40 protein-coding genes are annotated in these 40882 nt (G+C 50.5%); 38 read left to right on the top strand and 2 right to left on the bottom strand.

The genetic code is table 11. The features are described from left to right. From B4H10_RS03165 to B4H10_RS03130, 8 genes are all read left to right on the top strand, one after another. Positions 1 to 404 (top strand): RNA-guided endonuclease TnpB family protein (locus B4H10_RS03165; protein WP_292018156.1); only part of this gene is annotated, 404 nt, incomplete at its 5' end. Between the two features lie 246 nt (positions 405 to 650). Beyond that, positions 651 to 857 carry a hypothetical protein gene (locus tag B4H10_RS03160; protein ID WP_059077385.1) on the top strand — a complete coding sequence of 69 codons (207 nt, stop codon included), beginning with the start codon at positions 651 to 653 and terminating at the stop codon, positions 855 to 857. Further along, entirely contained in the window at positions 854 to 1273 is a 420-nt protein-coding gene (locus tag B4H10_RS03155) for a cupin domain-containing protein (protein WP_075582271.1), read from the top strand. The genes B4H10_RS03160 and B4H10_RS03155 overlap by 4 nt, the downstream gene beginning before the upstream one ends. Then, positions 1257 to 1700 carry a carboxymuconolactone decarboxylase family protein gene (locus B4H10_RS03150; protein ID WP_292017862.1) on the top strand — a complete coding sequence of 148 codons (444 nt, stop codon included), beginning with the start codon at positions 1257 to 1259 and terminating at the stop codon, positions 1698 to 1700. Before B4H10_RS03155 ends, B4H10_RS03150 begins: the two co-directional genes overlap by 17 nt. Positions 1701 to 1904: 204 nt before the next feature. Then, a complete protein-coding gene (locus B4H10_RS03145) occupies positions 1905 to 2981 on the top strand; it encodes an alpha/beta hydrolase (RefSeq protein WP_292018155.1) in 1077 nt (358 codons plus the stop codon). A gap of 231 nt (positions 2982 to 3212) precedes the next feature. Then, entirely contained in the window at positions 3213 to 3839 is a 627-nt protein-coding gene (locus B4H10_RS03140) for a flavodoxin (protein WP_292018154.1), read from the top strand. Between the two features lie 172 nt (positions 3840 to 4011). After that, positions 4012 to 5172 carry an alpha/beta hydrolase gene (locus B4H10_RS03135; RefSeq protein WP_292018153.1) on the top strand — a complete coding sequence of 387 codons (1161 nt, stop codon included), beginning with the start codon at positions 4012 to 4014 and terminating at the stop codon, positions 5170 to 5172. Between the two features lie 29 nt (positions 5173 to 5201). Next, positions 5202 to 5774, top strand: a complete 573-nt coding sequence (locus tag B4H10_RS03130; RefSeq protein WP_059077389.1) for a DapH/DapD/GlmU-related protein — start codon at positions 5202 to 5204, stop codon at positions 5772 to 5774. Between the two features lie 4 nt (positions 5775 to 5778). On the opposite strand, the gene B4H10_RS03125 is transcribed toward B4H10_RS03130, so the two are convergent. Further along, positions 5779 to 6693: a LysR family transcriptional regulator gene (locus B4H10_RS03125; RefSeq protein ID WP_240937120.1), complete on the bottom strand. Its 915-nt coding sequence runs from the start codon at positions 6691 to 6693 to the stop codon at positions 5779 to 5781. Between the two features lie 170 nt (positions 6694 to 6863). Here B4H10_RS03125 and B4H10_RS03120 point away from each other — a divergent pair, with 170 nt between their 5' ends. From B4H10_RS03120 to B4H10_RS03065, 12 genes are all read left to right on the top strand, one after another. Beyond that, the gene (locus B4H10_RS03120) at positions 6864 to 6998 is read left to right on the top strand and encodes a hypothetical protein (RefSeq protein ID WP_292018152.1); all 135 of its coding nucleotides are present in this window, start codon (positions 6864 to 6866) and stop codon (positions 6996 to 6998) included. Between the two features lie 158 nt (positions 6999 to 7156). Continuing rightward, on the top strand, positions 7157 to 8188 hold the full coding sequence (locus B4H10_RS03115) for a mechanosensitive ion channel family protein (protein WP_292018151.1): 1032 nt from the start codon (positions 7157 to 7159) through the stop codon (positions 8186 to 8188). 174 nt (positions 8189 to 8362) lie between these two features. Further along, positions 8363 to 10057, top strand: a complete 1695-nt coding sequence (locus B4H10_RS03110; protein WP_059077391.1) for a glutamine--tRNA ligase/YqeY domain fusion protein — start codon at positions 8363 to 8365, stop codon at positions 10055 to 10057. 156 nt (positions 10058 to 10213) lie between these two features. Continuing rightward, positions 10214 to 10483, top strand: coding sequence for a DUF4321 domain-containing protein (locus B4H10_RS03105; RefSeq protein WP_059077392.1), 270 nt, complete (start codon positions 10214 to 10216; stop codon positions 10481 to 10483). Positions 10484 to 10514: 31 nt separating this feature from the next. Further along, on the top strand, positions 10515 to 11075 hold the full coding sequence (locus B4H10_RS03100; RefSeq protein ID WP_292018150.1) for a Maf family protein: 561 nt from the start codon (positions 10515 to 10517) through the stop codon (positions 11073 to 11075). Further along, positions 11072 to 11758, top strand: coding sequence for a RadC family protein (radC, locus tag B4H10_RS03095; protein WP_292018149.1), 687 nt, complete (start codon positions 11072 to 11074; stop codon positions 11756 to 11758). Before B4H10_RS03100 ends, radC begins: the two co-directional genes overlap by 4 nt. A gap of 181 nt (positions 11759 to 11939) precedes the next feature. Further along, entirely contained in the window at positions 11940 to 12725 is a 786-nt protein-coding gene (locus B4H10_RS03090) for an electron transfer flavoprotein subunit beta/FixA family protein (RefSeq protein WP_292018148.1), read from the top strand. A 14-nt stretch (positions 12726 to 12739) separates the two neighbouring features. After that, positions 12740 to 13744 (top strand): electron transfer flavoprotein subunit alpha/FixB family protein, encoded by a 1005-nt coding sequence (locus B4H10_RS03085; RefSeq protein WP_075582278.1) that lies wholly within the window; start codon positions 12740 to 12742, stop codon positions 13742 to 13744. A gap of 165 nt (positions 13745 to 13909) precedes the next feature. Next, positions 13910 to 15133: a class I SAM-dependent rRNA methyltransferase gene (locus tag B4H10_RS03080; RefSeq protein WP_113856003.1), complete on the top strand. Its 1224-nt coding sequence runs from the start codon at positions 13910 to 13912 to the stop codon at positions 15131 to 15133. 97 nt (positions 15134 to 15230) lie between these two features. Further along, positions 15231 to 16733, top strand: a complete 1503-nt coding sequence (thrC, locus tag B4H10_RS03075; RefSeq protein WP_059077398.1) for a threonine synthase — start codon at positions 15231 to 15233, stop codon at positions 16731 to 16733. Positions 16734 to 16755: 22 nt separating this feature from the next. Then, the gene (locus B4H10_RS03070) at positions 16756 to 17655 is read left to right on the top strand and encodes a DMT family transporter (protein ID WP_059077399.1); all 900 of its coding nucleotides are present in this window, start codon (positions 16756 to 16758) and stop codon (positions 17653 to 17655) included. Between the two features lie 5 nt (positions 17656 to 17660). Beyond that, positions 17661 to 18395: a TVP38/TMEM64 family protein gene (locus B4H10_RS03065; protein ID WP_059077495.1), complete on the top strand. Its 735-nt coding sequence runs from the start codon at positions 17661 to 17663 to the stop codon at positions 18393 to 18395. Between the two features lie 115 nt (positions 18396 to 18510). Here B4H10_RS03065 and B4H10_RS03060 read toward each other — a convergent pair whose 3' ends face one another. Continuing rightward, entirely contained in the window at positions 18511 to 20124 is a 1614-nt protein-coding gene (locus tag B4H10_RS03060; RefSeq protein WP_059077400.1) for a peptide chain release factor 3, read from the bottom strand. Positions 20125 to 20364: 240 nt separating this feature from the next. On the opposite strand from B4H10_RS03060, the gene B4H10_RS03055 reads away from it, so the two are divergent. From B4H10_RS03055 to B4H10_RS02970, 18 genes are all read left to right on the top strand, one after another. Continuing rightward, positions 20365 to 22086, top strand: a complete 1722-nt coding sequence (locus B4H10_RS03055; protein ID WP_059077401.1) for a sigma-54 interaction domain-containing protein — start codon at positions 20365 to 20367, stop codon at positions 22084 to 22086. A gap of 313 nt (positions 22087 to 22399) precedes the next feature. Then, positions 22400 to 23704, top strand: coding sequence for an acetyl-CoA hydrolase/transferase family protein (locus B4H10_RS03050; protein ID WP_292018147.1), 1305 nt, complete (start codon positions 22400 to 22402; stop codon positions 23702 to 23704). 30 nt (positions 23705 to 23734) lie between these two features. Continuing rightward, positions 23735 to 25282 carry a 4-hydroxyphenylacetate 3-hydroxylase N-terminal domain-containing protein gene (locus B4H10_RS03045; protein WP_059077403.1) on the top strand — a complete coding sequence of 516 codons (1548 nt, stop codon included), beginning with the start codon at positions 23735 to 23737 and terminating at the stop codon, positions 25280 to 25282. A 288-nt stretch (positions 25283 to 25570) separates the two neighbouring features. Then, positions 25571 to 28858, top strand: a complete 3288-nt coding sequence (gene mfd / locus B4H10_RS03040; RefSeq protein ID WP_292018146.1) for a transcription-repair coupling factor — start codon at positions 25571 to 25573, stop codon at positions 28856 to 28858. A 22-nt stretch (positions 28859 to 28880) separates the two neighbouring features. After that, complete coding sequence (locus B4H10_RS03035; RefSeq protein WP_414673998.1) at positions 28881 to 30431, top strand: putative polysaccharide biosynthesis protein; 1551 nt, start codon at positions 28881 to 28883, stop codon at positions 30429 to 30431. 25 nt (positions 30432 to 30456) lie between these two features. Continuing rightward, positions 30457 to 31983 carry a nucleoside triphosphate pyrophosphohydrolase gene (mazG, locus tag B4H10_RS11545; protein WP_059077405.1) on the top strand — a complete coding sequence of 509 codons (1527 nt, stop codon included), beginning with the start codon at positions 30457 to 30459 and terminating at the stop codon, positions 31981 to 31983. 27 nt (positions 31984 to 32010) lie between these two features. After that, the gene (locus B4H10_RS03025) at positions 32011 to 32289 is read left to right on the top strand and encodes an HU family DNA-binding protein (protein WP_059077406.1); all 279 of its coding nucleotides are present in this window, start codon (positions 32011 to 32013) and stop codon (positions 32287 to 32289) included. Positions 32290 to 32400: 111 nt separating this feature from the next. Continuing rightward, on the top strand, positions 32401 to 33555 hold the full coding sequence (locus B4H10_RS03020; protein ID WP_170087423.1) for an MGDG synthase family glycosyltransferase: 1155 nt from the start codon (positions 32401 to 32403) through the stop codon (positions 33553 to 33555). An 88-nt stretch (positions 33556 to 33643) separates the two neighbouring features. Further along, the gene (locus B4H10_RS03015) at positions 33644 to 34957 is read left to right on the top strand and encodes a divergent polysaccharide deacetylase family protein (protein ID WP_150824725.1); all 1314 of its coding nucleotides are present in this window, start codon (positions 33644 to 33646) and stop codon (positions 34955 to 34957) included. A 13-nt stretch (positions 34958 to 34970) separates the two neighbouring features. Next, positions 34971 to 35747 (top strand): TSUP family transporter, encoded by a 777-nt coding sequence (locus B4H10_RS03010; protein ID WP_292018144.1) that lies wholly within the window; start codon positions 34971 to 34973, stop codon positions 35745 to 35747. Between the two features lie 11 nt (positions 35748 to 35758). Beyond that, positions 35759 to 36511: an SDR family NAD(P)-dependent oxidoreductase gene (locus B4H10_RS03005; protein ID WP_113855996.1), complete on the top strand. Its 753-nt coding sequence runs from the start codon at positions 35759 to 35761 to the stop codon at positions 36509 to 36511. A gap of 49 nt (positions 36512 to 36560) precedes the next feature. After that, a complete protein-coding gene (locus B4H10_RS03000) occupies positions 36561 to 37430 on the top strand; it encodes a hypothetical protein (RefSeq protein WP_113856553.1) in 870 nt (289 codons plus the stop codon). A 14-nt stretch (positions 37431 to 37444) separates the two neighbouring features. Then, the gene (locus B4H10_RS02995; RefSeq protein ID WP_075582286.1) at positions 37445 to 37789 is read left to right on the top strand and encodes a YkvA family protein; all 345 of its coding nucleotides are present in this window, start codon (positions 37445 to 37447) and stop codon (positions 37787 to 37789) included. Positions 37790 to 37974: 185 nt separating this feature from the next. Then, positions 37975 to 38397: an acyl-CoA thioesterase gene (locus B4H10_RS02990; protein WP_059077413.1), complete on the top strand. Its 423-nt coding sequence runs from the start codon at positions 37975 to 37977 to the stop codon at positions 38395 to 38397. Between the two features lie 61 nt (positions 38398 to 38458). Beyond that, the gene (locus tag B4H10_RS02985; RefSeq protein ID WP_059077414.1) at positions 38459 to 39001 is read left to right on the top strand and encodes a hypothetical protein; all 543 of its coding nucleotides are present in this window, start codon (positions 38459 to 38461) and stop codon (positions 38999 to 39001) included. A 13-nt stretch (positions 39002 to 39014) separates the two neighbouring features. Then, a complete protein-coding gene (locus B4H10_RS02980; protein WP_292018143.1) occupies positions 39015 to 39698 on the top strand; it encodes a coenzyme F420-0:L-glutamate ligase in 684 nt (227 codons plus the stop codon). Positions 39699 to 39718: 20 nt separating this feature from the next. Beyond that, entirely contained in the window at positions 39719 to 40309 is a 591-nt protein-coding gene (locus tag B4H10_RS02975; RefSeq protein ID WP_292018142.1) for an XTP/dITP diphosphatase, read from the top strand. Beyond that, positions 40306 to 40803 carry a metallophosphoesterase family protein gene (locus B4H10_RS02970; protein ID WP_059077417.1) on the top strand — a complete coding sequence of 166 codons (498 nt, stop codon included), beginning with the start codon at positions 40306 to 40308 and terminating at the stop codon, positions 40801 to 40803. The genes B4H10_RS02975 and B4H10_RS02970 overlap by 4 nt, the downstream gene beginning before the upstream one ends. The last annotated feature ends 79 nt before the right edge of the window (positions 40804 to 40882 follow it).

The raw sequence follows: 40882 nt of genomic DNA, 5'->3' as shown, positions 1-40882 counted from the left end.
TTCATGAGAAAATTGCCAATCAACGTCGCGACTTTCTACATAAGAAAGCTCGCAATCTGGCAGACAAATATGATGCTATTGGTATCGAGGATATCAGCGTCAAGGCGATGGCTAAACGCAAGAAAGGCGGTAAATTCAGTTTTGGTAAGTCCGTAGCCGACAATGGCTGGAATATGTTCACAAACATGTTGGAATATAAGCTGGCTTGGCAAGGCAAACAGCTTATCAAGATAGACAAATGTTATCCAAGCAGTCAGCTATGCCATGTTTGCGGTTACCAGAACAATGAAACGAAAGATTTGTCTATACGAGAATGGGATTGCCCGAAATGTGGCAGTCATCATGACAGAGATAAGAACGCTGCGATAAATATACGAGAAGAAGCTAGGCGAATATCTGCCTGACATAACGCATAAAGTACCGTGGGTCGCACGGGAATCTACGCCTGTGGAGAGAGTGTAAGCCTCAGCAGTTCCTCGGAGCTGTAGTGCTGTTCTCGTTGAAGCAGGAAGCCCCCGCCTCTATAGACGGGGGTACGTTCACTATTTGCCGTACGTATTCCTAAAACTAAATTATAGGCATTTCACATTTCACAGGAACCTTGGTAAGATAAGAGTGTAAAGAAAACAAGGTCTCAGGAGGTGGATGCCATGGATGAAAAAGTACGGCAGAACCTGGTCGATGCGGGCTGCTCGGAAGGCTTCATTGACGACTATGCAGCAGCGGGCAGTGGCAGTGATCAGCTTTGCCGCCTGCGGCAGCATCGGAAAGAACTGCTCCGCCGCATACATGACGGCCAGCGCCAGCTCGATTGTCTTGATTATTTAATTTATCAGGTGAAAAGAGGAAAATCATGAATTTAGAAGAAATCAAAAAGAACGGTCCCTTTGCCATCGGCGGGGAAAATGTTGATTATGCCCAGTATTTTGATGGTATCAGTTATTTGAACATGTTGTCACTGAAACAGGTCATTGTCGGCAATGTCACTTTTGAACCGGGCTGCCGCAATCACTGGCACATCCACCATGCCAGTCAAGGCGGCGGCCAGATGCTCTTGGTCACAGCCGGCCGCGGCTGGTATCAGGAATGGGGGAAACCGGCACAGGAACTCCATGCCGGCGACGTCGTCCACATCCCGGCCAATGTCAAGCATTGGCACGGTGCTGCCAAGGACAGTGCCTTCCAGCATCTGGCCATCGAAGTCGACGGGACCGATACGAGTACGGAATGGTGTGAAGCCGTAGCGGAGGCCGATTATGAAGCTCTTCCGTAAGCCGTTGTTAGCAGCCGGGCTCATCGCCCTGGCCGGGATAGGATTTTTGGGAACAGGAGATGCATTTGCCATGAATACAACTGATAATCAGCCGAAAAAAGCCGTTAAAATTGTCCAGACCGCAGGGCGGCAGCAGCTGGGGAACTTTGCCCCTGATTTTGCCCGTTATAACGATGATATCCTCTTTGGCGAAGTGTGGAGCAAGAACGATGTCCTTTCCCTGCACGACCGCAGCATCGTCACCGTTTCGGCCCTGATCGCTCAGGGGATTACGGACAGTTCTTTGAAGTATCATATCCAGACGGCCAAGAAGAACGGCGTCACGAAAGAAGAAATGGCTGAAATCATTACGCAGCTGGCTTTTTACAGCGGCTGGCCCAAAGCCTGGGCGGCCTTTGGCTATGCCAAGGACGTGTATGGAGAGTAGAAAAACATAGTCAAAAAGCATGGATACATTAAGACCATAGGCATTTGATATCGTTTGCTGCCTCGTCTATACTATATATAAACGAAAGCAAAGAAATTGAAACTTTTTTTATTGTATATAATGGAGGCTGCTATGAAATTAAAATCTAAATTCATGCTTACGTTAGCTTTGACAGGGTTGATGGCAGTAGGGGGTGTGACAGCGATGGCACAAGAAACAGCACAGACGACGTATAAGACCGTCAATGCACGGCACGAAGGACCGAATAAGATTGTCAAGGAAAACCTGAAATTGACTCAGGAATGGGACAAGACTTTCAAAAAGAGCGACAAAGTCGATCATCAGAAAGTGACCTTCGTCAACCGCTACGGCATTACCCTGGCGGCTGATATGTACACGCCGAAAGGCGTCAAAGGCAAGCTGCCGGCCCTGGCCGTATCCGGTCCTTTTGGCGGCGTCAAGGAACAGGCATCGGGCTTATATGCCCAGACCATGGCCGAAAAGGGCTTCGTGACCTTGGCCTTTGACCCGTCCTTTACCGGGGAAAGCGGTGGCACTCCTCGCTACGTGGCCTCGTCGGACATCAGCACGGAAGATTTCTCGGCGGCTGTTGACTTCCTTTCGACGCAGGACAATGTTGATCCCGACCGCGTCGGCCTTATCGGCATCTGCGGTTTCGGCGGCTTTGCCCTCAATGCGGCCGCTAACGATACGCGCATCAAAGCGACGGTCGCATCGACTATGTACGATATGAGCCGCGTTACGGCGAACGGCTACTTCGATTATGAAAAGGATGCCGATACGCTTCAGAAAGAACGGATGGCGACGCGCAAAGCTATCAGTGACCAGCGGACCATCGACTATAAGAATGGCTATTATAAACGGGCCGGCGGTGTGCCCGACAACCTTCCGGCTGATGCACCGTGGTTCGTCAAGGATTACTACAACTACTATAAGACGACGCGCGGCTACCATCCCCGTTCGCTCAACTCCAACGGCGGCTGGAACACCATCGGCTGTATGTCATTCATGAATCAGCCTATCAATACTTATTCAAACGAGATCAGAAGTGCGGTCCTCATTATCCAGTGCGAAAAGGCTCACTCATGCTATTTCTCAAAGGACGCTTATGCGGCTATGACGAAGGACAGCAAATACACGGACAACAAGGAGCTTATGATAATCCCCGGTCTTGTGCATACCGACCTCTATGACGGCGGCGGCAAGGACGCTATCCCCTTTGATAAGATAGAGTCCTTCTACACTCAGTACCTCAGATAATTCCCACCCCTAAAGGCTAAGGTCTCCGTACTGCCCTTTGCAGTGCGGAGACCTTTTATTNNCTACTTCAGTGAAGACGCCTTCAAACGCCTCAAAGGGGATAATAAGGAACTCCTCATCGTGCCCGGTGCGACCCACACGGACCTCTACGATCAGACCGATAAGATTCCCTTCGACAAGATGGCCGATTTCTTCCATACTTATTTGAAATAATCAGGGGGTAAACAGCTGATGATGAAGAAAATTTTAATATTCATCCTGAGCAGCCTCATGGTCCTGGGACTGGCTGCCTGTGGCAATACGAACGGCGCTGATGCCTCGTCCAGCGCCTCGAAAAAGACCGATACGGCGGCCCAGTCTCCGGCCAAGGGCAATGGTAAGACATTGGTCGTCTATTATTCGGCCGGCGGCCATACGAAGAACGTCGCCAATTATATCGCTAAAGCGACGAACGGCGATGTCCTGGAATTGAAACCGGCGAACGATTATACCGATGCCGACTTGGATTACAACAATAAAGACAGCCGCGTCTATCGCGAACACGATGATGCCAGCCTGCGCGACATTCCTCTGGTCAAGGATAAGGCCGACAACTGGGAAGGCTACGATACGGTCTTTATCGGGTATCCTATTTGGTGGGGCATCGCTGCTTGGCCGGTAGATACTTTTGTCAAGCACAATGACTTCAGTGGCAAGACGGTCATTCCCTTTGCCACGTCGGCCAGCTCGGGCCTCGGCGACAGCGGCAGACAGCTGCAGCAGATGGCCGGCACGGGCAGCTGGCTGGAAGGCAAACGTTTCCCCTCCAATGCATCGGAAAGCGACGTCCAGCAGTGGGTTCAGAGCCTGAATCGCTGATAGAAAAAGAAGGAGGTTGTCTGAATAAGGCAGCCTTCTTTTTATTTAAATAATCATAGCAAAAAAGCATTGATTAACAAAGTTCATAGGTATTTGTTATTCAATAGATAGCAAAGTATACTGTAATCAAGCAATAGAGAGTTTCAAAAGTGTTGAAAAAGGAGTATGTAACATGAAAAAACATCAGAAAGCCTTATTAATAGCGGCTGCTTTATGGGTGAGTACCTTTCCCTTTTCTGGATTCGGCACGGGTGCCGCATATGCGGCGACACCGGCAGCGGTTTTGCAGGCGAGATCGCAGATGAAACAGTCTTCCATCAGCGAATTAACGAATGATACACGGGTGTTCAAGGTTGACCCCAAGATTGAAACGAAGAATGTCCGCTTTCAGAACCGTTATGGTTTCGACATCGCTGGCCACCTTTATTTGCCGAAAAATTTCGATGCCCAGAAGCAATATAAGGCCGTCGTCGTTTCGGGGCCTTTCGGCGCTGTCAAAGAACAATCTTCCGGATTATATGCTCAGGAAATGGCAAAACACGGATATGTTGCTGTCGCCTTTGATCCGTCCATGACTGGAGAAAGCGGGGGCACGCGCCGTAATATGGCTTCGCCTGATATCTTTGTAGAAGATTATAGTGCTGCTGTCGATTTCATCAGTAATTTGAAATTCGTCAATCCCGATAAAGTAGGGGCTATTGGCATCTGTGGTCTGTCCGGTATGGCCCTGACGGCTGCTGCCAATGACACGCGCATCAAAGCCGTCGCAACTTCAGCGATGTATGATATGTCCGACAGTATCCGCAATCACTATCAAGGAGATTACTATACGCCGGAACAGCGGGAAAAAGTGAAGGAACATTTGGCTGTTATGCGGGACAAAGAAGCCAAAGAAGGGCAAGCTATCCCGGGCTCGCATGAACTGGCCGTCGATGCGCAGGGACATGTCATTTCTCATGATACGATGTTTCCAGACAAACTGCCAGCCGATGCAAATAGTGTAGTGAAAGGATTTTATGATTATTACGTAGGGCGGGCATATCATCCGCGGTCCATCAACTCCAATACACTGGCCTGGGATTCGACAACGCCGTATGGATTCTTCAACTTCTCTCTCATGGAACACATTGATGAAATCAGCCCGCGTCCGGTCCTGCTCATTACCGGTGAGAAAGCTCACTCGAAATACTTTGCCGATGCGGCGTATGCTAAATTGAAGGCTCCGAAACGGGAAATCGTTGTTCCCGGGGCTACGCATACCGATTTATATGATCAGATGGATAAGATTCCTTTTGCCGATTTGGTCCAATTTTTTGACGATGCTTTGAAATAAAAGTAAGAACCTTAGAAAGGATCCTTCATATGTTATCTTTATCGCAAGCCTTGAAACGATGGAGCCGGGAGCCGGTCATCGGTACGACAGCAGACGAAATTGAAACCATGCGCTTTTACAGCCGACAGGCGCAGAAGATTCTCATGGAAATCAATACACAGTACCATGAACCGGAAGTACTGCGCCAACTTTTTTCACGGCTCATCGGCCGTCCTGTCGATGATACATTTGCCTTCTTTCCACCGTTTTATACGGATTTTGGCAAGAATATCCATCTTGGCAAGAATGTCTTCTTCAATAGCGGCTGCAAGTTCCAGGACCAGGGAGGTATTTTCATCGGCGATAATGTCCTCATTGGACATAATGTTGTCCTAGCTACGCTCAATCATCATCCAGCCCCGGATAAACGGAGTGAGCTCATGCCGGGCCGGATCGTCCTGCATGAAGGCGTCTGGATTGGGGCTAATGCGACCATAACAGCTGGGGTCACTGTCGGCCGTTATGCCATCGTCGCAGCCGGTGCCGTCGTGAACCGGGACGTCCCACCGTATACTGTCGTCGGCGGCGTACCGGCTCACTTTATCAAAAACATTGAACAGTGAGGTTTTATAGCTGGCTTATTTTTTCTGCCTCTTCCTTCAAGAGATGGATGAATTGCTGGGTCCCTTTGGAGAATATTTGGAATCGTTTCCATACGATGAACAGGGTATCCTCCAACAACGGGTCCAAGAGGCGGAAGCAGAGCGCCGGGTCATAGGGTGGCACGTTGATGATTTTTTCCAACATGATGCAGGACCCCAGCCCTTCGCGGACCATGAGGGATGCATTATAGGCCAGATTGTAGGTTGCCTGGATGTTCAATTCGGCAAAGGGCTTTTTTATCCATGTCTGCAATTTATTGCCATGGCTGTTGGCTTGCAATACCTGCTGGGACAGGATGAGATTTTCCGACCATAAATCTTGTGGCCGGATTGCCTCCCTGGCTGCCAGCGGGTGGCTGCGCTGCAAAAGAAGGCCCCAGTGATCGGTGTATGGGCAGGGCAGGACCTCATATTTTTCCGTATCGACATGACCGTAGACGACGGCGACATCGATGAGTCCTTTGTCGAGGGCTTCCATGATGGCCTGTCCATCGCCACTGGTAACGTGAAAATGGAGGTTCTTGTAGTGGCTTTGCAGTTTATGGGCAGTCTGCATGATGAAGCGGACACTGTCGGATTCAGCCGAACCGATGCGGATGTTTCCGTTTAGTTCCGTATCGTCACTGCGCAGTTCCTGTTCCGTATGGCTGGCTAAAGACAGGATTTCTTCAGCCCGCTTTTTCAGAAATAGGCCTTCCTCGGTGAGCGTAATGCGACGGGGGCCGCGGATCATCAGTTCTTTTCCCAGCATCTCTTCCATGTCACGCAACTGCCGCGACAGTGTCGGCTGGGACAAGTGCAGGGCTTCGGCTGCGTGGGTAATGCTTTCTTCTCGGGCGACGGTGAGGAAATAATTGAGTACCCGTAAATCTAACATCATTATCAATCCTTTCCTGGTAGATGAATCTCTTCTTTCAGGCCTTTCAAAAAGGCTTCGCATGTCGGCGACAGGAGCTGGTATTTTTCCAGGCTGCGAGACATGAGACGGTGACGGCTGGCTCCAAGGGGATAAAGACTAAATCCGGTGTCTGGAGTTGGAAGAGCTCGTCGATGCCGAGGGCACTGGTAATGCCTGTCCGGATGAGCTGGGCTGCATTGGCTGCTCCGGTCATATTCTGTTCCCTGGCGACGGCCAGGGAAGTATTGCAGGGTCCGTATTTCCATGATGTCACTCCTATGGGCTGATTTTTCTTTAGTATACGCCTTTTGAAAGGGCCTTACAATAAAGGTGTCATATCATAAATGACATGGAACTGTAACCGTTCTTGAGTTGTTGTTCGTCCTTCTCCGGAGTATAATAAATCGTACTTTCTGATTTGTTTCTTCGGGGGAGGATTTTTTTTATGGATTACATTGTCAATACGTTTACCTTTGAGCTGGAACACGGCGGGCCGCACGTGCATTTCCTGGCCTTTATTTTATTTATCATCATCGGCATCGCCATCCTGCACGGCGTCTTCCGGGGCGTCATCGAGGTATTGAGCCGCGTGACGAAAGTCCCGCGGGACAGTTGGCGCAATGTCTTCCGCTTCATGCCGACCCTCCTCGGTATTCTCCTGGGCATCCGCCTGACCAAGGATATCCTGAATCTGCCTAACTTCGTCCAAAATATCTTGTCCTATCACTATCACAGTGTCGTCATCATTACGGTGACCTTCTTCTGTGCCCATACGATTTCGTCTTTCCTCAAGGATAAGCTCTCCAAGAGCGGCGACAAGCAGGCGACGACGTCCATCCTGACGACCGTCGTCGACCTCGGCGTCTACATTATGGGCATCCTCTTCATCCTCAGTTCCTACGGCATTTTCATTTCACCGCTCCTGACAGCCCTCGGCGCCGGCGGCCTGGCATCGGCCTTGGCCTTGCAGGATACCTTGTCCAACCTCTTTTCCGGCATTACGACGCTCGTGTCCAAACAGGTCCACATGGGCGATTATATCCGCCTGGCCAGCGGCGAAGCGGGGCGCGTCGTCGATATGAACTGGCGTAATACGACCATCCGCACGGCGACGGGGAATATGGTCATCGTCCCCAACAAGAGCATTGCCACTGCGACACTGACTAACTATGAACAGCCCTTGGCCGAATGTACCATTTCCATTCCCTTGACTATTACTTATGATAACGACCTGCAGCACGTCGAAGACGTCACCCTCGGCGTAGCCCGCCATATCCTCGACCACAGCGAGTACGGCGTCACCGGTTTCGAGCCCCTCGTACGCTATGACCAGATGGGGGAATACGGCATTTCTTTCAAAGTCGTTCTGCGTATCCGCAACATCGTCGACGAAGCCGTTCTCAAGCACCAGTTCATCAAAAGCATCTACAAGACCTACAAAAAAGAAGGCATCCATCTCCTCATCCGCCGCGACTGAACAGGGAGACTCTTGGCGGATGAGGATTATGTAGCGATGCAAAAACGCTCCTCTCATCTCCCAAAATTCCCACAACATCTTGACACTGTCAGATGTTGATATATGCTAGTGTTGAAGCGATATTTATGATACAATGTGAGAGTATTATATTGTAATAGCGAGGAGCGACACTATATGGGTACTGAAATCACTAAGAACTTTATTGAAAATTTCATCGATGAAGATAATGCGTCGAATAAATATGGGAAGCGCGTACACACCCGTTTCCCGCCTGAACCGAATGGGTATCTGCATATCGGTCATGCCAAGTCTATCTGCCTGAATTTTGGCATTGCCAAAAAATACGGCGGTCTGACGAATCTGCGCTTTGATGATACGAATCCGTCCAAAGAAAATACAGAATTTGTTGAATCCATCAAAAAGGATGTCAAATGGCTGGGATTTGACTGGGGAGACCGCTTGTATTATACCTCAGATTATTTTGATCAAATTTATGAATATGCGGTCAAACTGATCAAACTGGGCAAGGCCTATGTCGATGATCTGACAGGCGAACAGATTAAAGCATACCGTGGTACCTTCAATACGCCGGGAAAAGAAAGTCCGTACCGCAACCGCAGTGTCGAAGAAAACCTGCGCCTGTTTGAAGAAATGAAGGCCGGGAAATATGCCGACGGCGAAAAGGTCCTGCGTGCCAAAATTGATATGGCAAGCCCTAATATCAACATGCGTGACCCTGTCATCTACCGTATTCTTCATGCTACTCATCACCGTACGGGTGACAAATGGTGCATTTATCCTATGTATGATTTTGCTCATCCTGTTTCTGACGCTATTGAACGGATCACCCATTCTATCTGCACTCTCGAATTTGAAGACCATCGTCCTCTCTATGAATGGTGCATTCAGGACTGGGAAGATCCGGAAGGCCAGCTGCCCCGGCAGATTGAATTTGCCCGCCTCAATGTGACGAATCTGGTTATGAGTAAGCGCAAACTCCGCGTCCTCGTCGAAAAGGGCATTGTCAGCGGCTGGGACGATCCCCGTATGCCGACCATTGCTGGTATCCGCCGTCGCGGATTTACACCGGAATCCATCCGTGATTTCTGCGAACGCATCGGTGTGGCCAAAGCTGACAGCATGGTCGATATTTCCCTCCTTGAATACTGCATCCGCGAAGATCTGAAACTCAAGGCTCCGCGCATCATGACTGTCATTGACCCCATCAAAGTCGTCATTACGGATTACCCCGATGGCAAAACGGAAACCATTACGGCAGAAAATAATCAGGAAAATGAAGCCATGGGTACGCGTCAGATGACGTTCAGCAAGAATATTTATATCGATCGCAAAGATTTCATGGAAGAACCGGTAAAGAAATTCTTCCGCCTGGCTCCGGGCAAGGAAGTTCGCCTCAAATATGCATATATCATCAAATGTGAAGAAGTCATTAAAGATGAAAATGGCAATATCGTAGAAATTCACTGCAGTCATGATCCGGAAAGCATGAGCGGTACGGGCAAGAACGCCAACCGCAAAGTCAAAGGGACCCTCCACTGGGTCAATGCAGACGATGCCGTCGATGTTGAAACGAGAGTCTACGATTACCTGCTCAAGGACAGCGACAATGAAGACGAAGAAGAAACAAACAACAAGGATTTCCTCTCCCAAATCAACCCGCACAGCCTCGATGTCTATCACAGCAAAGCGGAAGCCTGCATTAAACAGTATAAAGCGGGCGACCACTTCCAGTTCCTGCGGGAAGGGTACTTTGTCATTGATCCCGATACGACAGAAGATCATATCGTCGTGAACCGTATCGTCGGCTTGCGCGATACCTGGGCTAAGATGCAGAAGAAAAATAAATAAGAAACAATAAGATTAAAATGAAATGAGAAAATAAGCCGCTTTTTTTCAGTATATTAAAATTAACTGAGAAAAGCGGCCTTTTTCTGTCTTATCGTTGCGCTGTACCGGTAATAACGGTATAATGAAGTTCGTAGTTATTGCAGAGGAGATGTGCGTATGAAAGTATTAGGTACACATAGTGTCCTGCTTTTTATTCTATTTATTGTCGTAGGCGGTATTCTGGGAGGAATCCTGGGAGAACTGCTGTCTCATGTTAGCTTTGGCAGTCTCATGCCGCTCTTGTCCCAGCATTATGAAATATTTGATATTCAGAACGTCCATCTGAATCTGTATGTCATGCAGATCCAGTTCGGCATTCATTTTGCCCCTAATCTGCTGAGTATTCTTGGCATTATACTGGCATTTCTTATTTTCCGCCGGTTATAATAGTATATAAGGATAAGGAGGTTTTTTTATTATGCTTATTCTGGCTTCCGCTTCACCGAGGCGCCGGGAATTGCTGTCTCAGATTGGGGTAGCCTATATGGTCAATCCCAGCACCTATGAAGAAGGTGCACCTAAAAAGAAAGATCCTGCTAAATTTGTCCTGGCCCAGGCACTGGGTAAAGCCAATGATGTAGCGGCCAAATATCCGGGTCAGTGGGTACTGGGTGCCGATACGGTCGTGGCACTCGACGGGGAAATCCTGGGTAAGCCGAAGCATGAAAAAGATGCCATGCGCATGCTTCAGGAATTATCGGGCCGTAAACATTCCGTGTTCACGGGCGTAGCACTGGTGCGCGGTAAAAAGACTTATACCAAAGTCGTGGAAACCAAAGTCTGGTTCCGGAAGTTGAAAGACAGTGAAATCAAGGACTATGTCCATTCTGGTGAACCCATGGATAAAGCCGGGGCTTATGGTATCCAGGGAAAGGCCGCTGTCTTCGTTGAAAAAATCAACGGTTCCTATACGAACGTAGTCGGCCTGCCGTTATCCCAGGTCTATACGCTGCTCCAGAAGGCAAAAATTATCGGATGACTTGTCTGAAAGAATTGTCATCGCGGGAAAAACCACGGGAAAAACTGATCCAGCATGGCGCCCGCCTGCTGACGGATCCAGAGCTTCTGGCCATTCTCCTGCGGACCGGTACCCGGGGCTGTTCAGTACTGGATATGGCCCGGAATTTGCTGGCGTCCCTGCCGGGAGGTAATCTGGGCTGTCTTGGCGAAATCACGCTGAGTGAATTATACCGGATCCGCGGCATCGGCCCGGACAAGGCTGTCACTCTTTGTGCAGCCGTGGAACTCGGCCGGCGCATCGTCCGCTGCCGGGTACGCCGGGATAATCCCGATTTCAGTTCACCTCAGGTCATTGCCGAATACGTCATGGAAGACATGCGCTTCCTACCGCAGGAACGGTTTGCCGCCGTGTACCTTTCGACGAAGAATCAGCTCCTGCGCGTCCAGACTCTGACCGTAGGGACTATTAATGCCAGCCTGGCCAAGGCAAGAGACGTGTTCCGCTACGCGCTGCAGTGTAATGCGGCCGCTGTCGTCCTGCTGCATAATCATCCCAGTGGCAATCCTGAGCCGAGTCAGGAAGATATCGATGTCACGCGCCGCCTCGTACAAGCCGGTGATGTCATGGAGATCCCAATCCTGGACCACATCATCATCGGTGACGGTGTGTTTGTCAGCCTGTGTGAGCGGGGCTACCTGTAAGATGACCAGACAATGTGTGCATATATAATATGAACCAGCATCCGTTTCCGGATGCTTTTCTTTTTACAAACTTTTTTATAAAATAATAAACATTATTTCTTGATAAATTTATGTGACCGTGAGATAATATATATAATATTAATACATAAATAATTCGGCTAGACTAAAGGAGGAGTGTTGTATGAATATCGTAGTACTGATTAAACAAGTACCAGCCGTTTCGGATATCCAGATTGACAATCAGAATCATAATCTGGTCCGTGTCGGGGCGCCGACGATGCTGAACCCCGTAGACAAGAATGCCATTGAGGCAGCCGTTGCCATTAAAGAAGCACAGGGAGGTACAGTGACTCTGGTTTCCATGGGGACGGCTATGGCCAGTGAAGCTCTGCGGGAAGGCGTGTCCATGGGGGCCGATGGCGGCGTCCTTCTGTCCGATGAACGCATGGCCGGGTCCGATACGCTGGCGACGGGGAAAATCCTTGCCCTGGCCATTAAAAAACTGGCGCCTGTCGATCTGGTCCTTACAGGAAAACAATCGGCTGACGGTGATACGGGACAGATTCCGCCAGCTATTGCCGAACACCTGGGATTCAGTCTCATAACGTATGCAGAAAGCCTCACGGCAGAAGATGGGGTGATCCGGGCATCGCGGAAGAATCACGGTGGAATGGAAACAGTAGAAACGAAGCTTCCGGCAGTCTGCTCAGTCATGGAAACGATGAACGTGCCCCGTTCACCCAGTATCCGTAACAAGATGAAAGCAAAAAAAGCCGTCTTTGATGTCTGGCGGCTGGAAGATATCGGACTCGATCCGTCTGAATCGGGCAGTGCCGGTTCGGCAACGGATGTTACCGAAGTGTTTGCGCCGGAAAAACATGCTGTCGGCATCATGATTGACGGCAATACGACAGAAGAAGCTGTCCAGAAACTGATGGCAGATATGGCAGCGAAAAAACTGATATAAGGAGGCGCATGGTTATGGAAAAGAAACACAATATCTGGGTGTACATAGAATTAGTGGATGGGAAACCGTCACAGCTGAGCCTTGAACTGCTGGGAAAAGGCCGGGAACTGGCCGATAGCAGAAATAAAGCCCTGATGGCTCTTCTCGTGGGCAAGGGAGCAGAAGAAGCGGCTTCTGATATTATAGGCTATGGCGCCGATGTGGCGGTCGTCGTTAACCGCGATGGGCTGGATACGTTTGATGCCTCGCAGTATACGGAAATCGTGCAGCAGATCCTGACAAAATATGAAGCCAGTGCTATGCTGATTGGCGCATCTCCTGACGGCCGTGACCTGGGTGGACGGCTCTCTGCCGCTATGAATCTGGGACTCGTTGCCGACTGCATCGATTGCCGGTACGAAGGAGACGATGACAGTCTTACCTGGATACGGCCGGCTTACACGGGAAAATTGTTCGTTAAGATTCTGACGACGACGCGTCCCCAGCTGGCTACGATTGGCGAACGGATTTTCCGGGGCAATACGTTTGACAGCAGCCGCAGTGGAGAAGTCATCAAAGAGGACGGTCTTTCCTGTACGCGTACCGTATCCCAGAAGGTGACCGGCTTTGAAAGCCTGCCGCCGCTCGATGAAACGCTGACTATCGAAACGGCTGATTTGGTTGTCGGAGCCGGCCGGGGGGTAGGAGACGAAGACGGCCTTAAAAAGGTAGCTGCCTTTGCCGAGTCCATTGGCGCGCCGCTGGGCGTTTCCAAACCGCTGGTCGATAACGGCTGGATGCCCCATGATGCACAGGTTGGCGTGACAGGCAAAAAAATAGCTCCGAAGATTTACATCGCTCTGGGAATTTCCGGTGCCATCCAGCATCAACTGGGCCTGAAAGAGGCAGAACTGATCATTGCCGTCAATACGGATCCGGACGCACCCATTTTCAAATTTGCCAATTATGGCATTGTAGGCGATTTGTTTGAAGTTATGCCTATCCTTCAGCGGGAAATCAAAAAATTGCAGGCTAAATAACGGAAACTGGATATATCAAGGCCGGGAAACGCTGTATTGCAGTGGTCCTGGCCTTATTTTCTGGTCTGGCTATTGCACTTCTCTACAATATTTGCCATAATTAAAGATAATCTTAAATTTGATTTATCTTTTGTTTACCATTTTTGTATAATATAAAGGAGTCATATGAGACCTTACGCTAAATTGTACCTGACCCGCAAAGGAGAACGGGCTGCCCGCAGCGGTCATCCCTGGGTCTATGGAGAAGAAGTGACCCATGTTGATGGGCAGTACAAGACAGGAGACTTGGTAGATGTCCTCAGTGAAAAAGGAAAATACTTGGGAACGGGATTTGCCAATGATATTTCTAAAATCCGGGTCCGCATCATATCACGCAATGCCAATGACCGCTTTGATGAAGCCTTCTGGCAGCGCCGTGTCCAGTATGCGTTGGCATACCGCCGGACCGTCATGGGAGAGAAAGATTTTTCCTGCTGCCGCCTTATTTTTGGTGATGCTGATGAAATGCCGGGTCTGACTGTTGACCGGTACAATGACCTGCTCGTAGCCCAAACACTTTGCTATGGCATGGATGTCGTAAAACCGGTCATCTTCAAGGCATTGACAGACCAGCTGCGCCATATGGGTGTCATCATCCGGGGAATTTACGAACGTAACGATGTCCGCGTCCGCGAACTGGACGGGATGGAACAGTACAAGGGCTGGTACGAGACGCCCTATCTGCCGGAACCGGGCAGCGCCCTTACGACGATTGATGAGAACGGCATCTTGTATGACGTAGATGTTGAGAACGGCCAGAAGACGGGTTTTTTCCTCGATCAGAAATATAACCGCCTGGCCGTAGCCAAAATTGCCGCAGGCCATCATGTACTGGACTGTTTTACCCACACGGGAGCCTTTGCCCTCAATGCAGCCAGAGGAGGAGCGGCCAGTGTTACCGCCGTCGATATATCGGACGAAGCCGTTTCCATGACGAGGGAAAATATCCGCCGCAACGGACTGGAAGACAAGGTTACGGCAATGCAGGCCAATGTCTTTGACCTTCTGACGGACCTGGCAGACCATAAAAACCATGACTATGATTTCATCATCCTCGATCCGCCAGCCTTCACCAAATCGGGCCATACGGTGCGCAATGCCATCCGTGGTTATAAGGAAATCAATCTGAAAGCCATGAAACTGCTGCCCCGGGGCGGGTACCTGGCTACCTGTTCGTGTTCCCATTTCATGCGCGATGATTTGTTCCGGTCCATGCTGGCCGATGCGGCTTCCGATGCCGGTGTCCACCTGCGCCAGATTGAAGGGCGCCAGCAGTCGCCGGATCATCCTATCCTCTGGAATGTGCCGGAAACAAATTATTTGAAATTCTACTTGTTCCAGGTCGTCTGACCGGCTTCAGACAAGGCTGACGCCATGGTTTAAGTATGATATAATAAAGCAGCAGATTGATTCTGCTATTACTTAATGAAATAAAGGAGAGGGTCCCATGAAGTTCAGAAGCACTCGTTCGCAAGAAACCGTTACTCCGTCTTATGCATTATTACATGGCCTGGCCCGCGATGGCGGACTATATGTCCCGGAAGAATTCCCGGAACAGGTATTATCGTATACAGATTTGAAAGAAAAGTCCTATCAGGAAATCGCTGATGCTGTTTTAGCGTACTTTTTTACGAATTTTACGCCTAAAGTGCGGCAGAAAATGATTGATGCTGCCTACAATGATCAGACGTTCCGTGATGACCGCATTGTACCGCTTCATTCAATCGATACGGATCTTTCTGTTGCCGAATTGTATCACGGCCGCACCCTGGCTTTCAAAGATTTGGCCTTATCCCTCTTTCCCTATCTGTTGACAGCTGCCAAGGTACAGGAAGAAGAAAAGCGCGATATCCTCATCCTCACGGCAACCAGCGGCGATACGGGCAAAGCAGCTCTTGAAGGGTTTAAAGACGTAAATGGCACGAACATCATGGTCTTTTATCCCAGCGATGGCGTCAGCCCCATGCAGAAGCAGCAGATGCAGAAACAGGAAGGGAAGAATGTCCGCGTCAGTGCTATACACGGAAATTTTGACGATGCCCAGAGCTTTTTGAAACGGGTCTTTACGAGTGAAGAAGTCAATACCTATGCCCATGACCATGGCGTGCTCTTTTCCAGTGCCAATTCCATTAATATCGGCCGGCTCTTTCCACAGATTGCCTACTATGTTTCGACCTGGGTACGCCTTGTAGACAACGGTGTCATCGCTCCCGATGAATCATTTGATGTCGTCGTGCCGACAGGGAATTTTGGCAATATCCTGGCAGGATGGTTTGCCAAAAAGATGGGGGCTCATATCGGCCGGCTCATCTGTGCATCGAACCGCAATAAGGTCCTCGCCGATTTCTTTGAAACCGGTGTCTATGACATGAACCGCGATTTCTATACGACGGACAGCCCGTCCATGGATATCCTTCTGTCCAGTAATTTTGAACGATTTCTGTTCTATGTTGCCAAAGGCGATTGCCAGCGCGTGGCCCAGTGGGAAAAAGACCTGCAGGAAACGGGAAAGATGGCGGTCAACGCAGACGAACTGGCCTGGCTGCAGGAGGAATTCTGTGGCGGCTGGATTGATGATGATGAAACAGAAGCTGTCATCAATCACGTCTATAACGACTTTGGCTATCTCCTGGATCCGCATACGGCTGTCGCCTATGGCGTGTACCTGAACCGTCACAAGCAGGGCATGGACCAGGGGCGTCATACGGTCATCATGTCTACGGCTCATCCATACAAATTTCCGCCAGTTATCTGCAAGGCCCTGGCATTGCCGTCCAGTGACGATCCGTTTGCCATGCTCCAGTCTATCAGCAGTCTGACCGGCATCGCCCTGCCGGAACCGCTGGCCGCGTTGCAGCAGAAGCCGGTCCGCTTTGCAGATAGTATTGAAAAAGAAGATATGAAGCAGGCTGTATTGTCCTTTATCGACGATATCAGCAAGAAGCAATAGAAAAGAGGCGCTCTGGTTTTATATGAACAAAGGCGTTGTATATGCCATTTTATCTGCTCTGGCGTTCAGTATTCAAAACGTCATTGTCAAAGAGCTATCGTATACCATGAGCACTGGGGAAATCGCGTTTTTCCGCGGTTTCCTCAGTGCTGTTCTTATCCTGGGACTGATGCGGGCCAATCATGTCCATTTGTCTCATGAAGACAGGCCGACGTTATGGCTACGCGGCATACTGGGTGGTACGGGTATGATATGCATTTTCTATGCCCTGCGTGGAATGCCCCTGGCAGACGTGTCCATCATTTCCCAGCTATCGGCATTTTTTGTCATGCTCTTTGCGGCAATCTTTCTCCAAGAGGTATTACCCAAAGGGGCTAAACTGCCTCTGGTTATCATTTTTGCCGGCGGTTGTCTTGTCGTCCGGCCATGGAATTTTGATTCATTCAATGTCTATTCCCTGTTTGCTCTGGCACAGGCCGTGTTTGCCGCCGGTGCTTATACGACAGTGAGTAAGCTGACTGATTCGGGAAAGCACCATCCCTATGAAATCGTTTTGTATTTCCTCGTCTGTGCGGCCCTGTCAGGAGCTGTACTCATGATATTAGGCGGCAGCTTCCTCGTCCCCAATCTGCAGGAATGGGGTTGGTATATCACACTGGGCGTGATTACGGTTATTGCCCAGATTTGGATGACCGATGCCTACGCCATGGCGAATCCGGTCGTCGTCAGTTTTGTATCCTATATCGGCGTTTTTTTCAATGCCCTCTGGGGTTTTGTCATATTCCAGGAAATGCTGACTCTGCTCACCGTAGCAGGCGGCGTTTTGATTATCGGTGGTTCTATGTACCTGACTAAGCTCAAGCACGATCGTATTGCTGAAATGGCTGAGATTAGGGAACGGAATGCAAAAGAAGAAGTATGAAGACCATGAAAGTAAACGAAACGCATATAAAAATCGCATTTTTTGGCATGCTCGTCGTGATGCTGGCCGGGATTCATCTGGCTATCCCGGATTTTTACCGCACCGTCTGGGACCTTTCGACGAGTGGCAATATGCAGGGGACCATAGCGTATCTCCGGTCTTTCGGAATCTGGGCTATGGCAGTCAGCATGATTATTGATATAGTCATCAACATCGTAGGCTTTTTGCCGTCAATTTTTATTTCGACGGCGAACGGCGTCGTGTTCGGCGTATTCCAGGGAACCATCGTTTCCTGGATTGCCGAAACAATCGGTGTCATCATCAGTTTCTTTTTCATGCGGACTCTCTTCCGGGGCAAAGCCAAAAAAGTCATAGAAAAAAGTAAAATGCTCAGTAAGCTGGACCATTACAGCACGTGGCAGGCTATGACCGTAGCACGGGCTGTACCGTATTCACCCAACGGACTGGTGACGGCCCTGGGCGCTCTGAGCCATATCAGTTACCGCGATTATATTCTGGGCTGTTTTATTGGCAAGCTTCCGTCGGTAGCCTGTGAAGTGTTCGTTGGACACGATGTGGTCATGTTCGAAGATCATACCCTGCGCCTTACCATACTGATTATTGCTATTACGGTGATTTATGGCGGACTCTGGTACTGGCATCGGCGCCAGCAGGCAAAGAAGGTATTGCGCAAGATTTCAGAAGATCTGGATAAGGAAAACATAGATAAAGAAAAATAACGAGGCTATCGCATTAGGTTAAAATTACATAATGCGATAGCCTCGTTTTTGAGTTTGAGATTAAAAATCTGACAGTTGACAGGGAATCTTAAGCGCGGGATGCGTGCCGGAATCGTTATTCTTCGTCTGGTTCGTCAATGGCCAGTTCATCTGGTGTCGTACAGAAAGTAAAGTCCGGATTCCGTTCGACAATCCAGTTGGTCTGCCATTCGTTGGCGATGAGCAGTACGACACGCTGCTTGTGGTCTTTGACAATCATGGCACTGTCGATATTTTTCAGTTCCTTGTAGTCATGGCCATTGGTCTGAATCCAGCGGGCTACCGTGTAAGGCAGAGTGTTCATTTCCAGATCGACGCCGTATTCATGCTTCAGCCGGTATTCCAGCACTTCGAATTGCAGCTGGCCGACGGCACCGACGATATAACTTTCCATGGAGCCGAGATTTTCGTAAATCTGGACGGCCCCTTCCTGGGCCAGCTGGGTCATGCCTTTCAGGAACTGCTTGCGCTTCATCGAATCTTTGGCACGGATGCGGGCGAATAATTCCGGCGGGAAAGTCGGGAAGTCTTTGAAGGTGACTTTCTTTTTGCCTGAGTACAGTGTATCGCCGACGCCCATGGTGCCATTATCAAATACGCCGATGATATCACCTGGATAGGCTTCTTCGACGATAGTCCGTTCTGTCGCCAGGAACTGCTGGGGCTGCATGAGACGCAGGGTCTTTCCCGACTGACGATGGGTAACGGTCATGCCCTTTTCAAACTGACCGGAGCAGATGCGCATGAATACGATGCGGTCGTGGTGCTGGGGATTCATGTTGGCCTGAATCTTGAATACGAACGACGTGAACTGATCAGACGTCGGTTCGACTACGCCTTCGGCACAGGGACGGGGCTGGGGCGGTGGAGCCAGGCGCAGAAATTCTTCCAGGAAGGGCTTGACACCGAAGTTGGTCATGGCTGAACCGAAGAACATCGGTGTCAGCTGGCCATTTTTTACTTTCTCCATATCGAATTCGTCACCGGCCATATCGAGGAGCTCGATGTCGTCGATGAGTCCCTGATGTACATCGTCATCGAGGAGTTCCTTGAAGACCGGGTCGTCGGCTGAACCTTTGGTCGATGCCAGCTTGCGCTGGCCGTGGGACGTGTCTTTTTCAAACAGTTCAATCGATGCTGTCGTCCGGTCATAGATACCCTGGTAATTGCCATTGAGACCGATGGGCCAGTTCATGGGATACGCGTGGATGCCCAGGATATTTTCGATTTCATCCATCAGGTCGAAAGGATTACGGCCGAAATGATCAATTTTATTGACAAAGGTAAAGATGGGGATACCCCGTTCTTTACAGACCCGGAACAGCTTCTTCGTCTGGGCTTCGACGCCTTTTGCGACGTCGATGAGCATGACGGCACTGTCTGCGGCCATGAGCGTACGGTACGTATCTTCACTGAAATCCTGATGGCCCGGCGTATCAAGGATATTGATATGATGGCCTTCATAATCGAACTGAAGGACCGAGCTGGTGACAGAAATACCACGCTGTTTTTCGATTTCCATCCAGTCAGATACGGCATGTTTGGCTGTCTTTCTCGCTTTGACAGAGCCAGCCAGATGTATGGCTCCTCCGTAGAGGAGCAGTTTTTCAGTCAATGTCGTCTTGCCAGCATCCGGGTGAGAGATGATGGCAAACGTACGGCGGTTATTTACTTCATCTACTAATGACATGTTCCACCTCATGAATTCGAATAATCAAAAAATACAGTACATACTATTATACTAAGAAAAGTGATGTTCGTAAACAGGGAAAGGAGGAGAAAAGCTGGGAAAAACTCGTTTCTTCTGCGTAACACAAAGTGATTCGCGTTGTGCAGGACAGGGGCGGGCTGTTTTTGGTATAATAAAAATATAGACTTGTTACCCCTGCGATACTGCACGTTTTCCTGCCACTGCCGGAGGTGTATGGCGATGAATACGAGACCGTTGGCATTAACCCGTGAAGATTTTATGGCGATTACCGATGCGGTGTATTGTATTCTCATACTGGTTAATGAAAAGGGGATTCCTGTATATTGGAACAGTGCGGCCTGTGATCTGGAACGGAGATTGCCCGGATCGTGCCGGGAAATCATCAAAAGACTGGGAGAAACGGTTGATGCCGTCCACTGTGAAGGCCGCTATGTGGTAACGGCTGCATCGCGTGATTTCATCTGTCATATCCGTCCATGGCAGACAGGAAAGCGACGTCGGGGAAGTATCTTCATTGTCCATGAATCGTGCGTGTCTTCCTGTGCCGTTCAGGAACTGAATGTCGTGCGCGATGTCGTAGAGGAAATCGATGCCGTGCTGGAAGCCGGTTCGACGGGACTTTTAGTGCTCGATTCCAGGGGTATGATCAAACGGGTCAACCGCCGGTTTGAAGCATTATACGGCCTGAAACGGAAAGCCATATTAGGCAAGTCTATCGAAACAATCAGGGAAGAAACGCAGATACCCCGGGAACTGCTGGATAAAGCGCTGCATAAACGGCAGCACGGCGTCTCCCTTGTCGAATATAAGGGGCGCAAGCTCGTCTATACGGCTACTCCCGGACTGGACCGCAATCATCAGATGCGCTGTATCGTCGTAGATATCCAGGATGTGTCATCATGGAAGATATTGTGGGAAAAATTCAAGGAACAGCGGCAGCATATGAATGAATTTATACGCAAAGTCGCCGTTCTGAGCAGTCATTCCCATGATATGGTCATCGGCCGCAGTCAGGCGATGCAGAAGGTCATGCATCTCATCGAGGTCGTTTCGGATGTCGATTCGACGGTGCTGATTACAGGGGAATCGGGGACGGGCAAAGAAGTCGTCGTCAATGAAATTTATCATCGTAGCCGGCGCCGGGATAAACCGTTCCTGAAAATTAATTGCGGTGCCATCCCCGATGAGCTTTTTGAATCGGAATTGTTCGGTTATGAAAGCGGTGCCTTTACCGGAGCCAGGCGGCAGGGTAAGGCCGGCTTTTTTGAACTGGCCGATCAGGGCGTACTCCTGCTCGATGAAATAGGGGAACTGAGTCTGGCAGCTCAGGCCAAATTGTTGCGGGTCATACAGAATCAGGAAGTACAGCGCATTGGTGCTACCCGGTCTATCCACGTTGATGTCCGTCTTATTGCCGCTACGAACCGGAATTTGTGGGACATGGTGCAGCAGGGAAGGTTCCGGAGTGATTTGTATTACCGGCTCCACGTCATCCATATCCACATTCCGCCGCTGCGGGAACGGCGGGAGGACGTCATACCGCTGGCAGCGCAGTTTCTCCATACGTTCAATACAAAATATGAGAAGCATAAAGTACTGACACCGGCACTCTGCCGTCTTCTCATGGTCCAGGACTGGCCCGGCAATATCAGGGAACTGGAAAATGCCATGGAGACACTGGTCGTGCTGACCGAAGGCGATGACCTGCGGCCGGAAGATTTTATCAGTCAGATTCAGATGGAAGAAAGCGAGGCCATCGTTACTATACGCCGTGTGGCCCCGTGGAACCAGACTATGGCCGAAGTGGAGCGGAAAGTGCTCCAGATGACGGCAGCCCAGTGCCGTTCGACACGGGCCATGGCAGATGTACTGCATATTGATCAGTCTACTATATCCCGGAAGATGCAGAAGTACGGTCTGTCCCTGGGAAAGAAAAAATAAATATATCCGGCTGTTGATGCAGGACTGCATATTTTCTGATGTAATCCTGCATCAGAAATCGGTCTTTTTATAGGGGATGATCTCACGGTTCAGCCGGCATTTCTGATATAGCGTTTTTTTGATGATGCAAAATGACATCACAAAGAAACGCTTCTTTTTTTTCGATGCCTGAATCATGGGCTCCGGCCCCATTCCGTTTGCTCACGAATAATTGGCGCGATTATTTCATATATACTTGTAGAGACGGGAGAAAAGGGGCAAGGAAAAAATATCCCATCTCAAATCATGTGAATGGAGGGAAAAGGAGGCGGACATGATGAATCAATGGCAGTGCATGTACGAAGAAAAGAAGATGACGGCTGAATCCCTGGCCAGGCAGTTCAAAAACGGGGATGTCTGTGTCAGCACAGGGCAGGTGGCGGAACCGACGGGAATTCTGCAGGTACTGGCCTCGTATGCTCCTGAGCTGGACCTGGAACATATCCGCCATTGTGTACTCCTTCCCCTCCGGCAGCAGGAGTACATGAAAGCCGGTATGGAGAAATATATTTATCACATTTCCCACTTTGTCAGTGCTTATGACAGGAACATGATATGGGAAGGCCGCGGCGATTATATGCCGGCCCATTACAGTCAGGTACCACAGGTGTGGACCAGTGTCCTGCCTGAGCCGGATGTGTTTTACGCTGCCGTATCCCCTATGGATGAGCACGGGTATTTTAGTTTCGGTACGGCGGCCGATTTGAGTGAAGTCCGTCATCATGCAGAAAAAATACTGGTAGAAGTAAATCCGACTATGCCCCGGTCGTTTGGTTCCTTTATCCATATTTCAGAAGTAGACGGTATATGGGAAAATGATGCCCCCATTACAGTAGTCGATCCGCCGCCGGTTACCAATACGGACCTTGCCATCGGGCAGATGATTGCTGACGAGATACCCAATGGAGCCACGCTGCAGCTGGGAATTGGCGGCATTCCCAATGCGGTGGCACAGAGCCTGCTCGATAAGCGGAATCTGGGTGTACATAGTGAAATGTTTTGTGACAGCATGGTTGATCTGACACTGGCCGGAGTCATTACTAACGGCTGCAAACGGATTCATCGCGGAACCTCTGTTGCGACCTTTACCTTTGCTTCCCGCCGGACCTATGATTTTATTGACAATAATCCCGGTGTCGCCTTCCTGCCCGTATCGTATGTCAATGATCCCCGCGTCATTGCTATGAATGATCAGGTCATTTCCATCAATTCGTGCATCGAAATCGACTTGTTCGGCCAGGTATGCTCGGAAACGATGGGAACAAAGAACTATAGCGGTGTAGGCGGGCAGATTGATTTCATCCGTGGGGCCGCTGCTTCCAAAGGAGGAAAATCGTTCCTCGCTTTTACGGCAACGGCAAAAAAAGGGAAAGTGTCCAAGATTAAACCGGTCCTCACAGAAGGAGCCTGTGTCAGTACGACGAGAAACGATGTCGATTATGTAGTTACTGAGTTCGGCATGGCACGGCTGAAAGGGCTGACCTGTTCCCAGCGTGCCAAAGCGCTGATTCGCATTGCAGCTCCTGCTTTCCGGGAAGAATTAACGGAGGCAGCCAGAAAGATGCATATTATTGTGTGATGCTGTGACTGTACGGGAGGAGGAATCACTATGTTGATGACAAAAGAGCAATTTCAAGCCAGTATCCGTGCCCGCAAACCGATGAATGTCTATTTTCTGGGCAAAAAAATCGAAGACTTGACGACGTTCCCGCCACTGGCGGCCAGCTTTAATGCCATTTCTACTATTTATGACCTGCAGAGCCGTCCGGAATGGAAAGACCTGATTACGGTGCCATCGCATCTCAGCGGACAACCGGTCAGTATTTACAATGCGCCCCTGCGTTCGGCAGAAGACGCAAACCGCAAGACCCGGGCTGCCCGTGCTCTTGCGGAAGTCGTCGGCTGTTGTACTCACCGCTGTACCGGTTCAGAAGCCTTTGCCGGTCTGGGTCCGGCCTGCTATGATATGGATCAGGATCTGGGAACTCATTACTTCGACCGGTTCATGAAATTCCTCGATTATGTGCAACGCAATGACCTGACCTGTACGGTAACAGTGACGGACGTCAAAGGCCTGCGCACGCTGGCCCCTCACGAACAGCCTGATCCAGATGCATACGTACACATTAATGAAGTACGCGATGACGGTATCGTCATCAGCGGCTATAAATGCAACCAGACAGGCATCTTGTTCGCTCACGAAATCGTCATCGTCCCGACGACTAATATGCGTCCTGAAGATAAAGATTTTGCTCTGGCCTGTGCCGTTCCGGCCGATACGCCGGGCCTGACCTTTGTATTGGGCCGCACGCCCCAGGATAAGCGTTTCTTTGAAGTCGGCGGTGATATCGAAGGAATTGATCTGGGCAAAAAATATGCCGACCATCAGGCTCTGGTATACTTTGACCATGTATTCGTGCCCAATGACCGGGTCTTCATGTGCGGCGAGACGAAATATGTCGGCCGCCTGTTGAGTTATTTCACTGCTGTCCATCGCCTGACTGCCGGTGGCTGCAAGGCCGGCGGCTGTTCGGCCCTGTGTGGTGCGGCCAGCCTCATTGCCGATATGATTGGTGTCCAGAAAGCCGGGCATATCCGCACAAAGCTGACCCAGATGGCCATGACGGCCGAAACGGTATACGGATTGTCCCTGGCATCGGGCGTCGAAGGATTCCAGCACCCCAGCGGATTCTGGATCCCCAATCCGCTTATGTCCCATACCTGTAAGTATACCTGTACCCAGATGCCTTTTGAAGCTGTGCGGCTGGCCCGGGATATTCTGGCGGGATTTGGAGAAACGGCGCCATCTGAACTGGATATGCGCAGTAAAGAAGTAGGAGAACTCTGTCAGAGAGCGTTTAATCCGGGCAATCCGGCCTATACGGCAATGGATCGTCTCCGGGCCGGCCGGTTTATTGAACATATGGCCCGCGGTTCCAACTGGACGGCCATGGCTCTCCACGGCGGAGGAAACCAGGAAGCGTCTACCGTCATGGCCCGGTCGTTTACGGATTGGGATTATCTGAAGAATCTCGTCCGGGCGGCAACGGGTATGGAAAAAGACCCGGCCAGGGTAGACGAAATTATCGCTGCTATCGGTAAAAGGCAGGGCCGCATCTGTACCAACCGCGATCTGCCACAGTCGGATAATAAGTAGTACCAGGATGACTATTCCTGACGCAGGAGGCAGTTGCTGACACCGCTCGTTGGAAAAACTGAGTAATTGATGCCAGCGGAAGCACAATCTGCAGTAAACGGGAAGAGGCTGAGCAAAATGTACGGCGTAAAAGCCCATTTTGTTGCAGCCTCTTTCTTTTGAATGGGCCAAGTGTGTCTTTAAAAAAAAATCGTTCTATGATATAATGAAACGTCACTTGAACATTGTTTACTAAAAGGGCTTTAGGGATTTTTTACTAAGGCCCCGTTTTCTATGAGGTCGTGTAATATGAATACTTTTTTTCAACGCATGAACGAGGATGCCAATATACATTCCTGTGCTGACTTGTTTATCCAGCCCGGGTGCCACAGCATATACGGTGTCGGAGGATCGGTCAAAACGTCGTTTGCCGCCCGGGCTGTCATGGCTGCGGGAAAACCGGCTCTGATCATTGTACCATCGAAAGAGCAGGAAACGGCCTGGCAGACGGATCTGCAGTTCTTTGCCGCGGATTTACCCGTCTATACATTTCCCTTAGGAGACCGGGCCGTATTTTCAACGACGGCAAAGAGCATGGAACGGACAGCCCGGCAGATGGAAGTATTGGCGGCACTCTGCAGTCATGCTTTTTGTGCCGTCGTCGCGACGATAGAAGAAGCGGCCCAGTTCATCGCGGCGCCGGAACATGTCAATGCAGCAGCGTTTAACGTATCTGCCGGTCAGGATTACGAACGGGAAACGCTGCTCCGGCGCCTGGCAGATGACGGATATGAACGGGTCGATATGGTCGAACGGCGGGGCCATTTTTCTGTGCGCGGTGATATTATCGATGTATTTGCCGTAAACTATGAACAGCCGCTCCGTCTGGAATTTTTCGGCGATACACTGGAAAGCCTGCGCTTTTTTGATGCGTCGAGCCAGAAATCCCTCGATAAGACCGATACGGTCCGTATCCTTCCTTTTGCTATAGATGGCGATAAAGACAAAGAACATACGATCCTCGATTATCTTGACGAAGGCGTTATTATCTGGGATGAACCCAACCGCTGCCGGGAAAATTTAAAGAAATTCCTGAAAGAAAGCGCCGATTACAAAGAATGGCTCTGTTCATGGCGATCTCTGTCCGGTGCAGGACGAAAGGGGACACGGATTGTCCTGTCTCTCATGGCCCAGTCCGTACCGGATATGATGATAGATTCGTCGGCAAGCTTTTCTGCCAAGGCCATGGCCAGTTTCCAGAAACAGTTTGACCTGCTTCACGATGAACTTTCGCATTGGCAGGAAAGCGGCGATGCGATTCTTTTTGTACTCGGCAGCCGCCAGCGGATTGCGACGCTGAAAAGCTGGTTTGCCCAGAACGGATTTTCCGTTTCTGCATACGAAGAGACGATACCCCTTGAGGCCAGCCAGATTTACCTGGCAGAAGGGGAAATACGAAATGGGTTCGAACTGCCTTATGCCAAGTTAGTCGTCATATCTGAACGGGATATTTACGGCATGCAGAAGCACCGCCTGCGCCATCACGTGCAGAAAGGGCAGGAAATCAACGTATTTACCGATCTCAAAGCCGGCGATTATGTCGTTCATGAAGTCCACGGCATCGGCCGCTACGCCGGCATCAAGACCATAGAAATCGACGGCGTCCATAAAGATTATCTGGAAATCCATTATGCCGGAAAAGATATCTTGTATGTCCCGACGGACCAGCTTAATCTGCTGCAGCGTTATATCGGTAATGAAGGTGATACGCCAAAACTGCACAAGATGGGTGGCAGTGACTGGCAGAAGACACGGGCAAAGGCGCAGAAATCGATTACGGACCTGGCGGAAAAACTGGTTGCAGTCTATGCCAAGCGTGAAATCGTCCCAGGATTTGCTTTCCCGCCGGATACGCCGTTCCAGAAAGAATTTGAAGATGCGTTCCCCTATGAAGAAACGGAAGATCAGCTGAAAGCCGTAGCAGAAATCAAAAAGAGCATGGAAAAACCATTCCCGATGGATTGTCTTGTCTGTGGCGATGTTGGTTTTGGCAAGACGGAAGTCGCCATGCGGGCCGTATTCAAAGCCGTCATGGGAAGCAAACAGGTTGCAGTCCTCGTCCCGACGACAGTTCTGGCCCAGCAGCATTTCCAGACTTTTACGGAACGGTTCCGTAATTTTGGTGTCAACTGTGATGTTCTCAACCGGTTCCGGTCACCAAAGGAAAAGAAGGACATCCTGCGCCGGACGCTGACCGGAGAAATCGATGTCCTTATCGGGACTCACAGTCTGCTCAATAAACGTGTGAAATTTAAAGATCTGGGGTTGCTTGTCGTCGATGAAGAACAGCGTTTTGGTGTGGCCCAGAAAGAAAAATGGAAAGCCTGGGCAGCCCATATCGATGTGCTGACTCTGAGCGCGACGCCGATACCACGTACGCTTCATATGTCCCTGGTCAATCTGCGCCAGATGTGTGTCATCGAAACGCCACCGACAGACCGTTTCCCCGTCCAGACCTATGTCACCGAATACGATGCCCGTATTGTCCGTGACGCGGTCATGCGGGAAAAGCACCGGGGCGGGCAGGTATTTTTTGTCTACAACATGGTAGATTCCATCGAAAAAATGAAAGACCAGCTTCAGGCATTACTGCCGGATTTATCTATCGGCATCGCCCACGGCCAGATGGCCGGGACACTGTTGGAACAAGTCATGTTCGACTTTTATGAAGGCCGCTATGATATTCTCCTGTGTTCCAGCCTCGTCGAAAACGGTCTGGATGTAGCCAATGCCAATACGATCATCATCTATGATGCGGACCATTTCGGCCTGTCCCAGCTGTATCAGATGCGGGGCCGTGTCGGCCGCAGTCATCGCATGGCCTATGCCTATTTCCTGTACCGCCGGGATAAAGTCCTGTCGGAAGTGGCAGAAAAACGTCTTCAGGCAATTAAGGAATTTACCGAACTGGGCTCAGGGTTTAAAATAGCCATGCGCGATTTGGAAATCCGCGGTGCCGGCAATCTCCTGGGACGGGAACAGCATGGCAATATTGCCAGTGTCGGGTTTGCCATGTACTGCAGCATGCTGGAAAAAGCCATCGCCAAAGCCCAGAAAGGACAGAGTGATGAACTGCCGCCACCGGAAACGGTCATGGAAACGCATATTGATGCCTTTATCGATGATGCCTACATCAGCAACGGCGGACAGAAGATAGAAATGTATCAGCGTCTGGCCACTATTACCGACGAAAAAGAATTGAATGATTTGGAAAAAGAACTACTGGACCGCTACGGTCGTCCTACCCGTCCCGTAGAGACGCTGCTCCACGCGACGCGGATCCGTCTTACGGGACGCAGCCTGGGCCTTACACTCATCGCCCAAAAACGGGACACGCTGGAATTGAAGTGGCGCAGCCTGCAGGATATGCCACCGCTGGCGGAGCTGACAGGGCCGCTGCGGCGCCGGTTCCGTACGGTACCGGGTATGCCCCTAATGCTGCGGATCAGTCTTGCCGGGGTAGAAGATATCCTGACCTTCTTAGATCAGATTTTTGCGTCTTTCAACACAGTGAGAAAGGGGAATTCCCTTGGCTAACGTTTCTTTCCTGCGGGGAGCTATGGTGCTCACCATTGCCGGGATTGTCGTAAAAATCCTGGGCGGCGTGAACCGCATTCTCCTGTCCCGCCTTCTGGGCGGTGAGGGAATCGGTCTCTATCAGATGGCCTATCCCATGTATATCCTGCTGCTCAGTATCGTTGGCGCCGGCATTCCTATTGCTGTCTCCATCATGGTGGCCGAGCAGGCGGCCCGGGGCAATTACAGCGGTACGCGGAGGATTTTTCACGTTACTCTGGCTTTCATGGCTGTCATTGCCGTTTTGTGCGGTCTGGGCATGGTGCTGGGAGCCCGCGCACTCATTGCTACGGGGCTTGTCAGTGATGAACGGGCCTACTGGCCTCTGGTCGTACTGGCTCCGGCTTTGTCTTTGTCTGTCCTGACCTGCTGCTTTCGCGGCTATTTCCAGGGCCTGCAGCTCATGACTCCGACAGCTTTGTCCCAGATGCTGGACCAGTTCGTCCGGGTGTGTGTCATGCTTACGCTGGCCTGGGCCCTTTTGCCATATGGATTGGTACCGGCTGCCTCCGGAGCTGCTTTTGGCGCTGTTCCCGGTGCAGCGGCTGGACTCTGTATCATCGCCGCATTGTACATCCGCCATGAAAAAAAAGAGCAGCTACCCGATACAGGAACATTTGCACCGTTACATGTCCTGACTGTCATCAGACGCCTGGTTGTCCTTGCCGTTCCGGTCGCGGCAGCTAATATGCTGCTGCCAGCCGTAGCCAGTATTGATTTGTTCATCGTGCCGCGCCGTCTCATTGCTGCCGGATACACGGCTCATGAAGCCACGGCCCTGTTCGGCTATCTTTCTGGCATGGCTAACGGGCTGGTGCAGCTGCCGGCTATCCTGACTATGGCTCTTGCTACCAGTCTCGTCCCGGCAGTCTCGGCAGCCCTTGCCAGTGGCAGAAGAGATCTGGTGCTGGCGCGGACCCATACGGCCATGCGCATTGCCTGCCTGATTACTATTCCCGCTTCCCTGGGACTGGCTGTACTGGCCGTGCCTATTTCACGGCTGCTCTATGCGACACCGGCTGCAGGGCCTTCCATCTGTGTCCTGGGACTGTCAGTGTTCCTCATCGGCCTGCAGCAGGTCACGGGTGGTCTCCTGCAGGGATTGGGCCGTACGGCAATTCCTCTGTATAATATGGCCGCCGCGGCCATTGTCAAAATCGCCCTGAGCTGGTATCTGACGGCCCTGCCCTGGCTGGCTGAAGTAGGGGCCGCCTGGGCGACCAATGCCGATCTGGCTATTGCTGCCGCACTCAATTTATATTTTGCCCGGCGCTACTGCCGCTATGCCGTACAATGGCTTTATATAGGAAAACTATTTCTGGCGGCAGCGGCCATGGCCGGGACAGCCTGGTTTGTCCACAAAGGTTTGTCGGCAGTAGCTCCTGACGCGCTGGCCACGGTTGCCGCTATGGGAATGGCAGCACTGATTTACCTTATTTGTCTGTTTGCCTTCCGGGCTATCGCCACTGAGGATGTTGCTAAAATCCCCGTATTGGGGCCCCGTATATATCGCTGGGTAAAAAAACTGGAATAATGACGTTATGGAAAAGAGGCTGATTATGGGAACGATACATATTGTCGGGCTGGGTCCGGGAGATGCCGGCCTGATTACACTTTCGGCTTTCCGGCTTATGCAGGAAGCGCGCTGCCTGCTGTTGCGGACGGCTGTGCATCCGTCTGTTTCTATGCTCGATGAAGCACATATTGCCTACGAGGCACTGGACCGTTTTTATGAACAGGGGACATCTTTTGACAGCGTCTATCAGGGCATTACTGATTATGTGCTGGACCGGGCATCGGAAGGAGATGTCGTCTATGCCGTGCCGGGTAGTCCCGTCGTAGCGGAACGGACGGTACTTATGCTGGAAAAAGAGGGAGCGGGACGTCATATCCCCGTCGTAGTCCATCCGGGGATGAGTTTCCTCGAAGTCATGTACACGCGGCTCCGTTTTGACCCGGTAAACGGCGTGACCATTATCGACAGTTCCGATGCCGGACAGGTTCCGCGTGATATCCGCACGCCCCTTATCGTGACCCAGGTATACGACCGCCACGTCGCATCGGATTTGAAACTGTCTTTGATGGATATTTACGGTGACGAATATGAAGCACAGCTGGTGTATCATGTCAGTCTTCCTGACGAATCGATACGGCCGATAAAGCTTTATGAACTGGATCGCTGTGACCAGATTGACCACCTGACCAGTCTCTTTCTTCCTGTTCCGCCGGTAGAAGGGGATGTGGTGTCAGAAGATGGAGAAACGCCGCAAGAGGGGATGCCTTTTGATCTCGATCCCCTGGTACAGGTCATGGCACGCCTGCGCGGCGAACGAGGTTGCCCCTGGGATAAACGGCAGACTCACAAGACCCTGCGACGGTTCCTCATCGAAGAAGTGTATGAAATGCTCGATGCCATAGATCAGAACGACATAGAAGGTATCCGGGAAGAATTGGGCGATATTCTGTATCAGGTCGTCATCCATGCCCGCATAGCTGAAGAAGAAGGCCTTTTTTCAGCACAGGATATTGTAAACGATGTAACAAAGAAGATGATTCGCCGCCATCCCCATGTTTTTACGGATAAACCCCTTGAAAACAGGCATATGAGTATGGTAAACTGGGATAGATTGAAACAGAGCGAACGACGCCAGCAGCACGACCATCTTCTCGATGGAGTCGTCAAAGGCCTTCCTTCACTCCTTGCCGCCTATAAACTTCAGGAAAAATCTGCAAAAAAAGGATTTGAGTGGGATACGGCTGAACAAGTGGTAGCCAAAGTCCACGAAGAATGGCAGGAATTCCTGGATGCCGTGGCTGAAGGTGACAGGGATCATATGGAGGAAGAAGCAGGCGATGTCCTGTTCGTTCTGGCCAATTTATGCCGGCGATATGACATAGAACCGGAGTGTGCGTTACATCGGGCTAACAACAAGTTCCGCAGCAGATTTTCCTATGTAGAGGATTGTGTCCGTGCTTCGGGCAGAGACTGGTCTGAATTTTCCCTGGATGAGCTGGATGGCTTCTGGCAAAAGGCGAAGCGGGAAGAACGAAAAGATGCGGGAACTCCTGTTAGACGGAAACGATAGATGTAACAAATCAAAGGAGGATTTACAATGAATAAAACCGAATTAGTAAACAGTGTAGCAGAAAAAGCTGATATCACGAAAAAAGATGCTGAAAAAGCTGTAAAAGCTGTATTTGAAGCTATCAGCGAAAGCCTTCAGAAGGATGACAAAGTTCAGATTATCGGCTTTGGTACCTTTGAAGTACGTCACCGCAAAGAACGGGAAGGCCGCAATCCGCAGACTAAAGAAACCATCAAGATTGCCGCTTCCAATACACCGGCATTCAAAGCGGGCAAACAGCTCAAAGATCTGGTTAACAATAAATAAGTCAATGAGAAAAAGAGCCGCAGTCAGAAACGGCTCTTTTCTTTTCTTGCATTTTGTCGTACCATGGATATATAATTTAGTAGGACTATCAGTCTGAAAGAGGGAATCAGGATGACGAAGAAAAAAGTGCTGATCATGTCAGCTTCTATTGGGAGCGGTCATACTCAGGCAGCACATGCTATAGAAGAATATCTGAAAACCCTGCCGGCAGAATGCGAAGTGGAACACTTTGATTTCATATCCAATGATGTGCTTTCTATCGACAACATTGTCAAGGAAACGTATTTGAAAATACTCGATGTATTTCCCATGCTTTATGATCTGATGTATTATTCCTCCCAGGGTTATAAAAAAGGCATGGTAGTGAAAACACTTTTTTCGTGGGGATTGAAACGCCGTATGTTGCGCGTGCTGGCGGACAAGAATCCCGACATTATCGTTTTTACTCATCCATTCCCGGCAGGGGCGGCAGTCTTATTGAAACGGCAGCACCGCCTGCAGATTCCCCTGGTTGGCGTCATTACGGACTTTACCATCCATCAGCTCTGGGTCTATCCGCAAATGGATCTGTACTGTGTAGCGACGTCCCAGTTGAAACAGCAGCTCATGGAGCAGCATGTGTCGGCTGAAAAAATCGTCGTTTCCGGTATTCCTGTACGCAATACCTTCCAGCAGCAGCGCTGGCATTGGGATGAAGACCACGAAAGACGGCGCAACGTCCTCATCATGGGCGGCGGCCTCGGCATGGGGTCGATTCGCCAGTCATTATCTGTTCTGGATAAGCTTCCTGATGTAGGTGATTTTACTGTCGTAACAGGATATAATGCTGATTTGTACGATGAACTCTGCCAGATGCGGCGGGAACTGCATCACCATGTGGAAATCCTGGGTTATACCAATCACATCCCGGAATTGATGGTACGGGCCTCCCTTCTGGTTACCAAACCAGGAGCCCTGACCTGCACGGAGGCGGCTACTGTTCAGGTGCCCATCGTGCTGTACAGTCCTATTCCCGGGCAGGAAGAAGCCAATGCCACCTATATGCAGAGCAAGGGCTGCGCCCGCTGGGTCAAAACGAAAGATGACCTGGCAGCGGTTGTTTCCGAGCTGCTCAGATCGCCGGAAACACTGCAGCAAATGTCCGCATCAAGCCTTGCCTGCCACCGCAACGGGGCACAGATCATAGGGCGGCGCGTTCTGGAGCTGCTTCATGGCAGTGCTGAGCCGGAACTGGATATAACGACAGAAGAATATTCAAAAGCCTGATTTGATTCAGAAATGAGAGAAACCGGAGTGGCTGTTCATAGATAGTTGCTATGAAAGCGGCTCCGCTTTTTACTATGGAGGAAGACATATGATAAAACGTAAACGGAGCCGGCGCTCTTCCGGAAGTTCGTCCCTGGCAAGACCGCTTGCCGTCCTGGTGCTGCTCATCGCCCTCTGTGCCGGGGCCTGGTGGTTTCTCAACGGCAATACGGAAAAAAAGGCCGATGAAGAAATGACCCGTATAGACAGCGTACAGGATAATGGTGTCGATGCTGATTATACCGGACCGGCCAGCGAACTGCAGGATGCCGTGGAAACATGGCTGAAGGCACAACATGCTTCAGTGACAGTCCTGAAGACAGAAAACAGGGAAGAAAACCGCCGGGCGACAGGAGGGAAAATCCGCTGGACGACAAAACAGGTCGAAGTCGTACCGGATAAAGAATTTTCGCGGACAAGTCTGGAAAGGGAACTTGCCAAGAGTGGAGGAAAAGCTGTCCTGTATCAGGTGGATACGAAAAAAGCTGGCAGCAGTACCATTACAGAATATGACATCGCCTTATTCGACATGCTGGATAAGGAACAGGTCTATCTCGTCGTGACAAAATTGTATGTCACCGAACCGGGAGCTGCGAAAGAAACACAAGATGCCGTAAAGAAAGCCGTGCTGAACGCAAAAGATAAGGACCTGGCCAGTGTGAAAGAAAAGAAGAGCACGGCCGGCCAACAGCATCCGTCAGAAGTACGGGGACGGCTGGCCATCGTCATTGATGACTGCGGAAGCAGCCTTGATATCCTGAACCAGTTCAATGCTATGCCCATTCCACTGACCTATGCCGTCATGCCGTATAAATCTCATACAGCAGAAAGTGCCGACAGCGGCTACCGGGCAGGACGGCAGATCTTTGTTCATATGCCCATGCAGCCCCAGGGAGTTCCGTCATCAGAATCGGTCTATATCGGAACGGATATGAGCGACAGCAAAGTAAAAGCTACGGCCAATGAAATCCTGGATCAGGTACCCCATGCCATCGGCATGAATAATCATCAGGGGTCTTTGGCAACATCAGACAGCCGGATCATGAAAGATGTCATGCAGGTCATGAACAGCCGCGGCCTGGCATACCTGGACAGCCGCACTAATAGTACATCTGTTGGGGAACAGACGGCCCGGGCCATGGGTGTCGTGACAAGCCGCAATAACCTGTTTATCGACAACGATGCCAGCGTCGATGCTGTCAAGAGCCGCCTGCGCCAGGCTGGACAAATTGCCCGTGAAAACGGCAGTGCCATCGTAATCGGTCATTGCCGCTGGAATACGGCACAGGCTATCAGTGAAATGATAGACGAATTGCATAATGAAGGCATCGACCTGGTCTTTGCCACAGATTTGATGGAATAGGAGTCGTTTGAATATGGATTTTCTTTCCCTTTCCTGGGAGTATTTGCTGATTACATTGTGCGGAGGGTTTTTGTCGGGATTCATCGACTCCATTGCCGGCGGAGGGGGACTCATTTCCCTGCCTGTTTTTCTGGCCATGGGGATGCCGCCCCATTATGCCATCGGTACCAATAAATTTGCTGCCACCTTTGGCAGCGGTATCAGTACCGTCCAGTTCATGAGGGCTGGAAAAGTAGATACGGGTCTCATGAAGAAACTCGTGCCATTTACGTTCATCGGGGCTGCCCTTGGATGTCTGCTCATGCTTCATATGTCGGCAACCGTGCTTCAGCCCCTGGTTATTGCTGCACTGGTAGCCGTAGCTATTTTCGTCTTTAGCCGCCGGGACCTTGGGGCGGCCAGTACCTATACGGGAGAAACGAAGAAAAAGCTGATCCAGGCTGTGGCTTTTGCCTTTGCCATCGGTATCTACGATGGTTTTATCGGGCCGGGCACGGGAACATTCCTGATCATCGCTTTTGCCATGATCGGATTTGATTTCGTCGTTGCTGCCGGCAATGCCAAGGTGCTGAATTTTGTGAGCAATGTTACGGCGTTCTGCCTGTTCATCTATTCGGGAAAAGTCCTGTATGCTTATGGACTGACTATGGCTCTGGGCATTTTCATAGGCGCCTTTTTTGGATCCCGTATGGCTATCCGCAGGGGCAGCGGCTTCGTCCGCGTCGTCATGATGACTGTGACGACGCTGCTCATAGGCAAACTGATTCTGCAGTATTTAGGACTATTCTGAGGTGTATGCGTATGGACTGGAAAGATAAAGTCATTCTCATCAGCGGTGGTACGTCCGGTATTGGTCTGGCAACGGCCCGGATCCTCCTGGGAAAAGGGGCCGGTGTCGTCATCAATGGACGGGATGTCGCAAAGGGCCGGGCAGCTCTTTCACATCTTCAGTCTCTTCCCGGTTCCTGCCAGTTTGTGCCGGGAGATGTAAGCGACGAGAGAGCGTGCTGCCGTATCGTTCAGGAGACACTGCATCATTTTGGCAGGCTGGACGGGCTGGTAACATCGGCCGGGTATTATGAAGAACAGCTGCTGGAAAATGTTGCGGCCAGGGACGTAGAGAGCCTGTTTGCCACCAATGTCTACGGTACGATATATCTCTGCCGGGAAGCGCTGGAACCATTGAAAAAAAATCAGGGAAGCATTGTTATGGTCAGCAGTGATGCCGGCCTGCAGGGGAATATCGGCTGTTCAGTCTACAGTGCGACTAAAGGGGCTGTTGTGTCTTTTTGCAAATCACTTGCCCTGGAACTGGCCCCTCATGATGTACGGGTCAACTGTGTCTGCCCCGGCGATGTAAAGACTCCGCTTCTGTCCCGCCAGATGGAAGCGAATCCTGACGAAACGGAAGAGTCTCTGCGCCAGCAGTACCCGCTATACCGGCTGGCTGAGGCTTCCGAGGTAGGGCAGGTCATCGTATTCCTTCTCAGCCGGGAAGCGTCGTATATGACGGCTACAGCAGTTCCTGTCGATGGCGGTTTGACAAGCTGGTGAAAACATGGGAAAATAAAGAAAAATGTATTTTGAAAATGGGGGGATTCCTATGTCAGATGAAATGGATAAAGTACAGGCATTACAAGAAGAAATCGATGCCCTGAAAAAAGAATTGGCAGCTATGAAAGCTGAAAAAGAAGCCCATGCGCCTGTAGCGCCGACTGCTTCTCTGGAAGTAATCCAGTCTATCGAAAATTCTGCTGCCGATGCTGATCTCAAGGTTGAAACCTATTGCCGCTGGGCAGCTGCCCGTGCTGGAGCCATTGTCATTGCTCCCCTCGTTGGCACAATCGCCCTCATGGCAAATGAAGTGTATCTCGTCAGCCGCATTGCCAAAGTCTACAATGTCAAGCTGTCTGAACGGGCTGTCATTGCCTTCCTCGGTGCCATGGGCAGCCGTATGGCGGGAAATCTCCTGACGACGCTTATTCCGTTCAGTGCGGTGCAGGTCCCTGTCGCCGTCGGTATTACGTACAGCCTGGGCCGGGTAACACAGCGCTGGATGAAAGACGGCATGCCTACCGATATGGGCCCGTACATCGAAATGATGGCCCAGTGGAAGGACAAGGCCCGTGAACAAGTAGATAAATTGCGTGATAATCCACTGAAAAATGTGCCGCTCGGAGATGAAACAGTAGATTTCATGAAGCGCTGGGGCAGTGTTGCCAAAGACGCTGCTATTGATGCTTTTGACGATGTCAAGGAAAAGGGCCAGGTAGTCATTGATTCTGTACGGCGCCGCAGCGTCCTCGATGATGTGGAAGAAGCCAGAGAAGACAGTGCTGATGTAAAAGAAACGACACAGGAAGAAGCGGCACCGGCAGGGGAAAAGCCAGCTGCCGATACGGCGGAACCGTCTGTCGATGAAAAAGTACAGGCAGCTGTAGAAGACGCCAAGATTCCTCTTGATGAAAAATAAATGAAGGTGTGCCTATGTGGAAATTGCTGTTGTTTTTTACCCGTTTCTATTCGCCAGGCCGTTTTCTGCGGTTTCTGAGTAAAACGAAGGGAAAACTACATTTCCTCCCGAAGCTCCTGGCCATCTTCTATTGCATCCAGGATAAGGATACGCCCAAACTGGTCCGGCTCGTACTTATGGGTGCTATCGGATATGTCATCCTGCCTATTGATGTTGTTCCCGATTTTCTGCCTGTTGCCGGCTGGGTCGATGACGCTGCTGTCGTAGCGGCGGCTCTGAAGTTTGCAGCGGCTTACATCAAACCGGAGCATAAAGAAAAAGTACGGCGTATCCTTCCGTTTGCTCACTGCGACTGGTAATTTTCTCTGTGGAAGGAAGGTCTGCATCAATTGCAGATCCGCCGAGAATAGTGTTTCAGGCTGCCGCATCTGCGGCAGCTTTTTTACAGTATAAAGCGCCAGGTTTTGTCTGGTAAGTTTTGACAAATGCTCCTATACAGCGTAAAATAATAGGGCATGTTTAAGTGAAGACAGGAGTGGAGAAAATGGTCAGCGTAACAGAACGGGTCCGCTTCAGCGAGACAGATATGATGGGAAACGCCCATCATGCCAATCATATCCGCTGGTTTGAATGTGCGCGCTGCGAGTATATGCGTGCTGCCGGTGTCGATTTATTTGAACTCATGGATGAAGGCATTCTTTTTCCTATTAAAAACGTAAACTGTGAATACATCGATAATATCTATTACGATGATGAAATCGTCATCGAAGCCCGCCTGGTCAAGTTATCGCGGGCTCAGATGGTATATGCCTACCGTATTCTGCGGAAACGGGACGGCCGCCTCATGGCCGAAGGAACGACGCAGAATGTTTTTACCCATAAGGATACGGGAAAGGTAGCCCGCATTGGCGATGGTCCGTACCTCAGGCTGAAAGCCATGTATGAAACAGATCAGCAGGAAATGTGATCTGTTTCTGCAGCTGTTGTTCTAGTTCTACTTCATATTTTACCTAAAGGAGTCTTGTGTCGTGATTGTCTACCAGTTGCTGAACATCATTATCTTTATCGTCGGCCTCATTGCCGTACTGTATCTGTTATTCCGCCTCTTTGCCTGGCACCAGGGGGATGCCCGGTTTGTCATCGAAGCGCGGAGACGCCAGCCTTTTGCCTTAAAAAGCCTGACTGCCGGTACAGCTGTATTTGAAACAGAAGTTCCCTTTAAGAATATAGGGAAACAACTAGGAACGATTATGGATTTTTATCCCCGGACCCTGTTGCCTTATGAACAGTATGACAAGGTCATTGTCCACTCCCAGCTGGCAAATAAAGCAGCTGAACGGAACGATGGATATTGGGAATCGGTCATCATCAATCCCGGTGAATCGGGCCGCATCCGCGTTACGATTGAACTGGTGAGCAAGGAAGGAACCATCCGTGAAGATTTAAAGACCTTCCCCGATATGCCCATTGACCTGGTATATCAGGTCGTTTCCCGCAGTGAATGGTATATTCACAAGGCCCGTATTACACTCAAAGCTTCAGAAGTAAAACGGGCTATGGAACAAGCATAGGAGGAAAATAGACATGGCAGAATTAGAATTAGTACCGGTAAAGACCAGAATTCTTACTGATAAAGATGACATCGTCGATATCATAGAAGAATATGCAAAAGATATCGTCGGACCTGATGATATTGTATGCTCGGCAGAAAGCGTTGTCGCCATCACCCAGCACCGCTATACCCGCCCGGAAGAACTGACACCAACCTGGCAGTGCCGTCTCATGCGCCGCTTCGTTCCTGGTGAAGGGAGCATGGCCAGTCTCTATGGCATGCAGGCGGCGATGAACCTTGAAGGGGAATGGAAGATGCTCTTCTGGTTCATCATCGGTTTTTTGGCAAAACTGGTTGGCAAAAATGGCGTGTGGTATGCCAAATGCCGCCAGGCATCGCTGACTGATGACGTGACGGGCACGATGCCGCCTTTTGATAAATGCATCGTCTATGGCCCGGATAAGCCTGATGAAGTGGCTGAAGCAATCAAAAAACGCATGGGCTGTTATGGCGCCTGCGTGGCCGACGTCAATGACCTTAAGCGTTCAGCTGTACTGGGCCATTCCCGCGGCCTGAATCCAAAGGAAATCGCCCGTATCCTGATTAATAACCCCTTTGGCAATGCATCGCAGAAGACGCCTATTGTCGTCATCAAGAATTATGCCCAGGCCGTGCGGGAGCAAAAAGGTGAAACCGCTGCCAAAGAAAATAACTAACGATGGAGAAGGAACCTGCTATGAAAGAAACGATTATCCTGGCGACGCATAATGCTGGAAAAATCAGAGAATTCAAAGGCGCTCTTGAACCATTGGGATATGACGTCGTGTCTGTGCATGACGTCATTTCTGATATCAAGGAGCCGGAAGAAACGGGTACGACCTTTGTGGAAAATGCCCGCCTGAAAGCCCGGTATTATATGAAGGCTACAGGCCGTCCCTGCCTGGCTGACGATTCGGGAATCATTGCCGATGTACTTGATGGTCGTCCTGGTGTCTATTCGGCACGCTATGCCGGACCGAAATGTGACGACGGACAGAATAACCAGAAACTCATTGAAGAATTACGGCCTTTCCCGCCGGAAAAGCGGACGGCCCATTATGTATGCGATCTGGTCCTCATCTGGCCTGATGGACGGGAAATCCATGCTGAAGGGACCTGTTCCGGCCTTATCCGTGATTTCTATGCTGGTACAGGCGGATTCGGATACGATCCATTATTCTATGTTCCGTCCTATGGAAGGACTATGGCGGAATTATCACTGGAAGAGAAGAACAAGATCAGCCACCGTGGCCGGGCTCTGAAAAAACTGTTGGAGCTGTTGCCATGAGTGTGGTACGCATCGGATTAGTCAGTGACAGCCATGGCCGCTTTTCCTGCTTGGAACAGATGGTAGATCAGGCTCCTGACGTCTGCTGCTGGATACATGGAGGAGATTATTGTGAAGATGCGGAAGATTTAGGAGCCTATGCTGCCGTTCCCGTGTATGCCGTCCTCGGCAACAATGATTACCTGACAGACCTGAATGTGCCGGAACGACGCCTTGTAAAAGCGGCGGGCCTTACCATTGCGGTCATCCATGGCAGCCAGTGGTATGGAGAAAAGAGACTCCAGAAATTAGAAGAATGGGGTCATCATGCCGGGGCCGACCTGGTTGTGTTTGGCCATACACACCGCCAGTATCTGCTGGAACGGGAAGATCTTGTCATCGTCAATCCCGGCAGTATCAGCCGGCCCAGAGACGGGCGGGAGGGGACGTATGCCATCGTCATTGCAGAAGATGGCCGGCTGGCCGATATCCAATTTTACCACCTTCAAAATTAATATATATTCATGTTTGACAAATGATGGGATAACGTGTATAATATTTTACGTTGACGGGGCATAGCGCAGTTTGGTAGCG

This window comes from Megasphaera sp. UBA4382 (assembly GCF_002391155.1).
Taxonomy (GTDB): domain Bacteria; phylum Bacillota; class Negativicutes; order Veillonellales; family Megasphaeraceae; genus Megasphaera; species Megasphaera hexanoica.
The sequence above is the reverse complement of the archived record's forward strand: the minus strand, read 5'-3'. Positions and strand labels throughout refer to the sequence as shown.

What these genes read in the sequence shown, in the direction of transcription:
- B4H10_RS03060 (WP_059077400.1), bottom strand. Translation starts at nt 20,124, where the DNA reads ATGTCATTAGTAGATGAAGTAAATAACCGCCGTACGTTTGCCATCATC.
- B4H10_RS03055 (WP_059077401.1), top strand. Translation starts at nt 20,365, where the DNA reads ATGAATACGAGACCGTTGGCATTAACCCGTGAAGATTTTATGGCGATT.
- B4H10_RS02995 (WP_075582286.1), top strand. Translation starts at nt 37,445, where the DNA reads ATGTGGAAATTGCTGTTGTTTTTTACCCGTTTCTATTCGCCAGGCCGT.
- B4H10_RS03155 (WP_075582271.1), top strand. Translation starts at nt 854, where the DNA reads ATGAATTTAGAAGAAATCAAAAAGAACGGTCCCTTTGCCATCGGCGGG.
- B4H10_RS02990 (WP_059077413.1), top strand. Translation starts at nt 37,975, where the DNA reads ATGGTCAGCGTAACAGAACGGGTCCGCTTCAGCGAGACAGATATGATG.
- B4H10_RS03115 (WP_292018151.1), top strand. Translation starts at nt 7,157, where the DNA reads ATGGATTACATTGTCAATACGTTTACCTTTGAGCTGGAACACGGCGGG.
- B4H10_RS03020 (WP_170087423.1), top strand. Translation starts at nt 32,401, where the DNA reads ATGACGAAGAAAAAAGTGCTGATCATGTCAGCTTCTATTGGGAGCGGT.
- B4H10_RS03080 (WP_113856003.1), top strand. Translation starts at nt 13,910, where the DNA reads ATGAGACCTTACGCTAAATTGTACCTGACCCGCAAAGGAGAACGGGCT.
- B4H10_RS03005 (WP_113855996.1), top strand. Translation starts at nt 35,759, where the DNA reads ATGGACTGGAAAGATAAAGTCATTCTCATCAGCGGTGGTACGTCCGGT.
- mazG (WP_059077405.1), top strand. Translation starts at nt 30,457, where the DNA reads ATGGGAACGATACATATTGTCGGGCTGGGTCCGGGAGATGCCGGCCTG.
- B4H10_RS03035 (WP_414673998.1), top strand. Translation starts at nt 28,881, where the DNA reads ATGGTGCTCACCATTGCCGGGATTGTCGTAAAAATCCTGGGCGGCGTG.
- B4H10_RS03110 (WP_059077391.1), top strand. Translation starts at nt 8,363, where the DNA reads ATGGGTACTGAAATCACTAAGAACTTTATTGAAAATTTCATCGATGAA.
- B4H10_RS02970 (WP_059077417.1), top strand. Translation starts at nt 40,306, where the DNA reads ATGAGTGTGGTACGCATCGGATTAGTCAGTGACAGCCATGGCCGCTTT.
- B4H10_RS03140 (WP_292018154.1), top strand. Translation starts at nt 3,213, where the DNA reads ATGATGAAGAAAATTTTAATATTCATCCTGAGCAGCCTCATGGTCCTG.
- B4H10_RS02975 (WP_292018142.1), top strand. Translation starts at nt 39,719, where the DNA reads ATGAAAGAAACGATTATCCTGGCGACGCATAATGCTGGAAAAATCAGA.
- B4H10_RS03135 (WP_292018153.1), top strand. Translation starts at nt 4,012, where the DNA reads ATGAAAAAACATCAGAAAGCCTTATTAATAGCGGCTGCTTTATGGGTG.
- B4H10_RS03145 (WP_292018155.1), top strand. Translation starts at nt 1,905, where the DNA reads ATGGCACAAGAAACAGCACAGACGACGTATAAGACCGTCAATGCACGG.
- B4H10_RS03015 (WP_150824725.1), top strand. Translation starts at nt 33,644, where the DNA reads ATGATAAAACGTAAACGGAGCCGGCGCTCTTCCGGAAGTTCGTCCCTG.
- radC (WP_292018149.1), top strand. Translation starts at nt 11,072, where the DNA reads ATGACTTGTCTGAAAGAATTGTCATCGCGGGAAAAACCACGGGAAAAA.
- B4H10_RS03130 (WP_059077389.1), top strand. Translation starts at nt 5,202, where the DNA reads ATGTTATCTTTATCGCAAGCCTTGAAACGATGGAGCCGGGAGCCGGTC.
- mfd (WP_292018146.1), top strand. Translation starts at nt 25,571, where the DNA reads ATGAATACTTTTTTTCAACGCATGAACGAGGATGCCAATATACATTCC.
- B4H10_RS03120 (WP_292018152.1), top strand. Translation starts at nt 6,864, where the DNA reads ATGCCGAGGGCACTGGTAATGCCTGTCCGGATGAGCTGGGCTGCATTG.
- B4H10_RS03105 (WP_059077392.1), top strand. Translation starts at nt 10,214, where the DNA reads ATGAAAGTATTAGGTACACATAGTGTCCTGCTTTTTATTCTATTTATT.
- B4H10_RS03150 (WP_292017862.1), top strand. Translation starts at nt 1,257, where the DNA reads ATGAAGCTCTTCCGTAAGCCGTTGTTAGCAGCCGGGCTCATCGCCCTG.
- B4H10_RS03100 (WP_292018150.1), top strand. Translation starts at nt 10,515, where the DNA reads ATGCTTATTCTGGCTTCCGCTTCACCGAGGCGCCGGGAATTGCTGTCT.
- B4H10_RS03090 (WP_292018148.1), top strand. Translation starts at nt 11,940, where the DNA reads ATGAATATCGTAGTACTGATTAAACAAGTACCAGCCGTTTCGGATATC.
- thrC (WP_059077398.1), top strand. Translation starts at nt 15,231, where the DNA reads ATGAAGTTCAGAAGCACTCGTTCGCAAGAAACCGTTACTCCGTCTTAT.
- B4H10_RS03045 (WP_059077403.1), top strand. Translation starts at nt 23,735, where the DNA reads ATGTTGATGACAAAAGAGCAATTTCAAGCCAGTATCCGTGCCCGCAAA.
- B4H10_RS03085 (WP_075582278.1), top strand. Translation starts at nt 12,740, where the DNA reads ATGGAAAAGAAACACAATATCTGGGTGTACATAGAATTAGTGGATGGG.
- B4H10_RS03050 (WP_292018147.1), top strand. Translation starts at nt 22,400, where the DNA reads ATGATGAATCAATGGCAGTGCATGTACGAAGAAAAGAAGATGACGGCT.
- B4H10_RS03070 (WP_059077399.1), top strand. Translation starts at nt 16,756, where the DNA reads ATGAACAAAGGCGTTGTATATGCCATTTTATCTGCTCTGGCGTTCAGT.
- B4H10_RS03000 (WP_113856553.1), top strand. Translation starts at nt 36,561, where the DNA reads ATGTCAGATGAAATGGATAAAGTACAGGCATTACAAGAAGAAATCGAT.
- B4H10_RS02980 (WP_292018143.1), top strand. Translation starts at nt 39,015, where the DNA reads ATGGCAGAATTAGAATTAGTACCGGTAAAGACCAGAATTCTTACTGAT.
- B4H10_RS03025 (WP_059077406.1), top strand. Translation starts at nt 32,011, where the DNA reads ATGAATAAAACCGAATTAGTAAACAGTGTAGCAGAAAAAGCTGATATC.
- B4H10_RS03010 (WP_292018144.1), top strand. Translation starts at nt 34,971, where the DNA reads ATGGATTTTCTTTCCCTTTCCTGGGAGTATTTGCTGATTACATTGTGC.
- B4H10_RS03160 (WP_059077385.1), top strand. Translation starts at nt 651, where the DNA reads ATGGATGAAAAAGTACGGCAGAACCTGGTCGATGCGGGCTGCTCGGAA.
- B4H10_RS03125 (WP_240937120.1), bottom strand. Translation starts at nt 6,693, where the DNA reads ATGATGTTAGATTTACGGGTACTCAATTATTTCCTCACCGTCGCCCGA.
- B4H10_RS03065 (WP_059077495.1), top strand. Translation starts at nt 17,661, where the DNA reads ATGAAAGTAAACGAAACGCATATAAAAATCGCATTTTTTGGCATGCTC.